Annotated in this window: 56 protein-coding genes (2 of these 56 cut by a window edge); 37 read left to right on the plus strand and 19 right to left on the minus strand. The window is 71.5% G+C overall.

Translation table 11 applies throughout. From position 1 onward, the window contains the following. Nucleotides 1–930, plus strand: the 3' portion of a protein-coding gene (glgC, locus tag ACZ7GX_RS08660; RefSeq protein ID WP_053716266.1) for a glucose-1-phosphate adenylyltransferase. It extends 285 nt beyond the left edge of the window; 930 of the gene's 1215 nt are visible here — the last part of the coding sequence; its start codon lies off the left edge, out of view; its stop codon occupies nt 928–930. A 169-nt stretch (nt 931–1099) separates the two neighbouring features. On the opposite strand, the gene ACZ7GX_RS08665 is transcribed toward glgC, so the two are convergent. Then, complete coding sequence (locus ACZ7GX_RS08665; protein WP_498774362.1) at nt 1100–1726, minus strand: O-methyltransferase; 627 nt, start codon at nt 1724–1726, stop codon at nt 1100–1102. A 217-nt stretch (nt 1727–1943) separates the two neighbouring features. On the opposite strand from ACZ7GX_RS08665, the gene sigE reads away from it, so the two are divergent. The 4 genes from sigE to tatB all read left to right on the plus strand — a co-directional run bounded on the left by sigE (nt 1944) and on the right by tatB (nt 5177). Beyond that, on the plus strand, nt 1944–2519 hold the full coding sequence (gene sigE, locus ACZ7GX_RS08670) for an RNA polymerase sigma factor SigE (RefSeq protein WP_498774364.1): 576 nt from the start codon (nt 1944–1946) through the stop codon (nt 2517–2519). After that, nucleotides 2516–3139, plus strand: coding sequence for an anti-sigma factor family protein (locus tag ACZ7GX_RS08675; protein ID WP_498774366.1), 624 nt, complete (start codon nt 2516–2518; stop codon nt 3137–3139). Before sigE ends, ACZ7GX_RS08675 begins: the two co-directional genes overlap by 4 nt. A gap of 81 nt (nt 3140–3220) precedes the next feature. Further along, complete coding sequence (locus ACZ7GX_RS08680; protein ID WP_498774368.1) at nt 3221–4747, plus strand: S1C family serine protease; 1527 nt, start codon at nt 3221–3223, stop codon at nt 4745–4747. A gap of 49 nt (nt 4748–4796) precedes the next feature. Then, a complete protein-coding gene (gene tatB, locus ACZ7GX_RS08685; protein WP_498774370.1) occupies nt 4797–5177 on the plus strand; it encodes a Sec-independent protein translocase protein TatB in 381 nt (126 codons plus the stop codon). 148 nt (nt 5178–5325) lie between these two features. Here tatB and ACZ7GX_RS08690 read toward each other — a convergent pair whose 3' ends face one another. Together ACZ7GX_RS08690 and ACZ7GX_RS08695 are read right to left on the minus strand one after the other, a co-directional pair. After that, complete coding sequence (locus tag ACZ7GX_RS08690; RefSeq protein WP_498774372.1) at nt 5326–9003, minus strand: CARDB domain-containing protein; 3678 nt, start codon at nt 9001–9003, stop codon at nt 5326–5328. Between the two features lie 228 nt (nt 9004–9231). Further along, the gene (locus tag ACZ7GX_RS08695) at nt 9232–10365 is read right to left on the minus strand and encodes an Mrp/NBP35 family ATP-binding protein (RefSeq protein WP_498774374.1); all 1134 of its coding nucleotides are present in this window, start codon (nt 10363–10365) and stop codon (nt 9232–9234) included. A 132-nt stretch (nt 10366–10497) separates the two neighbouring features. On the opposite strand from ACZ7GX_RS08695, the gene ACZ7GX_RS08700 reads away from it, so the two are divergent. Then, nucleotides 10498–10959 carry a MarR family winged helix-turn-helix transcriptional regulator gene (locus ACZ7GX_RS08700; RefSeq protein WP_498774376.1) on the plus strand — a complete coding sequence of 154 codons (462 nt, stop codon included), beginning with the start codon at nt 10498–10500 and terminating at the stop codon, nt 10957–10959. A gap of 3 nt (nt 10960–10962) precedes the next feature. Here the strand turns inward: ACZ7GX_RS08700 and ACZ7GX_RS08705 are convergent, their stop codons facing one another. From ACZ7GX_RS08705 to ACZ7GX_RS08720, 4 genes are all read right to left on the minus strand, one after another. Further along, nucleotides 10963–11526, minus strand: coding sequence for a DUF1003 domain-containing protein (locus tag ACZ7GX_RS08705; protein WP_498774378.1), 564 nt, complete (start codon nt 11524–11526; stop codon nt 10963–10965). Further along, nucleotides 11519–12772, minus strand: a complete 1254-nt coding sequence (locus tag ACZ7GX_RS08710; RefSeq protein WP_498774380.1) for a magnesium transporter MgtE N-terminal domain-containing protein — start codon at nt 12770–12772, stop codon at nt 11519–11521. The genes ACZ7GX_RS08705 and ACZ7GX_RS08710 overlap by 8 nt, the downstream gene beginning before the upstream one ends. Nucleotides 12773–12842: 70 nt before the next feature. Further along, the gene (locus ACZ7GX_RS08715) at nt 12843–13700 is read right to left on the minus strand and encodes an aminoglycoside phosphotransferase family protein (RefSeq protein WP_498774382.1); all 858 of its coding nucleotides are present in this window, start codon (nt 13698–13700) and stop codon (nt 12843–12845) included. Beyond that, a complete protein-coding gene (locus ACZ7GX_RS08720) occupies nt 13697–14032 on the minus strand; it encodes a hypothetical protein (RefSeq protein WP_498774384.1) in 336 nt (111 codons plus the stop codon). Before ACZ7GX_RS08720 ends, ACZ7GX_RS08715 begins: the two co-directional genes overlap by 4 nt. Nucleotides 14033–14146: 114 nt before the next feature. Between ACZ7GX_RS08720 and ACZ7GX_RS08725 the strand changes: the two genes are divergently transcribed. From ACZ7GX_RS08725 to ACZ7GX_RS08740, 4 genes are all read left to right on the plus strand, one after another. After that, a complete protein-coding gene (locus tag ACZ7GX_RS08725) occupies nt 14147–15106 on the plus strand; it encodes an HpcH/HpaI aldolase/citrate lyase family protein (RefSeq protein ID WP_498774386.1) in 960 nt (319 codons plus the stop codon). 44 nt (nt 15107–15150) lie between these two features. Beyond that, on the plus strand, nt 15151–16260 hold the full coding sequence (locus ACZ7GX_RS08730; RefSeq protein ID WP_498774388.1) for an AAA family ATPase: 1110 nt from the start codon (nt 15151–15153) through the stop codon (nt 16258–16260). Beyond that, nucleotides 16257–16919 (plus strand): DUF4276 family protein, encoded by a 663-nt coding sequence (locus tag ACZ7GX_RS08735; RefSeq protein WP_498774390.1) that lies wholly within the window; start codon nt 16257–16259, stop codon nt 16917–16919. The genes ACZ7GX_RS08730 and ACZ7GX_RS08735 overlap by 4 nt, the downstream gene beginning before the upstream one ends. Before the next feature lie 98 nt (nt 16920–17017). After that, nucleotides 17018–17179 carry a hypothetical protein gene (locus ACZ7GX_RS08740; RefSeq protein WP_498774392.1) on the plus strand — a complete coding sequence of 54 codons (162 nt, stop codon included), beginning with the start codon at nt 17018–17020 and terminating at the stop codon, nt 17177–17179. An 8-nt stretch (nt 17180–17187) separates the two neighbouring features. On the opposite strand, the gene ACZ7GX_RS08745 is transcribed toward ACZ7GX_RS08740, so the two are convergent. Then, the gene (locus ACZ7GX_RS08745; RefSeq protein WP_498774394.1) at nt 17188–17484 is read right to left on the minus strand and encodes a DUF4190 domain-containing protein; all 297 of its coding nucleotides are present in this window, start codon (nt 17482–17484) and stop codon (nt 17188–17190) included. A 142-nt stretch (nt 17485–17626) separates the two neighbouring features. Between ACZ7GX_RS08745 and ACZ7GX_RS08750 the strand changes: the two genes are divergently transcribed. The 8 genes from ACZ7GX_RS08750 (at nt 17627) to ACZ7GX_RS08785 (ending at nt 27054) form a co-directional block, all read left to right on the plus strand. Beyond that, nucleotides 17627–18823, plus strand: a complete 1197-nt coding sequence (locus ACZ7GX_RS08750) for an acyl-CoA dehydrogenase family protein (protein ID WP_498774396.1) — start codon at nt 17627–17629, stop codon at nt 18821–18823. 956 nt (nt 18824–19779) lie between these two features. Next, nucleotides 19780–20325 (plus strand): YflT domain-containing protein, encoded by a 546-nt coding sequence (locus tag ACZ7GX_RS08755; RefSeq protein WP_498774398.1) that lies wholly within the window; start codon nt 19780–19782, stop codon nt 20323–20325. Nucleotides 20326–20508: 183 nt separating this feature from the next. Next, nucleotides 20509–21765, plus strand: coding sequence for an ABC transporter substrate-binding protein (locus ACZ7GX_RS08760; protein WP_498774400.1), 1257 nt, complete (start codon nt 20509–20511; stop codon nt 21763–21765). Continuing rightward, complete coding sequence (locus ACZ7GX_RS08765) at nt 21762–22715, plus strand: carbohydrate ABC transporter permease (protein WP_498774402.1); 954 nt, start codon at nt 21762–21764, stop codon at nt 22713–22715. Before ACZ7GX_RS08760 ends, ACZ7GX_RS08765 begins: the two co-directional genes overlap by 4 nt. Further along, entirely contained in the window at nt 22715–23560 is an 846-nt protein-coding gene (locus ACZ7GX_RS08770) for a carbohydrate ABC transporter permease (protein WP_498774404.1), read from the plus strand. Before ACZ7GX_RS08765 ends, ACZ7GX_RS08770 begins: the two co-directional genes overlap by 1 nt. 4 nt (nt 23561–23564) lie before the next feature. After that, nucleotides 23565–24746 (plus strand): ABC transporter ATP-binding protein, encoded by a 1182-nt coding sequence (locus ACZ7GX_RS08775; protein ID WP_498774406.1) that lies wholly within the window; start codon nt 23565–23567, stop codon nt 24744–24746. A 284-nt stretch (nt 24747–25030) separates the two neighbouring features. Continuing rightward, the gene (locus tag ACZ7GX_RS08780) at nt 25031–25918 is read left to right on the plus strand and encodes an SDR family NAD(P)-dependent oxidoreductase (protein ID WP_498774408.1); all 888 of its coding nucleotides are present in this window, start codon (nt 25031–25033) and stop codon (nt 25916–25918) included. Between the two features lie 164 nt (nt 25919–26082). After that, on the plus strand, nt 26083–27054 hold the full coding sequence (locus tag ACZ7GX_RS08785; protein ID WP_498774410.1) for a hypothetical protein: 972 nt from the start codon (nt 26083–26085) through the stop codon (nt 27052–27054). Here the strand turns inward: ACZ7GX_RS08785 and ACZ7GX_RS08790 are convergent. Then, nucleotides 27051–27890, minus strand: coding sequence for a chromosome partitioning protein ParB (locus ACZ7GX_RS08790; protein WP_498774412.1), 840 nt, complete (start codon nt 27888–27890; stop codon nt 27051–27053). The two genes, ACZ7GX_RS08785 and ACZ7GX_RS08790, sit on opposite strands and share 4 nt — an antisense overlap. 11 nt (nt 27891–27901) lie before the next feature. Continuing rightward, nucleotides 27902–28558 carry a metallophosphoesterase family protein gene (locus ACZ7GX_RS08795; protein WP_498774414.1) on the minus strand — a complete coding sequence of 219 codons (657 nt, stop codon included), beginning with the start codon at nt 28556–28558 and terminating at the stop codon, nt 27902–27904. A gap of 106 nt (nt 28559–28664) precedes the next feature. Here ACZ7GX_RS08795 and ACZ7GX_RS08800 point away from each other — a divergent pair, with 106 nt between their 5' ends. Then, on the plus strand, nt 28665–29750 hold the full coding sequence (locus ACZ7GX_RS08800; RefSeq protein ID WP_498774416.1) for a DUF2332 domain-containing protein: 1086 nt from the start codon (nt 28665–28667) through the stop codon (nt 29748–29750). A 139-nt stretch (nt 29751–29889) separates the two neighbouring features. On the opposite strand, the gene corA is transcribed toward ACZ7GX_RS08800, so the two are convergent. Further along, nucleotides 29890–30966, minus strand: coding sequence for a magnesium/cobalt transporter CorA (corA, locus tag ACZ7GX_RS08805; protein ID WP_498774418.1), 1077 nt, complete (start codon nt 30964–30966; stop codon nt 29890–29892). Between the two features lie 296 nt (nt 30967–31262). Between corA and ACZ7GX_RS08810 the strand changes: the two genes are divergently transcribed. Together ACZ7GX_RS08810 and ACZ7GX_RS08815 are read left to right on the plus strand one after the other, a co-directional pair. Further along, on the plus strand, nt 31263–31766 hold the full coding sequence (locus ACZ7GX_RS08810) for a MaoC family dehydratase (protein WP_498774420.1): 504 nt from the start codon (nt 31263–31265) through the stop codon (nt 31764–31766). A gap of 1 nt (nt 31767) precedes the next feature. Continuing rightward, complete coding sequence (locus ACZ7GX_RS08815; protein ID WP_498774422.1) at nt 31768–32853, plus strand: DUF2332 domain-containing protein; 1086 nt, start codon at nt 31768–31770, stop codon at nt 32851–32853. A 13-nt stretch (nt 32854–32866) separates the two neighbouring features. Here the strand turns inward: ACZ7GX_RS08815 and ACZ7GX_RS08820 are convergent, their stop codons facing one another. Further along, entirely contained in the window at nt 32867–33280 is a 414-nt protein-coding gene (locus ACZ7GX_RS08820) for an NUDIX hydrolase (protein WP_498774424.1), read from the minus strand. 142 nt (nt 33281–33422) lie between these two features. On the opposite strand from ACZ7GX_RS08820, the gene ACZ7GX_RS08825 reads away from it, so the two are divergent. The 5 genes from ACZ7GX_RS08825 (at nt 33423) to ACZ7GX_RS08845 (ending at nt 36420) form a co-directional block, all read left to right on the plus strand. Next, entirely contained in the window at nt 33423–33581 is a 159-nt protein-coding gene (locus tag ACZ7GX_RS08825; protein ID WP_170185132.1) for a hypothetical protein, read from the plus strand. Between the two features lie 40 nt (nt 33582–33621). Continuing rightward, on the plus strand, nt 33622–34182 hold the full coding sequence (locus tag ACZ7GX_RS08830; protein WP_073896001.1) for a PH domain-containing protein: 561 nt from the start codon (nt 33622–33624) through the stop codon (nt 34180–34182). Nucleotides 34183–34213: 31 nt separating this feature from the next. Then, on the plus strand, nt 34214–35071 hold the full coding sequence (locus ACZ7GX_RS08835; protein WP_498774648.1) for a PHP domain-containing protein: 858 nt from the start codon (nt 34214–34216) through the stop codon (nt 35069–35071). A 196-nt stretch (nt 35072–35267) separates the two neighbouring features. Beyond that, complete coding sequence (locus ACZ7GX_RS08840) at nt 35268–36107, plus strand: RecB family exonuclease (RefSeq protein WP_230567256.1); 840 nt, start codon at nt 35268–35270, stop codon at nt 36105–36107. A 10-nt stretch (nt 36108–36117) separates the two neighbouring features. Continuing rightward, nucleotides 36118–36420 carry a hypothetical protein gene (locus ACZ7GX_RS08845; RefSeq protein ID WP_498774427.1) on the plus strand — a complete coding sequence of 101 codons (303 nt, stop codon included), beginning with the start codon at nt 36118–36120 and terminating at the stop codon, nt 36418–36420. Nucleotides 36421–36438: 18 nt separating this feature from the next. Here ACZ7GX_RS08845 and ACZ7GX_RS08850 read toward each other — a convergent pair whose 3' ends face one another. The 3 genes from ACZ7GX_RS08850 to ACZ7GX_RS08860 all read right to left on the minus strand — a co-directional run bounded on the left by ACZ7GX_RS08850 (nt 36439) and on the right by ACZ7GX_RS08860 (nt 41090). Then, nucleotides 36439–37311: an alpha/beta fold hydrolase gene (locus tag ACZ7GX_RS08850; protein WP_498774429.1), complete on the minus strand. Its 873-nt coding sequence runs from the start codon at nt 37309–37311 to the stop codon at nt 36439–36441. 35 nt (nt 37312–37346) lie between these two features. Next, on the minus strand, nt 37347–38711 hold the full coding sequence (locus ACZ7GX_RS08855) for an Rv3212 family protein (RefSeq protein ID WP_498774431.1): 1365 nt from the start codon (nt 38709–38711) through the stop codon (nt 37347–37349). A gap of 735 nt (nt 38712–39446) precedes the next feature. Then, nucleotides 39447–41090: a DEAD/DEAH box helicase gene (locus tag ACZ7GX_RS08860; RefSeq protein WP_498774433.1), complete on the minus strand. Its 1644-nt coding sequence runs from the start codon at nt 41088–41090 to the stop codon at nt 39447–39449. Between the two features lie 353 nt (nt 41091–41443). Between ACZ7GX_RS08860 and ACZ7GX_RS08865 the strand changes: the two genes are divergently transcribed. Further along, nucleotides 41444–42139, plus strand: a complete 696-nt coding sequence (locus ACZ7GX_RS08865; RefSeq protein ID WP_498774435.1) for a ferritin-like fold-containing protein — start codon at nt 41444–41446, stop codon at nt 42137–42139. 41 nt (nt 42140–42180) lie between these two features. After that, a complete protein-coding gene (locus tag ACZ7GX_RS08870; RefSeq protein ID WP_230567250.1) occupies nt 42181–42411 on the plus strand; it encodes a DUF3107 domain-containing protein in 231 nt (76 codons plus the stop codon). A gap of 101 nt (nt 42412–42512) precedes the next feature. Here ACZ7GX_RS08870 and ACZ7GX_RS08875 read toward each other — a convergent pair whose 3' ends face one another. Together ACZ7GX_RS08875 and ACZ7GX_RS08880 are read right to left on the minus strand one after the other, a co-directional pair. After that, nucleotides 42513–42815: a DUF4873 domain-containing protein gene (locus ACZ7GX_RS08875; RefSeq protein ID WP_498774437.1), complete on the minus strand. Its 303-nt coding sequence runs from the start codon at nt 42813–42815 to the stop codon at nt 42513–42515. Next, nucleotides 42815–43549, minus strand: coding sequence for a TetR/AcrR family transcriptional regulator (locus tag ACZ7GX_RS08880; RefSeq protein ID WP_498774439.1), 735 nt, complete (start codon nt 43547–43549; stop codon nt 42815–42817). Before ACZ7GX_RS08880 ends, ACZ7GX_RS08875 begins: the two co-directional genes overlap by 1 nt. 84 nt (nt 43550–43633) lie before the next feature. Here ACZ7GX_RS08880 and ACZ7GX_RS08885 point away from each other — a divergent pair, with 84 nt between their 5' ends. Further along, a complete protein-coding gene (locus ACZ7GX_RS08885) occupies nt 43634–44533 on the plus strand; it encodes an AurF N-oxygenase family protein (RefSeq protein WP_498774441.1) in 900 nt (299 codons plus the stop codon). Further along, complete coding sequence (locus tag ACZ7GX_RS08890; protein WP_498774443.1) at nt 44530–45435, plus strand: alpha/beta fold hydrolase; 906 nt, start codon at nt 44530–44532, stop codon at nt 45433–45435. The genes ACZ7GX_RS08885 and ACZ7GX_RS08890 overlap by 4 nt, the downstream gene beginning before the upstream one ends. A gap of 172 nt (nt 45436–45607) precedes the next feature. Here ACZ7GX_RS08890 and ACZ7GX_RS08895 read toward each other — a convergent pair whose 3' ends face one another. Then, entirely contained in the window at nt 45608–46255 is a 648-nt protein-coding gene (locus ACZ7GX_RS08895; protein WP_053716225.1) for a TetR/AcrR family transcriptional regulator, read from the minus strand. A 140-nt stretch (nt 46256–46395) separates the two neighbouring features. Between ACZ7GX_RS08895 and ACZ7GX_RS08900 the strand changes: the two genes are divergently transcribed. From ACZ7GX_RS08900 to moeZ, 3 genes are all read left to right on the plus strand, one after another. Beyond that, on the plus strand, nt 46396–47379 hold the full coding sequence (locus ACZ7GX_RS08900) for an alpha/beta fold hydrolase (RefSeq protein WP_498774445.1): 984 nt from the start codon (nt 46396–46398) through the stop codon (nt 47377–47379). An 82-nt stretch (nt 47380–47461) separates the two neighbouring features. Next, nucleotides 47462–48490, plus strand: coding sequence for a DUF3152 domain-containing protein (locus ACZ7GX_RS08905; protein WP_498774447.1), 1029 nt, complete (start codon nt 47462–47464; stop codon nt 48488–48490). A 98-nt stretch (nt 48491–48588) separates the two neighbouring features. Beyond that, a complete protein-coding gene (gene moeZ / locus ACZ7GX_RS08910; protein ID WP_230567243.1) occupies nt 48589–49761 on the plus strand; it encodes an adenylyltransferase/sulfurtransferase MoeZ in 1173 nt (390 codons plus the stop codon). Between the two features lie 52 nt (nt 49762–49813). Here the strand turns inward: moeZ and ACZ7GX_RS08915 are convergent, their stop codons facing one another. Next, nucleotides 49814–50800, minus strand: coding sequence for a serpin family protein (locus tag ACZ7GX_RS08915; protein ID WP_498774450.1), 987 nt, complete (start codon nt 50798–50800; stop codon nt 49814–49816). A 118-nt stretch (nt 50801–50918) separates the two neighbouring features. Here ACZ7GX_RS08915 and ACZ7GX_RS08920 point away from each other — a divergent pair, with 118 nt between their 5' ends. The 4 genes from ACZ7GX_RS08920 to ACZ7GX_RS08935 form a co-directional block, all read left to right on the plus strand. Then, nucleotides 50919–51713, plus strand: a complete 795-nt coding sequence (locus ACZ7GX_RS08920; RefSeq protein ID WP_498774452.1) for a TIGR02569 family protein — start codon at nt 50919–50921, stop codon at nt 51711–51713. Nucleotides 51714–51865: 152 nt separating this feature from the next. Continuing rightward, nucleotides 51866–53839 carry a molybdopterin oxidoreductase family protein gene (locus ACZ7GX_RS08925; RefSeq protein WP_498774650.1) on the plus strand — a complete coding sequence of 658 codons (1974 nt, stop codon included), beginning with the start codon at nt 51866–51868 and terminating at the stop codon, nt 53837–53839. After that, the gene (locus ACZ7GX_RS08930) at nt 53836–55278 is read left to right on the plus strand and encodes an FAD-dependent oxidoreductase (protein WP_498774454.1); all 1443 of its coding nucleotides are present in this window, start codon (nt 53836–53838) and stop codon (nt 55276–55278) included. The genes ACZ7GX_RS08925 and ACZ7GX_RS08930 overlap by 4 nt, the downstream gene beginning before the upstream one ends. A 100-nt stretch (nt 55279–55378) precedes the next feature. After that, nucleotides 55379–56377: the 5' portion of an MFS transporter gene (locus ACZ7GX_RS08935; RefSeq protein ID WP_498774456.1), read on the plus strand. Its footprint extends 354 nt past the window's final position; only the first 999 of its 1353 coding nucleotides appear in the window; the start codon lies at nt 55379–55381; its stop codon lies off the right edge, out of view.

Below are 56377 nucleotides of genomic sequence, written 5' to 3' on the forward strand. Positions count from 1 at the left end.
CCGCGCTGGTACACCGGCAGCGCCGACGCCATCTTCCAGTCGCTGAACCTCGTCAACGACGAGAAACCCGAGCACGTGATCATCTTCGGCGCCGACCACGTCTACCGGATGGACCCCGGCCAGATGGTGGAGCAGCACGTGGAGACCGGCGCGGGCGTCACCGTGGCGGGCATCCGGGTGCCGCGGGCGGAGGCCAAGGCGTTCGGCTGCATCGACTCCGACGCGACCGGGCTGATCACCCGTTTCCTGGAGAAACCGGCCGAGCCGCCGCACGTGCCGGACGACCCGGAGGTCACCTTCGCGTCGATGGGCAACTACGTGTTCACCACCGAGGCGCTGATCGACGCGTTGCGGGCGGACGCGTCGAACCCCGACTCCGACCACGACATGGGCGGCGACATCATCCCGATGCTCGTCGACCAGGGGCAGGCGCACGTCTACGACTTCGCCGACAACAAGGTGCCGGGCGAGACCGACCGCGACCGGGGCTACTGGCGCGACGTGGGGACCATCGACGCCTACTACGAGGCGCACATGGACCTGGTGTCGGTGCGGCCGGTGTTCAACCTCTACAACCAGGCGTGGCCGATCCGGACGGCGACCCCGCCGCTGCCGCCCGCGAAGTTCATCGCGGGAGGCAGCGCGGAGGACTCGATGGTGGGGCCGGGTTCGATCATCTCCGGCACCATCCACGGGTCGGTGATCAGCTCGGACGTGGTCGTGGAGTCCGGGTCGGTGGTGCAGGGGAGCGTGCTGCTGCCCGGCGTGCGGATCGGGCGCGGCGCGGTCGTGCGGCGGGCGATCCTGGACAAGAACGTCGTCGTGCCCGACGGTGCGCTGATCGGCGTGGACCCGGCGACGGACCGGCAGCGCTACACCGTGTCGTCCGGCGGGGTGACGGTGCTCGGGAAGGGCGTCACGGCGCACTGACCCGGTCGGGGACCGTCCTCGCGACGGTCCCCGCTTTCACCCACACGGGTGACCCCGGCCGGGTGAGGTTGCGGAGTTGTCCACAGCCCGCTTCCGCGCGCTCCACATCGTCGTACCCCGGTGGCAAGATCAAAGCAGGGGTCCCCTCGGCGAGGACCCCTGCGAAGCCTCAGCCGACCTTCGCGGCGACCAGCAGGCCGTCGCCCAGCGGCAGGATCACCGGCACCAGGCGGTCGTCCTCGCGGACCGAGCGCGCCACCTCCCGCATCGCGACCGTGTCCGGGTCGCGGTGCGACGGGTCGACCACCCGGCCGTGCCACAGCACGTTGTCGAACGCGATCACGCCACCCGGCCGCAGCAGCCGCACGCCCTCCGCCAGGTACTTCGGGTACTCCGACTTCGCCGCGTCCACGAACACCAGGTCGTACGCGCCGTCGGTGAGCCTGGGCAGCACGTCCAGCGCCCGACCCATGATCAACCGGGTCCGCGACACCGCGATGCCCGCCTCCGCGAACGCCACCCGCGCCGCGCGCTGGTGCTCCGGCTCCACGTCGATCGACGTCAGCACCCCCGCCGCGGGCATGCCGCCGAGCAGGTACAACGCGCCGACACCGGCCCCGGTGCCGATCTCCACCACGGCCTTGGCCTGCAACGCCGCCGCGAGGAACCGCAACGCCGCCCCGCCGCCGGACCCGATCGGCACGCACCCCAACTCGGCGCCACGAGCCCTGGCGGCCGTGATGACGGCGTCCTCGGGCAGGTAGCGCTCCACGTACTCGCGCGTCGGCGCATCCACAGCACGAAGGCTAACGCCGCCGGCGGCGGTTCGGGTGAATCTCGCCGACAACCCGGATTCTCAGCCTGCTCTCAGCCGCCTCTCACGATGGTTATAAGGGAGAAGGTCAGACTGGCTCCAACGCATGACGAGCAGGACCAACGGGAACACGTCAGGGGAGCCGAGCGTTGACCCGTGCAGCAGGGCAGCCAGCCCAGTGGAGGTGCTTAACCGCCCGATGCCAAAGCAGCCGACCGCCGCACTGACCGCGCCCATCGAGGACGCGGACTGGATCGCGCCCTCGTGGGACCAAGTTGTGCGCGAGCACGCCGACCGGGTGTACCGGCTGGCCTACCGCCTGTCCGGCAACCAGCACGACGCCGAGGACCTCACCCAGGAGACCTTCATCCGGGTGTTCCGCTCGCTCGCGTCGTACAAGCCCGGCACGTTCGAGGGCTGGCTGCACCGCATCACCACGAACCTCTTCCTCGACATGGCCCGCCGCCGCTCGCGCGTGCGCATGGAGGCCCTGCCCGAGGAGACCGACCGCATCCCCGGCGACGACCCGACGCCGGAGGAGATCTACGACGACACGCACCTCGACCCGGAGCTGCAGGCCGCGCTGGACGAGCTGCCGCCCGAGTTCCGCGCCGCCGTCGTCCTGTGTGACGTGGAAGGGCTCTCCTACGAGGAGATCGGCGCCACCCTCGGCGTCAAACTCGGTACCGTGAGAAGCAGGATCCACCGGGGCCGCCAGGCCCTGCGGGTCGCACTGGAACGCCGTCGGGGTCTGGCCCAGGAGGACTCTGCATGACCGACCTGCGAGGTTGGCAACTGCCCGAGCAGCACCTGCTGCCCGACGCGGTCGTCGCCTTCGTCGACGGCGAGCTGTCCGCCTCGGCGCACAACAGGGCGTCCGCGCACCTGCAGCGCTGCCCGTTCTGCGCGGCCGAGGCGTACTCGCAGCAGCAGGCCCGCTCCGCGGTGCGCGCCGCCGACGCGCCGTGCGCGCCCGCGAGCCTGCTGGCCAGGCTGGGCGCGATCCCGCAGGAAGTGGAGCTGCCCAGCGCGCCGGACGGCCTCGCGGTCAGCGAGGACGGCCAGCTCGTCACGGTCCAGCGGCCCGACCGGGTCGCGTTCGGCAGCGGTCCCGTGCTGGGGTCCGGCCGCCCTTTCGGAACCGGCGGCGGTAGCCGCTTCGGAGCCGGTCTGTTCGGGGGACGACGCGCCCGCCAAGGCGCCGGCGTCGTCGTCTCCGGTCTCATGCTCGGCGCGCTCGCCCTGGTCGCACCGGGCAGCGAGGACAACGCGCCGCCGCCCGCCCAGGGCAACTCCCCGCAGCCCTCGCCCGTGGTCGCGCCGTCGTTGACCGACGACCGCGAGCCCGTCGGCGTGCTGCGCCCGGCCGCGGACACCGGCCTGCCGGGCCGCTGACCGGCCCGCTGACGGCAACTTCACCGGTCACCCGGCACGATTGCCCCGCGACAACCATGGTGTGACGACGTGCGGGGAGCGATGAGCGAGCCAGAGCAGGGCAACGGGACCCCCAGGTCGGGCGTGGACGACGGGGCGCACCGCAGGCTCGCACCCCGTCCGCTGAACCGCCCGGCCGTCGACCCCGGTCAGCAGGCCGTGTTCGGTCGACCGCGGGGCGTGGCGGGCGCGTTCTCCGCCGACCGCCCGAGCCCGAACGGCAACTCGTCCGTGCGACTCGCGCCGCCGCCACCGGAAGCGCTGAGCACGGCGTTCGGCCGGCCCCGCGGCGAGGACGACACGCTGCTGCAACGCCCGCCGGTCGACCTGAACGGCGAGCCCGAGGTGGAGCCCGTCTTCTGGGAGGGCAAGCCGGCGGGCGACTCGTGGCGCGACCCGGGCGCGTCGGCCGTCATCGGCCCGCCCGCCGTCACGGAGCAGCCCGACACCGAACCCAAGCCGGAGCCGCCGGCCGGGCCGCAGCTCAGCGTGCCCGAACTGCTGTTCGGGCGGCGCGTCAAGCCGATGGCCCTGGTGCTGCTGATGGTGGCGGCGCTGGTGATCGGCGCGGGCGGCGGCGTGGTCGGCTGGCTGCTGGGCCGGGTCGGCAACCCGCTCACCGACGGCGGCGTCACGCTCGCCGAGGTCAAGCCGGGCAAGGAGCGCCCGGTCGGGTCGGTCGCCGAGATCGCCCAGCGCGTCACGCCCAGCGTCGTGTCGATCGAGTTCAAGGGCGCGAACGTGGCCGGCGTCGGCTCCGGCGTGGTCATCGACGGCGAGGGCTACGTGCTGACCAACGACCACGTGGTCGCCCCGGCGGTGCAGGACACGTCGGCGAAGCTGACCGTGGTCTTCACCGACGGCAAGCGGGCCGTGGCGCAGGTCGTCGGCCGCGACTCCAAGACCGACCTCGCGGTGATCAAGGTCGAGGTGGACAACCCGACCGTGCTGCAGTTCGGCGACTCCGACGAGCTGGCGGTCGGTGACACCGTGCTCGCGATCGGCTCGCCGCTGTCGCTGTCGAACACCGTGACCGAGGGCATCGTCAGCGCCCTGCACCGGCCCGTGACGGCGGCGGGCGAGAACGGCGGGCCGCAGGTCACCTACGACGCGATCCAGACCGACGCGGCCATCAACCCCGGCAACTCCGGTGGCGCGCTGGTCGACTCGTCCGGCGCGCTGGTCGGCATCAACTCGTCGATCCGCACCGAGACCGGCGGCTCGGTCGGCCTCGGGTTCGCGATCTCCGGCAACTACGCGCGCAAGGTGTCGCAGGCGTTGATCCGCGACGGCGAGGTCAAGCACGCGGACATGAACATCAACGTGCGGTCGGCGTCGGCGGAGACCGCGGAGGGCGCGCAGGTGCAGAACGTGCCCGAGGGCGGCGCGGCCGACGCGGCGGGCATCGAGGAGGGCGACGTGATCACGCGCGTCGGCGACCGGATGGTGCGCAACGCCGCGGAGCTGACCGTTGCGGTAAGGGACCATGAAATCGGCGAGACGGTGCCGGTCGTGCTGGCCAGGCAGGGTCGCGAGCTGACCGTGCAGGTGACTTTGCGGTCCGACTGACGGCTACGCTGGCGGTCAGGGCTTGGGGCGCGGAAGGTGGGGCACGAGGGTGTTCGACAGCATCGGGTGGCTTGAGATCCTCGTCATCGTCGTGGCGGGCCTGTTCATCCTGGGCCCGGAACGACTGCCCGACGCGGCCGCGTGGGTCGGCAAGACGGTCCGCCGGGTGCGCGACTACGCGACCGGCGCGCGGGAGCAGTTGAAGCAGGAGATGGGACCCGAGTTCGAGCAGCTGCGCAAGCCGCTCGAGGACCTCCGGGAACTGCGCAACTTCGACCCCAAGCGCGCGATCACCAAGCACTTGTGGGAGGACGAGCCGAGCGAGAAGCCGAACGGCCACCCCACCGTGCCGCCGGTGCGCGACACGACGAGCCGGGACCGTCCCCTGGAGCGCGGCGAGCGTCCCCCGTACGACCCGGACGCCACCTGACACGCACCCGGGCCGCCGCTGACCGCGGTGTGCCGAACGGGCTGTCCGCACTGTCACGGCCCGGAATTGTCGTACCCGGCCGGCAGAATCAAAGCAGGGGTCCCCTTGGCGGGGACCCCTGCGATGCGTTCGAGGGGGAGCGGGTCGGTCAGGCGACGCCCCGGCCGCGGTGGGTGGTGGTGGTCGGGGTGCCGGTGATGGTGAACTGCGAGCCCGGTTCGACGACGACCGCGCCGGCGGCGGAGTTGGTGATCCGCACGTTGGTCAGGGTCGCGCTGCCGCGGGCGCCGCCCATGGCCAGGATGCCCGCCCCGTTGTTCGAGCGGTCGATGAGGACGTTGCCGATCACCACGCCCGGCACGTTGCCGCCGCCCGTCTTGAACTGGATGCCGTCGTAGGTCGAGTCGTGGATCTCGGTGTCGCGGATCGTCACGCCGGTGATGTCGCGGCTCTGCGCGAACAACGTGATCGCGCCGAACTCCTGCGCCTCGCCCCAGAACGCGCCACCCGTCCGGAACAGGGCGTTGTTGGCGATCAACGTCTGCCCGGAGAACGGCAACGGGTCGTGGTCGGTCGCCAGCATGATCCCGGGGTAGTTCATGGTGTCGTGGATCAGGTTGTTCTCGACCCTGTTGCCGTAGCCGCCGTAGATCGCGACGCCGTTGGCCCGCCACGGCAGCTGGATCGTGTTGTTCACGAACGCGTTGTCGTGCGCGACGTCGACCGCCTGGTCCTTGACGTACCGGTTGGCCCACACCGCCAACGAGTCGTCGCCGGTCGTCCGGAACGACGAGTTGAACACCCGCGAGTTGCGCGTGCCGTTGGTGAAGTTGATGCCGTCGGCGTAGGTGTCGCGGATCCTCATGCCGCTGAACTCGACCCCGTCGGCGGGACCCCACAGCTCCGGGATGTTGTCGTAGTCACGACCGACCCACACGCCGACGTTGGCGTGCTCGATCCACACGTTCGTGATCTTCGTCCCGGCGCCGAACCGCCCGTTGAGGCCCACGCCGCCCTCGGCGCCGCCCGCGCCGCCGCGGATCCGGCCCGAGCCGAAGATCGCGATGTCCGAGATCTTCGTGTTGGCGTCGATGTCGAACCCGAAGTTGCCCTCGTGCGGGTGGTTGATGCTGCCCTGGGCCAGGTGCGGCTCGGTGAGCGTGTACAGCTGCGAGTGCCACATGCCCGCACCGCGGATGGTGACGTCGCGGATGCCCACCTGGTTGTGCTGCCCCCGGTCGAGCGGGTCGTCGGTCAGGATCTTCTTCTCCTGCCGCCACTGCCCGGCCGGGATCCACACGCAGCCGATCACGCCGTTCTGGTCGTCGGTCACGGCGCGCTGGATGGCGTCCGTGTCGTCGCCGCCGTCACCCGGCACGGCGCCGTAGGCGGTGATGGACGTGCAGCCGGCGGGCTGGTCGGTCGGCGGCGCCACCTGCTCCAGGTCGATCAGGTCGATGACGTAGAACGCCGCCGCGTCACCCGCGTCGCGTTGCAGCTTGAACCGGGTGCCGGCCGGGTAGGTCCGGGCCAGCAGGGCGTTCGCCTCGTCGAACAGCCGCCGCGCGTCGGCCTGCGGCGTGTTGGTGAGCCCTTCGGGGTCGTCGGTGTTGCCGTAGAGCCAGCTGTGCTTGGACGACAACGTCAACTTCCGCACGAACACGTCGTCGGCGTACAGGCTGATGGTCGCCTCGATGCCGCCGCCTCCGGGCGCGTCCGGGACCGAGTTGCGCACCACGATCGAGTTCGACGCGATCGTCGACGTGAACTCCACGAACTGGCCGGTGCCGTCCAGCCGCACGGACTTGCGGCCCGACGACTCGGTGGCGAAGTTGGTGTGCCCGAACCGCCGCAGCGGGTCGGCTTCCAGCAGGGTGCCCTGGTACCGGGCGGCTTCCGCCTCGTGCTCGACGTACGGCACCGCCGCGCCGCGACCGACCACGATCGACTGCGACGTCGCGTTGTTGGTCTCGTTCGTCTCGGCGACGACGCCGGTCGCGTCGGCGGTGGCGGTGATCGTCGCGCCGCCCGCGGTGGCCGTCCACGTGCCGCCGACCGGCACGGTCACCGTCGCGCCCGCCGCGATGGCCGGGCTCTGCCCGGTGAGCGTGACGCCGCCGACCGCGACCCGCGTGACGGTGCCCGCGCCGACCGCCGACGTGCCGCGGTTGTGCACCGACACGGTGAACGACACCGGCGCGCCGACGGCCGGGTTCGGCGGGGTGGGCGTGATGCCGACGACGGTCAGGTCCGGGCCGGGCGCCTGCGCCACCACCAGCGGTGACGGCGCGGTGTGCGCGTTGTTGCCGTTGTCCTGCTCGACGACGGCGTCGGTCGGGTCGACCACCGCCCTCACCGGGTAGCTGCCCGCCGCCCGCCTGCCCGCGTTCACCGACACCGCGGCCGACGCGCCCGCGGCCAGCCCGGCGACCGGCGCGCTGCCGACGACCGTGCCGCCGAGGCTGAAGTCGACCGAGGTCGCGCCGGCGGCGGCCGTGCCCGTGTTGCGGACCGTGGCCGTGAGGGTGACGGCGTCGAGCTCCGACGGACTGGCCGGCGTCCACGACACCGCCGCGACGGTCAGGTCCGGGTTCGGCGCGGGCGTGCCGACGACCTGGAACTCGGCCACCTGCCCGCCGGGCGCGCCGGTGTTGCCGAAGAACTCCAGCCGCACGTCCGCGACCCGGCCGGCGACCGGGACCGTCACCGCGTTCTGGTTGCCGGCCGGGCTGAACGCGTGCTCGGCGCGGGGGGCCAGCGACGTGAAGCCGGTCGCGCCCTGCTCGCGGCCCAGCACCTGGAAGCTCTGCGTGCGCGGCCCCCACACCGGGTCGGGGTTGAGCTTGACCACGACCGCGCTCACGTCGGCGTTCGCGCCGAGCTTCACGGTCAGGGTGGCCGACTGGCCGCCCGCCTCCCAGTACGTGGCGACGTTGCCGTCGTTGGCGTTGGTGGCGACGAACCCGAACGTCGACGACGACGCCTCGATCAGCTTGCCGGCCGCGAGGTTCGTGCCGCCGCCCTGGCCGACGCGCGTCACCGCGTTGCTGTCGCCGGACACGTTGCCCGCCGCGTCACGCGCCCGCACGGTGTAGGTCACGGTGGCGGTGGCCGGTTGGCTGTCGGTGTAGGTCAACGTCGTGCCCGGCACGGTGGCGCGCGCCGCGCCGTTGGCGAAGACGGTGTACCCGGTCACGCCGGTGTCGTCGGTGGACGCGGTCCAGCTCAGCCGGACCTGCCCGGCGGCGGGCTCGGTCAGCGACAGCCCGCCCGGCGCGGTCGGGGCCTGCCCGTCGCCGGTGGTGGCGCCGTAGACCTCGAACTCCGAGACCTGGGCGGCGGGCCAGCCGGTGTTGCCGGTGACGTGCAGCCGCACGTGCCGGGCGGCCCTGGCGGCGAAGTCGATGGTGGCCGTGTTGCCGCTCGCCGGGGTGAACACCCGTGCGGCGGACGGCGAGAGGTCGGTGAACGTGGCGCCGTCCGTGCTGCCCTGGACGGCGAGCGTCTGCGTGCGCTCGCCCCAGCCGGTCGGCAGCTTCAGCACGACCCGGCTCACGCCGGCGGTCGCGCCGAGGTCGACCTGGAGCCACTGCGGGAACGCGTGGTTCGCGCTCTCCCAGTAGGAGGCCTGGTTGCCGTCGGTGGCGTTGGCCGCGGGGTAGCCGGCCTGCGAGCCGCTCGCCGACGTGCTCTTGCCCGCGGCCAGGTCGACCGCGATGGCGGTGACGTCGCCGGGCGCTCCCGAGGCGGGGGAGAGGCCGAGCGCGGTCAAGCCGACCGCGAGGATGCCGCCGATCAGTCGCCGGCTGCGCTGCTTCCGTGTCATCGGTGTCCTCTTCGTTGGGGACGACGGTGCGCTGACGGCAGACTGCGGCGGAGCGCCTGCCGCTAAGTTGCGAGTCGATATGGAGATTTTAAGCTGTGACTGTCAACTTCTTGCGGGGTTGAGTACAAATGTTTCAGACGGGCGGCGGTTCGTCAACGGCCGACCGGACGCGGGCAGCACGAAACAGGGGCCCCCGGATCGGGAGCCCCTGTCGTGGGGTTCAGGCCGTCAGCGGCCGGCGGGCGAGACGTTCAGCAGGCGGCCGGCGAGCCCGCGCGACCGCGTCGACAACTTGCCGGCCACGGTCGTCAGCACCTGTCCGGCGGCCGACTCCGGGTGCGCCAGCACGATCGGCGTGCCCGCGTCGCCCTGCTCGCGCAGCCGCGGGTCGAGCGGGACCTGGCCCAGCAGCGGCACGTCCGCGCCGACCGCCTGGGTCAGCGAGTCGGCCACGACCTGCCCGCCGCCCTCGCCGAACACGTCCATCCGGGTGCCGTCCGGCAGCTCCAGCCACGACATGTTCTCGATCACGCCGGCGATCCGCTGCCGCGTCTGCAACGCGATCGACCCGGCCCGCTCCGCCACCTCGGCCGCCGCCTGCTGCGGCGTCGTCACGACCAGGATCTCGGCGTTCGGCACGAGCTGCGCCACCGAGATGGCGATGTCGCCGGTGCCCGGGGGCAGGTCGAGCAGCAGCACGTCCAGGTCGCCCCAGAACACGTCGGCCAGGAACTGCTGCAACGCGCGGTGCAGCATCGGGCCGCGCCACACGACCGGCGTGTTGCCCGGCGTGAACATGCCGATCGAGATCAGCTTCACGCCGTGCGACTGCGGCGGCATGATCATCTTCTCGACCTGCGTGGGCCGCGCGTCCGTGCCCAGCATGCGGGGGATGGAGTGGCCGTAGATGTCGGCGTCCACCACGCCGACGGACAGCCCGCGCGCGGCCATCGCGACGGCCAGGTTCACCGTCACCGACGACTTGCCGACGCCGCCCTTGCCCGACGCGACGCAGTAGACCCGCGTCAGCGAACCGGGCTGGGCGAACGGGATCACCGGCTCCTCGACGCCGCCGCGCAGCGTCTTGCGCAGCTCGGTGCGCTGCGCGTCGCTCATCACGTCCAGCTCGACGCGGACGCCGGTCACGCCGTCGAGCGCGGACACGGCGCCGGTCACGTCGGCGGTGATCTTGTCGCGCAGCGGGCAGCCGGACACGGTGAGGAAGACCGCCACGTCCACGACCCCGTCGTCGCCGACCACGACGCCCTTGACCATGCCGAGGTCGGTGATCGGACGCCGGATCTCCGGGTCCTGGACACCGGCCAACGCCTTCTGCACGTCGTCAACGGTAGGAAGAGTCACGGGAACGCCTTCGCGAGAGGTGGTGGGACCGCCATGCTACGGCGGGCCGTGCACCTCCAAGCTACCGGTTGGTCACCTCGGATCCGGGGGCAGCGCGCACCCGGTTGCGTGCTTTCCGTAACATTGGTATCCGTGCCGGAAACCGGATCTGCCCGGTTGCCCACCCGTAGCGAGCTGGGGGTGTGGCGATCCTTCCTCCGGGCGCACGCGAGGCTCACACGGATCCTGGAAGCCGAACTGATCGCCGAGCAACGCCTGTCGCTCGCGGCCTACGACGTCCTGGTCCAGCTCGCCGAGGCGCCGCAGTACCGATTGCGGATGACCGAGCTGGCCGAGGCCGTGCTGCTGTCCCGCTCCGGCGTCACCAGACTCGTCGACCGCCTGGAACGCGCGGGCCTGGTGCTGCGGGAACGCGCCGACGGCGACGGGCGCGGCGTGGTGGCCGTGCTCACCTCGCAGGGCCTCGAACGGCTGCGGGTGGCGTCCGGCACCCACCTCACGGGCGTGGTGCGCCACTTCACGGAGACGTTCGACCACGCCGAGCTGGAGGCGTTCGGCCGCACGTGCGACCGGCTGGGCGCCGACAAGCCCTGAGCGTCACGAGGACGGCACGTCGTCCTTGACGTCCGCGGCGGGGCTGTCCCTGCCGGCGCCGTCCTTGCCGGGGTTGTCCTTGCCGGGGTTGTCCTTGCCGGGCCGCTTGCGCTCGCGGAACACGCGTTCCAGCTCGCTGCGCAGGTAGTCGCGGGTCACGACCTCGCCCACGGCGAGCCGCAGCGCGGCCAGCTCGCGGGCCAGGTACTCGGTGTCGGCCTTGGTCTGTGCGGCACGCGCCCGGTCCTCCTCCAACGACACCCGGTCGCGGTCGTCCTGCCGGTTCTGCGCCAGCAGGATCAGCGGCGCGGCGTACGCGGCCTGCGTGGAGAACGCCAGGTTGAGCAGGATGAACGGGTACGGGTCCCAGCGCAGCGTCACCGCGAACAGGTTCAGCGTGATCCACACGATCACCAGCAGCGTCTGCCAGAACAGGAACTTGCCGGTGCCGAGGAACCGGGCGAGCCGCTCGGAGAACCGGCCGAATGCCTCCGGGTCGAGCGACAGCCGGAACCGGCCCTCCGTGCGCGGCTGGTCGAGCCGTCGACGCGGCAGCAGCTCAGGCATGGGACAGCCCCGTTTCGCGCCAGTTGGCCGGCAGCAGGTGGTCGAGCACGTCGTCCACGGTGACCGCGCCGAGCAGGTGGTCGCTCTCGTCCACCACCGGCCCGCACACCAGGTTGTAGGCGGCGAAGTAGCGGGTCACGTCGCTGAGCGACGCGGTCGGCGACAACGTCGCCAGGTCCGTGTCCAGCACGCCCGCGACCAGGTCGGACGGCGGCTCCCGCAGCAGCCGCTGGATGTGCACGCAGCCCAGGTAGCGGCCGGTCGGCGTGGCCGTAGGCGCCCGGCACACGAACACCATGCTGGCCAGCGCGGGCGTCAGGTCCGGGTTGCGCACGTGCGCCAGCGCCTCGGCCACGGTCGCGTCCGGCGCGAGCACCACCGGCTCCGGCGTCATCAGGCCGCCCGCGGTGTCGAAGCTGTACTCCAGCAGCCGTCGCACCGGCTCGGACTCCTCCGGCTCCATCAGCTCCAGCAGCCGGTCCTTCTCGCCCTCGGGCAGCTCCGAGAGCAGGTCGGCCGCGTCGTCGGGGTCCATCGCCTCCAGGATGTCCGCCGCGCGCTCCTCGTCGAGGTAGGCCAGCAGGTCCTTCTGGTCCTCCTCGGCCATCTCCTCGATCACGTCGGCGAGCCGTTCGTCGTCCAGCGCCTCGGCCACCTCGTAGCGCCGCTTGAACGGCAGGCTGTGCAGGGCCAGCGCCACGTCCGCCGCCCGCATCGTCTCGAAGATCGCGACCAGGTGCTGCGCGCCCTGCGGCTGGCCCGCGAGCTCCGTCACCGACAGCCCGGTCAGGTCCTCCCAGTGCAGCACCTGCACCGGCCCGCGGCGGGCCAGCCGGCCGGTGCGCTCCCGGACCGCGACCCGCGTCATCCGCCAGTCCCGGGTGCGGCTGGGCTCCATCGCGGCGTCGACCAGCACCGCCGGCGCGCCGGAGGCGAGCGTGACGCGCGCGTCGAGCAGCTCGCCGACGACCAGCACCTCGTTGGCGCGCTGGTGGAACTGGCGCAGGTTGACCGACCCGGTGGCGAGCGTCACGGCGTTCGGCTCGATCGAGGTGACCCGCAGCATCGGCACGAAGATGCGCCGCCGGGTCGCCAGCTCCAGCACCAAACCGAGCACGCGGGGTGGCTGGCGGTCCACCCGCAGGCCGATGACCAGGTCGCGGACCTTGCCGATCGACTCGCCGTCCGGGCCGAAGACGGGCAACCCGGCGAGCTGAGCGGCGAAGACCCGGTTCACGGCAGGCACGTGATCAGGCTAGTCCGCCGGGTGCCCCGCCGCTGCGTTCCACTGTGGACGCCGGGGACCAGGTTCCCGGTCAGGGCCGCAACGCGTGCGTGATCGCCTCGACCGTGACGGCCATCTCGTCCAGCTCCTCCTCCAGGCACCACAGCCAGGTGTCGACGGCGCGGCAGAACGTCCAGGCGCGGGCGCGTTCGGCGTCCAGCTCGCCGATGTCGCACAGCGCGGCGAACCGGTCGCGCAGGCCGCGTTCGCCGTCGAGCTCGCCGAACCTGTTCCACAGCAACGGGATCACGCCGATCTCGCGGTCGCCGGCCAGCGGTTTCGGGTCGATCATCAGCCACGGCTCGCGGTCGCCGCGCAGCACGTTCTCGTAGTGCAGGTCCTGGTTGACCAGCGTGTTCCCGGCGTGCTCGACGAGGTGGCGGCCCAGTTCGCGCGCCTGCTCGACGACGGCGGACGGCAGCGGGCCGCCCAGGTCGGCGTTGCGCGTGCGCGGGTCGGCGAAGTCGTGGCGGTGGAACTGAGGGCCGGCCGGGACGCGCAGCCGGCGGAGCAGGCCGCCGGTGACGGCCAGCGCCTCCTCGATCGGCGCGTCGAGCAGCGACGCGGTGTGGTCGAGGCGTTCCAGCAGCAGCGCGCCGTGCCGGTCGTCGTGGTCGAGCAGCGCCACCACGCCCTGGCCGTCCCACGCCTCGAGGGCGGTCGGCTCGTGCCGCGTCTCGTCGTCCAGCCAGGTGAGCTTGAGCACGGCCGGGTGGCCGTCGGCGCGGCGCACCGGGAGGACGACGGCGATGTTGCCGTAGAGCAGCGCGCCGTCCGGGGCGAGGCGCCAGCGGGCGCAGAACTTCGTGGCCAGCGAGGGGAGCGAGGCCCGCCACTCCAACGCCTCCTCGCCCAGGATGGCGCCGAAGTCCTCGGGGACGGTGATCACGCGAACTCCAGGCGGTAGACCGACTCCCACGCCGGCCGGCCGTTGAGCCGGGCCGCTCGCAGCGCCGCCAGCGCCTCGTCGTCGGGGTCGGCGAGGCGGGCGGTCGCCGTGGCGTCGACCAGGTGGGAGTGGGTGGTGGGCGAGCGGACGGTGACCGTGCACCGGACGCCGTCGGCCAGGCCCGGCACCTGCTGCTCCGTGCCGCCGACGGCGACGAGGAGGCCGCCGTCGCGCCACAGCGCCCACACCAGTCGCGGCTCGCGGCCGTCCGGTCGGATCCACACCGCCGCGGCCTTGCGCAGCGCGTTGTCCAGCACCTGCTCGATCTCCACCGGTTCAGCCTGCCACGGGCCTGTGAGTCGTGACTCACGAAATAGCGGGCGCTACGCGTGCGTGCCACCCTTCGCACAACAGGAGTTACCGGCCGGTACGAGGAGGTACCCACAGTGGTCGACCAGCAGCGTCCCCGTCGCTCGTGTCTGGCCGTGCCCGGCTCGAGCCAGAAGATGATCGACAAGGCTCGCACGCTGCCCGCGGACCAGGTGTTCCTCGACCTGGAGGACGCGTGCGCGCCGCTGGCCAAGCCGGACGCGCGCAAGACCATCGTGGCCTCGTTGAACGAGGGCGGCTGGGGTTCCCGCGCGCGGGTCGTCCGGGTGAACGACTGGACCACCGAGTGGACCTACCGCGACGTCACCGAGGTCGTCGAGGGCGCGGGCGCGAACCTGGACTGCATCATGCTGCCGAAGGTGCAGACCGCGGAGCAGGTGCACGCGCTCGACCTGCTGCTCACCCAGATCGAGAAGACCATGGGCTACGAGGTCGGGCGGATCGGCATCGAGGCGCAGATCGAGAACGCGCTGGGCCTGATCAACGTCAACGCGATCGCCACCGCGTCGCCGCGGGTGGAGACGATCATCTTCGGCCCGGCCGACTTCATGGCGTCGATCAACATGAAGTCGCTGGTCGTCGGCGAGCAACCGCCCGGCTACGACGTCGGCGACGCCTACCACTACATCCTGATGCAGATCCTGATGGCCGCCCGTGCGCACGACAAGCAGGCCATCGACGGGCCGTACCTGCAGATCCGGGACGTCGAGGGCTTCAAGCGCGTGGCCGGCCGCTCGGCGGCGCTCGGGTTCGACGGCAAGTGGGTCCTGCACCCGGGCCAGATCGACGCGGCGAACGAGGTGTACAGCCCGAAGCAGGAGGACTACGACCACGCCGAGAACATCCTCGACGCCTACGACTACTTCACCTCCGAGCAGGGCGGCAAGCGCGGTGCGGTGATGCTCGGCGACGAGATGATCGACGAGGCGTCGCGGAAGATGGCGTTGGTCATCTCGTCCAAGGGCCGTGCCGCGGGCATGGCGCGCACGAACGTGTGGTCGCCGCCGGAGGACTGACCTTCTCCCGGCTCCCGGTCGGCGCGTGGCCGTAGAGTGATCGCGTGGCCGACCGGGAGCTGAAGTCGATCGAGGTGGAGGGGTACGCCTCGATCCGCTCCGCGACGGTGTCCCTTGGCCGGCTCAACGTCCTGATCGGCGCGAACGGCGCGGGCAAGAGCAACTTCATCCGCGTGTTCGAGCTGTTGGGCCGCTTGGTCGAGGAAGACCTCGGCTACTTCGTCGGCCTGAACGGCGGTGCGTCCGCGTTGCTCACCAGCGGTCCCGCGGCACCCAGGTTGCGCGTCCACCTCGATGCGCCTCCTAACGCCTATGAGGCCATGCTCGTACCGGCGAGCAACGACGCATTGATCTTCGAGCAGGAAGTTGTCTACTTCCAGGGACCGGGCTATGACCGGCCGTACAACCAGTTGATCGGACGCGGCAACCGGGAGACGCATCTCCATGGCGCCGCGCTTTCCCAAGCCAGTCGTCCTGCGGCCTACGTGGCTGAGTTGCTCAGCGGCTGCCGGGTCTACCACTTCCACGACACGAGCCGGAATGCCCCGGTCAAGCAGTTGGTGCCCACCGCGGACAACCTGGCGCTGCACAACGACGCTGGCAACCTCGCAGCCGTCCTGCTGGCGCTGTCGGACAGCGACGACCGGGCCGACCAGGCCGCCTATCGACGCATCGTCGGGGTGATCCGCCAAGTCGCGCCGTTCTTCCGGGACTTCGTACTGCGTCCGGAGAAGAGCGATCGGCTGCGGTTGAGGTGGCGTCAAACGGACTCTGACGCCGTGTTCTCGGCCAACCAGATGTCGGACGGCACGCTGCGGTTCATCTGTCTGGCGACGCTGCTCCTTCACCCGCGGTTGCCGTCGCTGGTGGTGTTGGACGAGCCGGAACTGGGACTGCACCCCTACGCCGTGGTCCAGCTGGCCGGGCTGCTGCGGCAGGCGTCCACGCGCAGCCAGGTGCTCATCGCCACCCAGTCCGTCACTCTGATGAACCAGTTCGAGCTGGACGACCTGATCGTGGTCGAGCGGGTCGACGGAGCCTCGGAGTTCGTCCGGCCGGATCGCGAGCGGCTCGGCGCGTGGCTCGAGGAGTACTCGCTGGGCGAGCTGTGGGAGAAGAACCTGATCGGGGGCAGGCCGGGCGGGCAGACGTGACCGGTGGCTTCCGTCGGGTCCACCTGTTGGTCGAGGGGCAGACCGAGGAGGTCGTGGTCGACACCGTCATCCGACCGCACCTCGAAGGGCTTGGCTGGGTCACCAGCCTGTCGCTGGTGAAGACCAAGCGGCCGGCGGCCGGGCCGTCGCACAAGGGTGGCATCACCGGGTGGGCGCAGATCCAGCGGGACGTCAGGCTCCTGCTGAACGACACGAGTCTCGACGTGCTCACGACGCTGTTCGACTACTACGCGTTCCCGGCCGACTGCCCGGGCATGGTCGACCGGCCGTCCGGCGACGTCTACGAACGGGCCGGGCACGTCGAGCGCTGCCTCGCCGACGCGATCGGCGACCGGCGGTTCCGGCCGAACCTGGTCGTCCACGAGTTGGAAGCCTGGGTGTTCGCCGCCGCCGACGAGTTGGGCCAGTTCCTCGGCCCGGAACTCGCCGAACGGCTCCGAGCCGACGTCAGTGCCGCAGGTGGGCCCGAGCTGGTCAACGACGGACCTGCCACCGCGCCGTCGAAGCGGCTGCTCGGCTACTGCCCGACCTACGTCAAAACGCTCGACGGTCCGCTCGCGATCCAAGCCTTGGGGCTCGCACACCTGCGGGCGGTGTGCCCGCGCCTCGACGCCTGGCTCGGCACGTTCGAAGAGTGACGAAACGTGCACCCACCGCTGGTCACGGTGGTGAGCATGACCACAAGAAGCGCCCTCAATTGGCGATCACGGGGTGCCGCCTGTGCATGGTGGTGGGCGTGTCCAGACATCGCACCCCGCGCAGACCGCTGTTCCGGCGCCGCCGTGACGACCTGCTCGAGCGCAGCTTCCGGCCCTGCCCCGCGTGCTCGCACGACGTCCACGTGTTCGCCGAGGTGTGCCGGCACTGCGGCGGCGAGCTGGAGCTGCGAGCCTCCTGACCGCGGCGTCAGCGCGGCGGCGGCAGGTTGCCGACCTCCCGGTACAGCCACACCACCAGCACGACCCACAGCACGACCGCCAGCACCCACAGCACGGTGAGCACCACGCCGATGACGAGCCCGGCGGTCGCCATGCCCCAGCCCTGCTCACCGGTCCGCCGGATCTGCTTGCGCGCCACGATGCCCAGCACGATGCCCGCCGGTGAGAACAGGAATGCCGTGATCAGCGCCGCGATCGCCATCCCGTTGGTCTGCGTGGGCGGCGGCGGGTAGTAGCCCGGCTGCGGCTGGTACGGCTGCGACATGCGTTCCCCCTGCGATTCGTGCGGGCGCACAGGTTATCCCGCTGTTTCGGTTCAGCGCGTGGCGATGAGCACCTTTGTCGCGCGAACGGGCGTTAACCCGGCCATACTCGCCGGTAACCCGAGAGCTACGAAGGGAAACGCGATGGCGCGCCTGGCCCGGACCGCAGGACTGACCGACGTCCAGGAGGAGATCCTGTCGACGGTTCGCACCTTCGTGGACAAGGAGATCATCCCGCACGCCCAGGCGCTGGAGCACGGCGACACGTACCCCGCCGACATCGTCGAGGGCATGAAGGAGATGGGCCTGTTCGGGCTCACCATCCCGGAGGAGTTCGGCGGGCTCGGCGAGTCGCTGCTGACCTACGCCCTGGTCGTCGAGCAGATCGCGCGCGGCTGGATGTCCGTGTCCGGTGTGATCAACACCCACTTCATCGTGGCGCACATGCTCAAGCAGCACGGCACGCCCGAGCAGCAGGCGAAGTACCTGCCGCGGATGGCGACCGGCGAGGTGCGCGGCTCGTTCTCGATGTCCGAGCCGGAGCTGGGCTCGGACGTGGCGGCGATCCGCACGCGGGCCGTGCGCGACGGCGACGACTTCGTCGTCAACGGCCAGAAGATGTGGCTGACCAACGGCGGCACGTCCAACCTCACCGCCGTGCTGGTGAAGACCGACGAGGGCGCGGAGAAGGCCCACCAGAACCTGACCACGTTCCTGGTGGAGAAGCCCGAGGGCTACGGCGAGGTCGTGCCCGGCCTCACCATCCCCGGCAAGATCGACAAGATGGGCTACAAGGGCGTCGACACGACCGAGATGGTGTTCGACGGCTTCCGGATCCCGGCGGAGCAGGTGCTCGGCGGCCGGACCGGCCGGGGTTTCCGGCACATGATGGACGGCGTCGAGGTCGGCCGGGTGAACGTGGCGGCGCGGGCGTGCGGCATCGCGCTGCGGTCGTTCGAGCTCGCGATCGAGTACGCGCAGCAGCGCAAGACCTTCGGCAAGCCGATCGCGGAGCACCAGGCCATCGCGTTCAAGCTGGCCGAGATGGCGACCAAGGTCGAGGCCGCCCACCTGATGATGGTGAACGCCGCGCGGCTGAAGGACTCGGGCGCGCGCAACGACGTCGAGGCCGGCATGGCCAAGCTCATCGCGTCGGAGTACTGCGCCGAGGTGACCCAGGAGGCGTTCCGCATCCACGGTGGTTACGGGTACTCCAAGGAGTACGAGATCGAGCGCCTGATGCGCGAGGCGCCGTTCCTGCTCATCGGCGAGGGCACCAGCGAGATCCAGAAGACCATCATCAGCCGGGGCCTGCTGCGCGACTACCAGTCGCGTGGTTGACGCGCGGTTGACCCACGGTTGACGCGCGGCCGGCCCTCGGGTGGGCGTTGTGCCTGCTCAGGCCCTTAAAAGCTTAAAAGCGTCCTCGCCGGACGGGCAGATCAGCAGGATGACGGCCGGTTCGGTGGTTCTGTGCCGGGTCCGTTGTGGGTCCGGGTTTCGTGTCATCCCACCGACCTCCCTCCGGGCTACCACACGCGTCAAGGGGGCGGTTCCAGCCCATTGTTCCTGTTGGGTGGGGATGTGCCCCCTTGACACGTGCGGTAGGGCAAAGCCAGGTCGGCGGGATGACACGAAGCCCTCCCTTTGGGGAGGTAAGGGCATCAGCGGCCGCACCGCCGGGCCCGTCCGACCCCGGGCCCGACTCGCGACCCCCGACCCGTCCACTGGCACGCCCTTCTCCCAGAAGTAGGGCTTCGTGTCATCCCGCCGACCTGGCGCAGCCCTACCGCGCGTGTCAAGGGGGGCGTTGTTCAGCGATACCCGAGGCTTCGACTGTGGGCGCCCCCCTTGATACGTGTGGTAGCCCTTGTGGAGGTCGGTGGGATGACACGAAACCCGGACCAACAACGGACCCGCAGCATCCAGCGGTAGTCGGGGTCATCCTGCTGATCTGCCCGTCCGGCGAGGACATGCTTTTCAAGCTCTTATTCTTTCAAGCTCCGACGGCACCCACCGACGGCACCCACCGACGGCACGCACCGACGGCACCCACCGACGGCACCCCACCCGACGGCACGCACGCACCGACCCGCCGGACCCACAATCGCCGGGTCGCCATCGGTCAGTACCACGGTCGGGTGACCTGGTCGGCACCACGATCGGGCGGTCCGGTCAGGACCCCGCACGGTGCGCGGGCCGCCGGGCGGAGGTCACGTTTCGCACCCCTTCCCGGCGACCTGTTTCGCGCCGGTCGCCCGGTGTTGGCAGGATGGGGAGATCAGCACCGCGAAGAGGTGGTCACCGTGACGAGTTCCTTCTCCGGCCAGAACCGACCCGGGGTGCCTCCCCGCCTGCCCACCCCGCCCACCGGCTGGCCCATCGGTTCGTACGGCACCTACGAGGAGGCGCAGCGCGCCGTCGACTTCCTCGCCGACGACGACTTCCCCGTCCAGGAGGTCACGATCGTGGGTGTCGACCTCATGCTCGTCGAACGGGTCACCGGCCGCCTCACGTGGGGCCGCGTGCTGGGCACCGGCGCGGCCTCGGGCGCCTGGTTCGGCCTGTTCGTCGGCGTCCTGCTCAGCCTGTTCAACACCACCCCCGGCAGCAGCCTCGGCCCCATCGTCGCGGGCCTGGTGGTCGGCATCGCGTTCGGCCTGATCTTCGCCGCAGTCGGCTACGGGTCGGCCCGCGGCAAGCGCGACTTCCAGAGCGCCAGCCAGCTCGTCGCGGGCCGCTACGACGTGCTCTGCCAGCCCCGTTCGGCCGAACGCGGCCGTGACCTGCTCGCCAAGCTCGCCATGCGCCCCTCCGACGCCGGCAAGGCCGGCCAGGACTGAGGTCGAAGACCGAGGTTTACCGCACCACCGGACCGGGTAAGGCCGTTCCGGGCTCCGGTGGTCGCGGCACCTGGTCACCGGGCCTACGTTCGTTCCACCGGTCGGTTCGGCCGACCGGTGGGCACGACGAGGTGCCGGGCGTCGCGGTCTGGCTCCTCCGTTGTCGGGAAGGAGGCAGGACCGATGAGGGGCAAGGGTCATCGGTTGGCCGCCGCAGGGGGCGCCGCGCTCATCGCGACGTCCGTGCTGGCGGGCTGTGGTTCGGGTGACGGCGGGATCACCATCAACGTCTACAAGTACCCGCAGGAGAACTTCCAGAAGATCGTCGACGACTGCAACGGGCGGGCCGCCGGCTACGAGATCGTCTACCACAAGCTCCCGCGCGAGGCGGACGGCCAGCGCGAGCAGCTGGTCCGCAGGCTCGCCGCCGGCGACGACGACATGGACGTGCTGGCCCTCGACGTCACGTGGACCGCCGAACTGGCCGAGGCCGGCTGGATCAGGGAGTTCACCGGCCCGACCAAGGAGCAGGTCGAGGACGGCACGCTGGAGACGCCGCTGGAGACCGCCCGCTACGAGGGCAGGCTGTACGGCGCTCCGGACAACACCAACGTCCAGCTCCTCTGGTACCGCGGCGACCTCGTGCCGACACCGCCGACGACCTGGTCGGAGATGATCGAGATGGGGTCGCGGCTCGAAGCGGACGGCAACGACGAGACGCCCGGCCTCGTCGCCGCGCAGGGCAAGCAGTACGAGGGCCTCGTCGTCCTCTACAACACCCTGGTCAACACCGCCGGCGGGCAGATCCTGGACGAGAGCGGCACCAAGGCCGTCCTGGACGACGGCGCGGTCAAGGCGCTCGAGGTGCTCAAGCAGTTCGCCACCTCCGACGTGGTGGACCCGTCGTTCTCCAACGCCGCCGAGGACGACGCCCGCCTCGCCATGGAGAACGGCAAGGCCGCGTTCCAGCTCAACTGGCCCTACATCTACGCCGCCGCGCAGTCCGTCCCCGACCTCGCGCCGAACCTGAAGTGGGCGCCCTACCCCTCCATCGACGGCGGACCGGCCGAGGTCACCGTCGGCGGCATCAACTACGCGGTCAGCGCCTTCTCCCGGCACCCCGACGAGTCGTTCGACGCCATCACGTGCCTGCGCAGCGCGGAGCACCAGAAGTTCGCCGCCATCAACGACGGCGTGCCGCCCACCATCGAGTCCGTCTACGACGACCCGGAGATGGCCGAGCCGTACCCGATGAAGGAAGCGATCCTGGAGACGCTGAAGAACGCGGGCACCCGCCCGCGGACCCCCGCCTACCAGAACGTGTCGACCGTCATCTCCACGATCCTCTCGCCTCCGGCCGACATCGACCCGCGGCGCACGGCCGACCGGCTGCGCACCGAGCTCCAGGACGCGCTCGACTCGAAGGGGGTGCTGCCGTGAGCCACGCGCTGGACGCCGAACCGGCCGCCACCGGACCCAAGCCGTCGCCCCAGGCCAAGGCCGCGCTCAGCGAGGGCAAGAAGGCCGAACGCCGGCTCGGCCTGCTGCTGTGCGCGCCGGCGATCCTCATCATGGCCGCCGTCGCCGGCTGGCCGATCCTCTACTCGTTGTGGCTGTCGCTGCAGCGCTACGACCTGAAGTTCCCGGACCGCACCGAGTTCGTCGGCCTGGACAACTACGTCACCGTGCTGACCAACCCCTACTGGTGGAACGCCATGTGGGTGACGGTGCTCATCACGGTGGTGTCCGTGGCGGTCGAGCTGGTGCTCGGCATGGCGCTGGCGCTGATCATGCACCGCACGCTGGTCGGCCGGGGCATCGTGCGCACGTCCACGCTCATCCCGTACGGCATCGTCACGGTCGTCGCCGCGTTCTCCTGGCGCTACGCCTGGACGCCCGGCACCGGCTACCTGGCCGAGACGCTCGCGGGCGGCGAGCCGGTGCTCACCGAGAAGATCCCGGCGATCATGGTCGTGACGCTGGCCGAGATCTGGAAGACCACGCCGTTCATGGCACTGCTGCTGATGGCGGGCCTGGCCCTGGTGCCGGACGACCTGCTCAAGGCCGCCGCGATGGACGGCGCGAGCGCGTGGCAGCGGTTCACCAAGGTCATGGTCCCGGTGATGAAGCCCGCGATCCTGGTGGCGCTGCTGTTCCGCACGCTCGACGCGTTCCGCATCTTCGACAACCTGTTCGTGCTCACGGCGGGCTCGCAGGGCACGTCGTCGGTGTCGATGCTGACGTACAACAACCTGATCAAGGGCCTGAACCTGGGCATCGGCTCCACCATGTCGGTGCTGATCTTCATCGCGGTGGCGATCATCGCGTTCGTGTTCGTGAAGCTGTTCGGGACCGCCGCGCCCGGCGGCGACGGCGGGGGGAGGCGCTGATGGCGGGCATCGGCGGGGCCGTGACCACGGGCCGCAAGGCGCGCTGGACCGTCCTGAACGTGCTGGTGGTGGCGTACGCGCTGGTCCCGGTGCTGTGGATCGTGTCGCTGTCGTTCAAGACCAAGGAGACCTTGGCGGACGGCAACTTCATCCCGCGCGCGTGGACGTTCGACAACTATAAGGCGATCTTCGCCACCACGGAGTTCGTCCGCGCGCTGGTGAACTCGATCGGCATCGCGCTGATCGCCACCGCCGTCGCGGTCGTGTTCGGCACGATGGCCGCCTACGCGATCGCCCGGCTCGACTTCCCCGGCAAGCGGCTGCTGGTCGGGGTGTCGCTGCTGATCGCGATGTTCCCGCAGATCTCGCTGGTCTCGCCGCTGTTCGAGATCGAGCGGTCGCTCGGGTTGTTCGACACCTGGCCCGGCCTGATCCTGCCCTACATCACGTTCGCGCTGCCGTTGGCGATCTACACGCTCTCGGCGTTCTTCCGCGAGATCCCGTGGGAGCTGGAGAAGGCGGCGAAGATGGACGGCGCGACGCCCGGCCAGGCGTTCCGCCGGGTCATCGCGCCGCTGGCCGCGCCCGGTGTGTTCACCACCGCGATCCTGGTGTTCATCTTCTGCTGGAACGACTTCCTGTTCGCGATCTCGCTGACCTCGACCGAGAGCTCGCGCACGGTGCCGGTCGCGCTGTCGTTCTTCACCGGCAGCTCGCAGTTCGAGGACCCGACGGGATCGATCGCCGCGGCCGCCGTGGTGATCACGATCCCGATCATCGGATTCGTGTTGTTCTTCCAGCGTCGGATCGTCGCCGGGTTGACCTCCGGCGCCGTCAAGGGGTGAAGCAATGGCCGAGATCGTTCTGGACAGCGTGACCAAGCAGTACCCCGACGGCGCCGTGGCCGTGCGGGACGTGGACATCGAGATCGCCGACGGCGAGTTCATCATCCTGGTCGGCCCGTCGGGCTGCGGGAAGTCCACGACCCTCAACATGATCGCCGGCCTGGAGGACATCACGTCCGGCGAGCTGCGCATCGGCGGCGAACGGGTCAACGAGCGCGCGCCCAAGGACCGCGACATCGCGATGGTGTTCCAGTCCTACGCGCTCTACCCGCACATGACCGTGAAGGAGAACATGGCCTTCCCGCTGCGGCTGGCCAAGGTGGACGACGCGACCGTGGAGAAGAAGGTCCGCGACGCCGCCGAGATCCTGGACCTGACCCACCACCTGGACCGCAAGCCGTCGAACCTGTCCGGCGGGCAGCGGCAGCGGGTCGCGATGGGGCGGGCGATCGTGCGCAACCCCAAGGCGTTCCTGATGGACGAGCCGCTGTCGAACCTCGACGCCAAGCTGCGCGTGCAGATGCGCACGTCGGTGTCGCGGCTGCAGAAGCGGCTCGGCACCACCACCGTGTACGTCACGCACGACCAGACCGAGGCGATGACCCTCGGCGACCGGGTCGTGGTGATGCGCGGCGGGGCGGTGCAGCAGATCGGCGCGCCGCAGTCGCTCTACGACAACCCCGCCAACCTGTTCGTCGCCGGGTTCATCGGCTCGCCCGCGATGAACTTCGTGCCGGCGGCGCTCGAGCACGGCGTGCTGCGGTCGGCGATCGGCGACGTGCCGCTGACCGACCGGGTGCGCGGGCTGCTGGAAGGCGCCGACGCGCCCCGTGAGGTGATCATGGGGTTGCGGCCCGAGCACTTCGAGGACGCCCGGCTGGTGGACGACGCCGTTCGCTCGAAGGGCGTCACGTTCACCAACCACGTGGACGTGCTGGAGTCGATGGGCTCCGACAAGTTCGCCTATTTCAGCCTCCAGGGTGAACAGGCGACCTCGGCGGAGCTGGCCGAGCTCGCGGCCGACGCGGGCTCGGCCGACGTGCCCGGCGGCGGCGTGTCCCTGGTCGCCCGGATCGCCGCGACGTCCACCGCGGTGGCGGGCGAACCGGCCGACATCTGGTTCGACGCCGATCAGGTGCAGCTGTTCGACCCCGCCAACGGCCGCAACCTCACCTACCGCGGCTGAGCACCGCGCCGGCAGGCCGCCCCCGGTGGTTCGACGGGGGCGGCCTTTCACACTTTCAGGCGAAGCTCAACGGGAGGTTTCCGGAGGTCACGGGCCGTTGCCGACCAGTCCGGACCATCGGCAGGGACGAACTCCATAGGCCATTCAGCGCAGCAAACGCACACCTCGTCGCATTTGTGGCGCTCCGGGTGCCGGCGATCCCCACGCTGGTCGAAGGCGGAAACGACTCCGGCCGTAAAGGGCCCGGGGCAGGGGAGTCCGCCGAGCACAGAGAAGAGCGCGAGATGGGGATTCTTGACGGCAAAGCGGTCGTGATCACCGGGGCGGGACGGGGTTTGGGCGAGGCCTACGCGATGCACGCCGCGCAGGCCGGCGCCGCGGTCGTGGTCAACGACATCGATGCTGACCAGGCCGAACAGGTGGCCGAGCACATCCGCGCCTACGGCGGGCGGGCGGTGGCGAGCACGGCGACGGTGGCCGATCCCAGCGAGGCGGAGAAGATCGTGGGAATGTGCCAGGCCGAGTTCGGCCGGGTCGACGGCCTGGTCAACAACGCCGGGCTCAACTACGAGACGCTGCCGTGGGAGGACGAGCCGGAATCCATCCGGCGGATCGTCGAGGTCAACCTGCTGGGAGTCATATACACCGGAATGGCCGCGATGCGCGTGATGCGCGAGCAGGGCCACGGCTCGATCGTGAACATTTCGTCAGGGGCGTTTCTCGGCCAGCGCAAACTCGCCACCTACTCGGCCACCAAAGGCGCGGTGGCCTCGCTCAGCTCGTCGTGGGCCCTCGACCTGGAAGGGGACAACATCCGGGTCAACGCCGTCTGCCCGGTCGCCCACACCCGGATGGTGTGGAAGTCGGAGCGCTCGCTGCGGGCCATCCCCGCCGACCGCACCCCCGGCAAGGTCGCGCCGCTCGTGCTGTTCCTGCTCAGCGACGCGGCCCACGGCATCACGGGCCAGATCGTCCGGTGCAACGGCCGGCAGCTGCACCTCGTCGGCCACCCGTACTTCAAGCAGCCGATCCTGGAGAGCGACACCTGGGACACCGCGTCGGTGAAGCGGGCGTTCGACGGCGTGCTCCAAGCCCACCTGGAACCGTTCGGCCTGGAGAAGCGCATGCCGCCGCGGCTGCGCGAGCTGGTGGAGCCCGGCCGCACGGCCTGAGCCGCGACCCGGTGGTGGAGCAGGGGAAGCGCCTTGGCGGACCGGCGCTTCCCCGCTCTGCGGCCAGGTTCACCTGTTTGCCCGCCCCTCAACCGCTCCCAGCGCGGTGATCACACCTTCGGGTGATCGCCTGATCGGTGGGTCTTCCTGCGACGATGCTGGACGTGGGCACGCGCACACCCCGGGTCACGGACTGGCGGCTGGTGGTGCAGTCGCGGCTCGACCGCGTGCGCGCCGACCTCGCCGCGCTCGGCCCGCCGGACCCGCTCGACCCGGAGAGCGACCAGTGGCGCGCGGTGGCCGAGCAGGAGGCCGCCACGGTCGAGGACATGATCACGCGCGCCGAGTCGCGGTGGCGGACGGTCGCGTCGTGGTGGTCGGGCTGGCACATCGAGCGCGCCTGGCGGTCGCTGCACGAGGCCGAGATCGCGGTCGTGGCCGCGGGCAACGGGTTCCTCGGGCGGCTGCCGGGGCTCAAGGCCCGGGTCGCGGAGAACCTCGACGAGGACGACCCGCGCCGCGTCGCGCTGGAGGAGCTGCGGCCCGGCGAGTTCCCCCTCTCCGTCGAGCGGGAGATCGTGGTCGACGCGCTGAGGGCCGCGTTCGACGCCTCCGACTTCGCCCACGCCGGGTCGCGGGCGCTGCGCAACAAGCTGATCGCCACGTCCGTGGTGCTGTTCGTGGTCAACACCGCGCTCGGCGTCATCGGCCTGCTCAAGCCCGGCCTGATCCCGATGTGCGTGAGCGCGGAGAAGCTGCCGACGGTGTGCCCGTCGGGCAAGTCGGCGACCGGTGCGGACGTGTGGCTGTCGCAGGTGTTCGGCGCGTTCGGGGCGGTCCTGTCGGCCGTCGTGCTGCTCCTGCGCCGCCGGCCCAGCCTCTCGCCGTACGTGATGGTCGGCTACCAGGCGCTGATCAAGGTGCTGCTCGGCGCGGCGCTCGCGGTGGTCGGCATCCTGGGCCTGGGCGCGGGCGTGACGACCGGCCTCATCGGCGTGGCGTCCCAGGCCGCGCTGCTGCTGTGGGCCGTGATCCTCGGGTACGGCCAGCAGGTCGCGACCCGCCTGCTCGACACCTACACCGACCGGGTGATGGACCAGGCCCGGCCGCTGCCCCGGCTGGAACGGCAGCGCTAGCGGCGCGACCGCAGGGTCGAGATGACGTCGGGGTCCCACCGGTGCGTGCGGATCAGCCGGTACCGCTCCGCCGCCACCCACAGGTACGCCTCGGTCTCCGTGCGGTCGCCCACCAGGTCCGCCTGCCGCAGCATCCCGACCACCGGCTGGTACTCCTCGGCGTACCAGCGCCCGGCGACCGCGGCCCGGTCCAGGAGCACGCCCTCGTCCTGCATCAGCCGGAAACCCCACGCCTCCACGTGCTCGCCCAGCTCGGCGTAGTCCCACGGGTCCGACAGCAGCACGGCCGCCCGCGCCTGCCCGCCCAACGGCACCCGCTCCAGGAACAGCCGCCGGTAGTCCTTCACGATCAGGTCGCCGCGGTGCCGGATGCCGTGCGCCGCGATCCGCGTCACGACCTCGGTCACGTACGCGTCGATCACCTCCAGCCCCAGCGCGTGCGCCACCGACACCCGGTGGTGCCCGTCCTGGACGAAGTGCAGGTCACCCACCCGGTACACCTCGATCGGCGGCACCGCCTCGCCCCGCCGCTGCGCCAGCGCCAGCCGCTGCCACCGCTCCCGCACCCGCGCCGACGTCGGCCGGAACCGGCGGTCGAAGTCACGGGTCCGGTCCACGCTGCCGACGATCGAGTCCAGCCGGACCGCGCGCAGCCCGAGCCGCCGCTCGCCGAGCATCCCCAGCGACTCGACCACCTCGTGGAACGGCAGCATGATGTTCACGTCGTCCGGCTCGCGGCGCAGCCAGGCGGCCAACCGCGACAGCACCTGGCGGCGGCGGGCGCGCTGGAAGTCGTTCTCCGCGTCGGCCTGCGGGAAACCGGTGTCACGGGGCACGGCACTCCTCCTCAGGGCACTGGGACGTCCAAGACCTGGTAACCCACGACGTTCACCACGCGGGTCGAGCCGAGCACGCGGTCCGGCTTCACCTGGCCGTGCGGGTGGATGTGCCCGTGCAGCATGACCGGTGGCCGCAACCGCCGCACGGCCTCGTGCAGGCAGGCGAACCCCCGGTGGGGCGGGTCGGGCTCGTCGCCGCAGCCCAGCGGCGGCGAGTGGGTGAGCAGCACGTCCACCCCGCGCCCGTCGCGCAACCGCCGCCACCGGGCCGCCCGCAGCACGCGGCGCAGCCGACGCGCCTGCTGCCGCTCGGTCCACTGGTTCGGCCCGCCGCTGTACCGGACGGACCCGCCGAGCCCGGCGATCCGCAGCCCGGCGACGTCCACCACCCGCTCGTCCGCGTTCACGCCGCCCGCCGGACCGGGCCAGCGCGCCGGCAGGCCCGCCTTCGTCCACAGTCCCCGGACGTCGGTGTACCCGGTCAGGTCCGCGTCGTGGTTGCCCGGCACGAACACGCACGGCCGGTCCAACGCGCCGGCCAGGAACTCCAGGTAGTCGAACGGCAGGTCGCCGGCCGCCACGACGAGGTCGACGTCGTGGCGGCGCACCCGGTCGGTCCACAGCGCCTCGACCACCTCGTCCGCCACCGCGAGCACCCTCGGCATCCACCGAGCCTAAGCGCCGGCGCGGTCGGAGACACCTCGTCGGTGAAAGGGTGAACCACGCCTTCCTCCCCCTGCCGCACAAGGGAAATCGGGCTAACGTCACAGGGTGCTCGCCGAGCTGTTCCTCGACGCGTCCCGCGCCTGCGAAGTCCACAGCCCGCTCACCCGCACCCTGCTGGTGGCCGCGGCGGACGACCTGGCCCGCGGCGGCATCACCGCGCGGGTGATGGCGGGCGCCGAGTGCGACCGGCACGGCACCGTGCCCGGCCTGCGGTTCGCCGGCGCCCTGCACCGGCTCGTCCTGGAGGGCCGCGCGCCCACGCTGGCCAAGCACTACCCGACGGTCGGCGGCAGGCCCGACCTCGACACGCTCTGGGACGACGCGCGGACCGTGCTGCACGAGCACACCGACGAGCTGCACGCCCTGGTCACGTCCACGGTCGTGCAGACCAACGAGCCGGGCCGCAGCGCGCCCCTGTTCGGCGGCCTGCAGACCGCCACCCACCTGGCCGCGGCCGAGGTCGGCAGGCGTGCCACGTTCCCGATCCGCCTGCTGGAGGTCGGCGCGTCCGGCGGCCTGAACCTGCGCCCGCACCACGTCGCCTACCGGGTCGACGGCGAGGTGTTCGGCGACCCGGGCAGCCCGTTCGCCCTCGACCCGCGGTGGACCGGCAGGCCGCCCGTCGACCTGCGCCACAACCTGCGCCTGGTCCGGCGCGCGGGCTGCGACCTCAACCCGGTGGACGTGTCCACAGAGGACGGGCGGCTGCACCTGTCGTCGTTCGTCTGGGCCGACCAGCAGGCCCGCTTCGACCGCCTCCAGGCCGCCGTGGAGCTCGCGCGGCTCGACCCCGTCCCGGTGCGGCGGGCGACCGGCCCCGAGTGGCTGGCCGAGCAGCTGGCCCGCCCGGAGCGCGACGTGCTGACCGTCGTCTGGCACTCGGTCGTCTGGCAGTACGTGTCACCGGCCGACCGCGCCATGGGCCGCGCGATCCTGGCCGACGCCGCCTCCCGGGCCACCCCGATGGCGCCGCTGGCGCTGCTGGTCTACGAGCCGCGCCGCACGCACACCGCGGGCGCGTACGAGTTCCGGCTGCTGCTCAAGCTGTGGCCGGCGGGCGTCTCGCTGCGCCTGGGCACGGGTGTGGGGCACGGCATCCCGTTCACCTGGGACACCGCGCCCTGGAACTGAGCGGTCAGCTCCCGTTCGCGATCAGCAGGGTCACCGTGGCGAGCCAGCCGATCAGGAAGGTGAGCACCCAGAACCGCAGGTTCGTGAACATCCTGGACATGGGGGGACATCCCGTCGCGGGAAGGGGAGGGAGAGGGGTCTACAGCCAGCGGTTGCGACGGAATATTCGGTACAGGGTGAGGCAGACCACCAGGATCACGGCGATCACCATGGGGTAGCCGTACTTCCAGTGCGTCTCCGGCATGTAGTCGAAGTTCATGCCGTACACGCCGACCACCATGGTCGGCACGGAGATGATCGCCACCCACGCGGCGAGCTTGCGCATGTCCGAGTTCTGCTGGAGCGTGATCTTCGCCAGCACGGCGTTGACCAGCGTGGTCAGCAGCTCGTCGAAGTTGATCACGCGTTCGGACACCTCGGTGAGGTGGTCGTCCACGTCGCGGAAGTAGGAGCGCACCTGCTCGGGGATCAGCGGGGTGTAGCCCTCCGCCAACCGCCGCAGCGGCACGGCCAGCGGCATCACCGCCCGGCGCAGCTCCAGCACCTCGCGCTTCATCAGGTAGATCTGGTCGGCGCTGACCCGGCTGCGCGGCTGGAAGACCAGCGCCTCCATCTGGTCGATGTCGTCCTCGATGTGGTCGGTCACGTCGAGGTAGTTGTCGACCACGTGGTCGGCGATCGAGTACAGCACCGCGGCCGGCCCCGAGCGCAGCCGGTCCGGCTCCTCCTCCAGCTCGCGCCGCACCGCCGCCAGCCCCGAGTGGTTGCCGTGCCGGACCGTCACCACGAAGTCGCGGCCCAGGAACACCATGATCTCGCCGCTCTCGACGATCTCGTTGGCGGTGTCCGGCGACGAGTTCTGGATGTACCGGACCGTCTTGAGCACCATGAACAGCATGTTGTCGTAGCGCTCGAGCTTGGGCCGCTGGTGCGCGTGCACGGCGTCCTCGACGGCCAGCTCGTGCAGCCCGAACGTGTCCGCGACGCCCTGGATCTGCTCCTCGTCCGGCTCGTGCAGCCCGATCCAGACGAACCCGTCGCCGCGCTTGCGCACCTCCTCGACCGCGTCGACGTGCGACCAGCGGCCGGGCAGGCGCGTGCCGTCGACGTACACGCCGCAGTCCACGACGTACCGCGCCAGCGGCACGGGGATGGGCACCGCGGGTCGGTCCTGCGCGCGGCCTCTCAGGCCGCCGAGCGAGGGCAAGCTGGGCACGGGTCCTCCAGGTGGGGAGCGTCGACTCGACGAACGACGACGGCACGTCCCGACCGGTACCGCTGGGCCTAGCTGTGGAAAGCCGGCTCCCCGATGAGGACGCGCGAGGTACTCGCAGGATGGGGGTCGTTACTCATCGGTAGTCCTCACCTCCTCGGGTCGGCTGGCCGCGGCGGTGTAGTCGCTCACAGACCAGTTGCCGAGGGTACTCCCCCGGTGCTCACACTGTCGTCCCGGTCGGCGTGGTCCTCGATCACACCGACCTCACACTGGTAGCCGGCCAACGGAGGCGTGCGGTGCAGTTCGGGCGTTACTACGAGGAGTTCGAGGTCGGCGCGGTCTACAAGCACTGGCCCGGCAAGACGGTCACCGAGTACGACGACCACCTGTTCTGCCTGCTCACGATGAACCACCACCCGCTGCACCTGGACGCGCACTACGCGGCGGAGACCACCGACTTCGGCAAGAACGTCGTCGTCGGCAACTACGTCTACTCGCTGCTGCTGGGCATGTCGGTGCCCGACGTGTCGGGCAAGGCCATCGCCAACCTGGAGGTGGAGTCGCTCAAGCACGTCAAGCCCACGTTCCACGGCGACACCATCTACGGTGAGACCGAGGTGCTGGACAAGACGCCGTCGAAGTCCAAGGACGACCGCGGCGTGGTCTACGTCGAGACGCGCGGGTACAAACAGGATGGAACGGTCGTCTGCGTGTTCCGCCGGAAGGTCATGGTGCCCAAGCGCTCCTACGGCGAGGCGCGCGGCGGCGAGCAGCCGGGCAGGCCCGAACCCAAGGAGTGACGTGACCTCGCTGGATCTGGTGCGGCAACGACTGGCCCGGTTCGCGAAGAGCGAGGCGCACGGCGTCTCGCCGCTCTACGAGCACCTGGCCTCGCACGCCGCCGACGATCCGGAGGTCGCCGGCCTGCTGACCGCCGCCCCGGAGCGGTTCGCGCACGCGACCCTGCTCCTGGCGGCGGCGCACCGGCTGGTGCAGGCCGAGCCGTTCCACGAGCTGTCCAACTACTACCCGTCGCTGGGCGGCACGTACGGGGCGGACGAGAGCACCTGGCGGTTGTTCCGGGAGTTCGTGCTGGAGCGGGCCGACAAGGTGCGCGAGCTGGTCGCCACCCGGACCGTGCAGACCAACGAGGTGCGGCGGGCCACGCTGGTGTACCCGGCGTTGGCGCGGGTCAAGGGGCCGGTCGGGCTGCTGGAGGTCGGCTGCTCGGCCGGCCTGCTGCTCGGCCTGGACCAGTACGGCTACCGCTACCAGACCCAGCAGGCGGGCCAGCTCGTCGCGGGACCCGCCAAGGCGGCGCTCGGGCTGCACTGCGCGCTGGAGCTCGCGCCCGGCGCGGAGCTGCCGAAGATCCCCAAAACGGTGAAGATCGCGGCCAAGGTGGGGCTGGACCGGGCGCCCGCCGACCTGACCGACGAGGACACGTACGCGTGGCTCGAGGCGTGCGTGTGGGCCGACCAGCCGGAGCGGCTGCGGCTGTTCGGCGTGGCCGCCACCGTGCAGCGCAAGTCACCGCCCGAGTTCGTGGTCGGCGACGCGGTGGCGGACCTCGGCAAGGCCGCCGACCGCGTGCCCGATGACCTGCCGCTGGTGGTCCTGACCAGCAACGTCCTGCCGTACGTCGCGGGGGAGGAGTTCGTCGGCGCGCTGCGCGGGCTCGGCCGCCCGGTGTGGTGGTTGAGCCACGAGGGGTACGCGGCGGGCCTCGTCCACTTGCTGCCGGGGCGGGACGACCTGCGGCCCGGCGCGGACGAGCCGGCCTTCGGCGTGGTCGGGCTGGTCCGGTTCGAGGACGGCGAGGTGCGGTCGGCGCAGGCGTTGGCCAGGACGGCTCCGCACGGCCAACGGTTGGTGTGGCTCCCCTGATCGGGGGAGCCGATCACGAACGGGGGAGTTGGCCCCAGGCGTCGAGGGTCTCGCGGAGCATCCCGGTCAGTGGAAGTGTGGCCAAGATCGCAGCGTCCACCCAGCGCGCGTCCACCGCGTCGTCGCCTGGTCGGAGGACGCCGGATCGCACCTGGCAGGCGTAGTCGTGGATCTCGTAGACACCGCGTGGCGCCGGGCGGGTGACGCTGCCGATCAACGCCCCGACGGTCACGGAGAGTCCCGTTTCCTCGCGCAGTTCCCGCACAATTGCGGTCTCGTCGGATTCGCCGGGCTCGACTCGGCCACCCGGTATCGACCACAGTCCCTCACCTGGAGCATTGCCCCTCCTCACGAGTAGCAGTCGCCCGTTCGGGTCGTGCACGATGCCGCCGACACAGCGGATCCGGGGCTCACGTTCGGCCGTCACGATTACCAAGCGTAGTCACACCGGGTTGGCGGTGCAGGACGCTGACCCAAGTGCGGTACAAATCTCCCGACGTGTCGCGGAGTGCGGTACAACGGTTTTCACTGGCGCCAAACGGGTGCGGTAGCGAACGGGGTTGATCACCGTGAATCTGAAGAAGATTCTCACTTTCGCCGGGGTCGGCTTGGTCCTGTTCTTCCTCATCGCGGAGCCTCAGCAGGCGGCTCAGCTGGTGCAGAACATCCTGGGCACCCTGCGGGAAGCCGCTGAGGCGCTCATCACCTTCGTGAAACAATTGTTCTGAGTCGACCGGCTCCTCCCTCCCACGGCGAGAGGTCGAAGGCATGTTCGCACCACGGGACCCCGACGAGTACCTGCTCCCCACGGAGCGTCGGGTCATCCGGGTACGCAGGCACTGGAGCAGTCTGCTCTGGGATCTCCTCGAGGCGGGCGCGCTGCTCGCCGGCGCGATGATGATCTCGTACCTGCTGCCCGACAACGCGGGCATCATCCAGAACATCCTCTGGTACGCCTCGCTGTTCGTGCTGCTCAGGCTGGCCTACTTCGTCATGGAGTGGTGGGTGGAGCGGATCGTCGTCACCGACAAGAGGTTCATGATCTCCTCGGGGGTCTTCGAGACCAAGGTCGCCATGATGCCGATCAGCAAGGTCACCGACCTCACCTACGAGCGTTCGGTGCTCGGGCGCATGTTCGGCTTCGGCACCCTGGTCGTGGAGTCGGCGGGTCAGATCCAGGCCCTCAACCGGATCGAGTACCTGCCCAACCCCGAGGAGGTCTACGACGCCATCTCGGAGCTGACCTTCGGCGACAAGAAGGCCCAGGCGGAGCGCTTCTCGATGATCAAGGCGCAGCGGGCGGCGCGCGGCAAGAAGATGGTGCCGTAGCCCGGAGCAGCCCGTCGTGGAGACTGGCAGGGTGCGCATCGACCTGCACACCCACTCGACCGAGTCCGACGGCACCGACACGCCCGCGGAGTTGGTGGCGGCCGCGGCCGCCACCGGCTTGACCGCGGTCGCGCTCACCGACCACGACACCGCAGCGGGCTGGGCGGAGGCGGCCAACGCGCTGCCACCCGGCTTGAAGCTGGTGCGCGGCGCCGAGCTGTCCTGTGCCTCCGACGACGGCCGGGGCCGGGTCATCACCGTCCACCTGCTCGCCTACCTGTACGACCACACCTCGCCCGCGCTGGTCGAGGAGCAGCTGCGGCTGCGCCTCGAACGGCGGCACCGGCTGCGCCGGATGGCCGAGCGGATGGTCGCCGACGGGTTCCCCATCGACCCCGACGAGCTGATGGCGGCCATGCCGACCGACGCGCCCGCCGGACGTCCGCACCTCGCCATGGCGTTGATCCGGGCCGGCGTGGTGTCCACGGTCGACGAGGCGTTCGCCCGCTACCTCACGGGCGGCCGGTACTACGTGCCGCGCACCGACACGCCCGTGGCGCGGGCGATCGAGATGATCACGGAGGCGGGCGGGGTGACCGTCCTGGCACACCCCTTCGCCACCTCGCGCGGCCCGATCGTGACCGACCAGGTGGTGGCCGACCTGGCCGGCCTGGGACTGGCCGGCGTCGAGGTCGACCACCCCGACCACGACCCGGCGACGCGGGTGCGGCTGCGCGGCCTGGCGGGGGAGCTGGGCCTGCTGACCACGGGGTCCAGCGACTACCACGGCACCAACAAGACGGTGCGGCTCGGCGCGGAAACCACGTCACCGGACGTGCTGGACGCCTTGGCCGATCGGGCAACCGGGTGCAAGGTGCTGGTCGGTTGACCACGGACCCCCGAGGCCGCCTCGGTTGACCACCGACCCGCGAGGTCGCGTCGGTCGTTCGCGTCCTCATCTCCGGCGATCACGTTTTTCGATCGTCGGAGATCAGGGCGCGAACGACCGACTTCCAGGCGACCTCGCCCGCGACGCCGGAGGCGGCGCATCCAACACTGTCGGACCCCCTCGGTAGCGTGAGGGCGTGCAGGAACAGCTGGGGTTCGACTTCGGGGCGATGCCGAAGAAGCTCGTGCGGGTGACGCCGGCGAAGCTCGCCACGTGGGCCGACTGCCCGCGTCGCTTCCGCATGGCCTACCTCGACCGGCCGTCGCCGCCGCGCGGTGGGGCGTGGGCGCACAACACCCTGGGCGCGGTCGTGCACAACGCGTTGAAGGCGTTGTTCGACCTGCCCGCCCAGCGCCGCACGCCCGAGCAGGCGGTCGCGCTGCTGCACCGCCAGTGGAAGAACGACGGGTTCCGGGACGCCGAGCAGGCGGGCGTGTACCGGGACCGGGCGGTCGGGTGGGTGCGCGACTACGTCACCGAGCTGGACACGTCGATCGAGCCGGTCGGCATCGAGCGCTGGGTGTCCACGCCCACGTCGAAGATCGTCGCCGAGGGACGCGTCGACCGGATCGACCTGCGCGACGGCGAGCTGGTGATCGTCGACTACAAGACCGGGCGGCACGCGCTGACCGTGGACGACGCGCGGGGCTCGCAGGCGCTGGCCCTGTACGCGCTGGCGGCCCGGCGGACGCTGCGCAAGCCGTGCCACCGGGTCGAGCTGCACCACCTGCCCACGGGCACGGTGTCGGTGTGGGAGCACACCGAGGAGAGCCTGGGGCGGCACGTGTCGCGGGCCGAGGAGGCGGCGGACGAGCTGCGGCTGGCCACCGACACGCTGGAGGCGGGCGGCGACCCGGAGATCCTGTTCCCGCCGCGCACCGGCAACCAGTGCACGTGGTGCGACTTCCGCCGGTCGTGCCCCGAAGGTCAACGCGCGGCGCCCTCGCTCGACCCGTGGGCGCTGCTCGCGCCGTAGAGTTGGCCGCGTGACGATGGTGGACAGCGGACCCGAACCACGCCTGGCCAGGCTGTGGCGCGGCGTCAGCGGCGCGCTCGCCGTCGGCTTGGTGCTGCTGACGTTGGGCTTGATCGGCGTGCAGGTCTACGCGGGTTCCCGCGACCTGCCCGGACCGGGGCTGGACGTGGTGGCCGGGCACGGCGTGGCGGCCGTCGCCGCGGTGGTGGCGCAGGTCGTGGCCGACCGGCGCCGGGGCTGGGCGGTGGCGTTGTGCGGCCTGCTGGTCGTGCTGCTGGCGGCGTCGACCCTGTGGTTCTTCTGGTGGGCGTGACCTGATCGCGGCGCGCGGTCAGGAGAGCCAGGCGCGCCAGGTCGGCAGGAGCGTGGCCAGCAGGGCGTCCGGCGCCTCGGTGTTCGGGTTGTGCATGACGCCGGGCAGCACGGCGAAGTCCGCGTCGAGGCGTTCGGCCATGTCCCGCTGGCTCGCGGCCGACCAGGCGTCGTCCAGGTCGCCGCACACGACCAGGCACGGGATCCCGCCGGACCGGGCGACCCGGGCCAGCTTGGCGACCAGGTCCGGTTCGGCGCGCAGCGCCTCGCCCATGCCGAGCAGCCCGACGGGTGACGAGCGGACGAACCGCTCGCGGTAGAAGTCCTTCAGCTCCTGGGGGACCATCCGCCAGCGCGGGTTGAGCGCCTGGCGGGTCTCGTTGACCTCGTGCGACGCCTCGACGCCCTGCTCGCGGAGCACGATCTCGCCGTAGTCCAGCGCGGTGCGGCGCTCGCCCGGCGGCAGCTCGGACGGGCCGGACGCCATCAGCGTCAACCCCGAGACGGGCGCGCCCGCCAGCACCGCGCCGCGAGCCACGAGTCCACCGAACGAGTGCCCCAGCAGCAGCACCCGCCTGCCCTCGGCGGCCAGTTTCGCGACCAGTTCGGCCACCGACGCGCCCAGCGCCTCGGGCCGGTAGTCGGATTCGAGGAGCGGGCCGGCCGACTCGTACTGGCCAGGCAGGTCGATCGCCACGACCTCGATGCCGGCGTCGGCTATCGGGTCGACCAGCGGCGCGAAGTCCTCCTTGGATCCCGTGTAGCCGGGGACGAGGAGCGCCGTCGCGCCGAGGTCGAGTCCGGCGGCGGGGGCGTGCAGGGCCGCGATCGGTCCGTGCCTGCCGGGCAGGTCCACGCGTTGCGCCCGGTGCGGGCTGAACTGCGAGTGCACGTCTCGCAGTCTGCCGCACCGGCCGCGTGGGCGCGTTACCGCAGTGCGACGAGCGTGCCGCCGCGCTGCTCCAGCACGACCGGGCCCTCGGTGGCCATCTCGATCGGGCCGGTGTGGTCGCCGCGGTCGACCGGGACCGAGGCGATCTCCTCGCCGGTGATCTGGTCGAGCACCTTCAGCCCGGCGTCGACCGGCAGCAGCAGCCGCCCGGCGAGCGTGGTGCCCGCGCCGAGGGTGTCGTTCGCGGTCCACAGCGGGTTCAGCTCGGTCAGCGACAGCGCGACCGTCTTCGACCCGGTGAACCAGTAGACGTTCGCGGTGCTGGTGAACGTCGACGCCACCCGTCCGGGCGGGTCGCCCGCGAGCTCCTCGGCGGTGACGTCGACCGGGTAGCTGCCGATCGAGGCGCCGGTCTCGGAGTCGAACACCACGATCCGGCCCGGCACGGCCAGCGCGACCCGGTTCGCCGTCACCGCGATCACCCGTGCGCCGTTCTCGCCGGTCACGGTGGAGCTGATGACCTGCGGCTCGTCGGACTTCTCGGGGTTGGGCTTGAGGATGGTGAGGCGGTCGGACGGGTCGAGGGCCGGGCAGCGCTCGATCAGCGCGATCTTGCCGCCGGTGACCGCGAACGAGTGGTACGTGCAGCCGGTGCGCGGCTGCTTGTTCGGGTTCACGATCGCGCGCAGGGCGCCGTACTCCATCGAGCGGACCAGGTCGTCGCGGCGGTAGACCTCGACGTACGTGCCGCCGGTGGTGAGCACGTGCGAGCCCTCGTTCAGCAGGCGGGTGCCGAGCTCGGCGTCGCCGTTGCGCTGCGGTCCGCGCTTGCCGGAGGCGTTCTCGAGGGTGGTGACCTCGGAGCAGTTGGTGTCCTTGCGGTGCACCGCGAAGATCCGGCCCCAGGCCGTGGAGACGGTGCACAGGGGCAGGTCGCGGGCGTAGCGCCAGCGGACGTCGCCGGTGAGCGCGTCGCGGCCGACGACCTCGCCGCCGTCGCCCGTGACGACGACCGAGTCGAGGTTCACCGGGACCGGCGTCGCGCTGCTGGGGGCGCGCCAGATCTCGGACAGCGTCGGCGGCATCGCGGTGGCGGGCTGCAGCGGGGTGATCTCGGACGGGCCGGTCTGGCTGACGGTGTTGCGGGCGTCGCTGGTCAGCCACAGCACGAGGCTCGCCACCAGCACCGCGACCACGACCAGGGTCAGGCCGATGAAGTCGCCCCTGGTGCGCCAGGACCTGGACGGCACCGGCTCGTGCGGCTCGGTGTCGTGCGGCTCGTCGTCGTGCTGTCCGCCGCCGTCGTGCGGCTCGACCTGGGGTTCGACGGGCTTCGCCAGGACGTCTTCCTCGTCCAGCACGACCTGCCCGTTCGAATCCGCCTGCTCCGGCTGGCCCACTGCCCGGCTCCCGATGGTCGGTGATCTATCGCGTTCGGTCTGGCGACATGCTGCCACCACCGGGAAGAGGTCGGTGTGAGGCGGCGGCACCTACCGTTCCCCGCGGCGTTCCGCTACCCGCGGCCCACCCGTTCCGGCGCGGTGCAGACGCGGCTCCGGCGCGGCCCTGACCGCGCCGGCGCGAGCCGCTTCCGGCCCTTGCGCTGCGGGCCGCCTCCGGCGGTTCCGGCCCTTGCGCCGCAGGCCGTTGCAGGCGGCTTCGCCCGTTGCGCCGCGGGCCGTTGTCCAGCCAACCCTGCCGTTCCGGCGCGGGCCGTGTCCAGCGGCTCGACCGTTGCGGCGTGGGCTGGTGCTATCCACGGCCTGGCCCGGGTCCGTTCACCCGGGCTGGTCCGGCCCGGCTCCGTGGACCCGGCTTGGCCCACCCCTGGGTCCGTCCACCGCTGTCCGGTGTTCGGGCCGGGCGTCGTGCCGTGCCCGGCGGGGTGGCCTGCCGTCCGTTCCGGCGGCCCGGTGGCCGCTGGTCCGAGTCTCCCCGTCCGTCCCGTCCTGGTGGCCCGGTCGCCGTGGCGGGCGGCGGGTGGGTGGCCCAGGGATCCGGGTTGGTTCGGGGCTCCTCGTTTTCAACCGAGGTGCGGTAACAGTGTTTCCGTACATTTTCGGGCGATGATCACCCGATCGTGTTGCGGTCGAGTCGGGCAGCGCTTGGGTTGCGCTGCCCACCACGATTGTTCCCTACTCGGCCGGTGCCGACTCCGCCGACTCGCCGCCCGTGCGGCGACGCCTGCGCCTGCGGGGGCGGTCGGGGTCGGCGGTGGACGAAGTCGAAGACGACTCCGGCGCGCCTGCGGTGACCTCGGCCGATGCCTCGGTGGCTGCACCGTTCTCGCCGGACGCCGACACGCCACCACGACTGCGGCGGCGCTTGCGCGGCCTGGTGCCGCCCTCCTCGCCCGACCCGGAGCCGGTGGTGCTGCCGCCGCCGTTGCCGGACTCGGTGGCCGGGGCCGCGTCGCCCGCCCGGCCGCTACGCCGGCGCTTGCGCGTCTTCTTCTCGCCCTTCAGGTTCTCCTCCGGCTCGGCCTCCAGGCCCGCGCGCGTGCGCAGCCCCAACGGCAGCCGACCGGTCGAGCCCGCCGGGATGTCCAGGTCCGCGAACAGGTGGTCCGACGTCGAGTACGTCTCCACCGGCTCCGGCTTGCCCAGGTCGAGCGCGTCGCTGATCATCTTCCACCGGGGCATCTCGTCCCAGTCGACCAACGTGACCGCGACGCCCGTGCGCCCCGCCCGACCCGTGCGGCCGATGCGGTGCACGTAGGTCTTCTCGTCCTCGGGGCACTGGTAGTTGATCACGTGCGTGACGCCCTCGACGTCGATGCCGCGCGCCGCCACGTCGGTGGCCACCAGCACGTCGATCTTGCCCGAGCGGAACGCCCGCAGCGCCTGCTCGCGCGCGCCCTGCCCCAGGTCACCGTGCACGGCCGCCGCGGCGAAACCGCGCTCGACCAGGTCGTCGGCCACCTTCTGGGCGGTGCGCTTGGTCCGGGTGAACACCATCGACAGGCCGCGCTCACGGGCCTGCAACGCCCGCGCCAGCAGCTCCGACTTGTCCAGCGCGTGCGCCCGGTAGACGAACTGCTCGGTGCGCTCGTGGATGGCGCCCGCGTCGTTCTCCTCCGCCCGCACGTGCGTGGGCTGGTTGAGGAACGTGCGCGCCAGCGTGATGATCGGGCCGGGCATGGTCGCCGAGAACAGCATGGTCTGCCGCTCGTCGGGCACCATGCGCAGGATCCGCTCGATGTCGGGCAGGAAGCCCAGGTCGAGCATCTCGTCGGCCTCGTCCAGCACCAGCCCGCGCACCTTGCCGAGCACCAGGTGGCGCTGCTCGGCCAGGTCGAGGAGCCGGCCGGGCGTGCCGACGACCACGTCGACGCCCTTGCGCAGCGCCGCGATCTGCGGCTCGTACGGCCGGCCGCCGTAGATGGCCAGCACGCGCACGTTGAGGTGCTTCGCCGCGTCGGTCAGGTCGTGGGTGACCTGAAGGCACAGCTCACGCGTCGGCACGACCACCAGCGCCTGCGGCGTGCCGTCACCGGGCGTGACGATGCGCTGGAGCAGCGGGATGCCGAAGCCCAGCGTCTTGCCGGTGCCGGTGCGGGCCTGGCCGATGACGTCGTCGCCGGCCAGCGCCAGCGGCAGCGTCAGCTCCTGGATGGCGAACGTGCGGTGGATGCCCGCCTCGGCCAGGGAGCGCACGATCTCCTCGCGCACGCCGAGCTCGCCGAACGTGGGCGCATCGGGTTTGACCGGGGCGTCGGCCACGAGCGGGTGCGAGGTGTCGTCTTCCGGGACACCCGCCTCGCTGTGCTCCAAGGCCACCGGGTCGATATGGGTCTCTTCGTTCGTCGCGGTCAGGATGATCGCCTCTCTCGTACCAGCGCGCCACGGCCTGTACGGGCCGCTCGACCGCGTCACCGCCACTCGGGCCACCGCAAGGGGCCGGGCGGGTCGCGGGAGGGCCAGCGAGGTGTGTGCGCGCACCCTCTCCTGGCGGCACGGTGCCGCCGCAGTTCAGCCTTCGGCACCGCTGCGAGCCCCCACTGGGCCGCGCCGCGCCGGGCGTCATCTGTCGAGTCTACCCGCCGACTAGGCCGATCGGGGTGGTTCGCGGCGTCGAGTGCGGTTTCGCGTGCCCAGGGTGTTGTCAACGACACCCGACTAGGCTCCGTGGCATGAGCGACCCGGGAGTGGATGCAGCGGTGGGCCAGGTTGCGGTGGGTGACGGTGGCCAGGTGGCGGAGGGTGTCGTCGACCTCCTCGGCGCGCTCGCGTACGGCGAGCTGTCGGCGTTCGACCGGCTCGCCGAGGACGCCAGGACCGCGCCCACGCTGTCCGGGCGCGCCGCGCTGTCGCAGATGGCGGCGGCCGAGATCGGTCACTACGCGCTGCTGGACCGGTACCTGGCCGAGCGCGGCCACTCGCTGGAGGAGGCCATGCGGCCGTTCGCCGCGGGCTTCGACGGCTTCCACGCCTCCACGGCGCCGCGCACGTGGCTGGAGTCGCTGGTGAAGGCCTACGTCGGGGACGCCCTGGCGGCCGACTTCTACCGCGAGGTCGCCGAGTGGCTGGACGAGCCGACCAAGGAGCTGGTGCTCGCGGTGCTGGCCGACACGGGCCACTCGGCGTTCGCCGAGCGCGAAGTCCGGTCCGCCTGCGACGACGACCCGAAGCTGCGAGACCGCCTCACGTTGTGGGGTCGCCGGCTGCTCGGCGAGGCGTTGACGCAGGCCCAGTACGTGGTGGCGGAGCGCGACGGGCTCGCGGAGCTGATCGTGCGCGGCTCGGGCGACCTGGCGGGCATCGCGGCGCTGTTCCGACGCCTCCAGCAGAGCCACACGCGACGCATGGCGGCGCTCGGGCTCGGCTAGGGTTGGTGTTCGAAAGCCATCAACGCCGCACGGAGGTCAGCGTGGAGGTCAGGGTCGGGATCGCGGACAGCCCGCGGGAGCTCGTGGTGTCCAGCGGGCTCACCCCCGAAGAGGTCGAGGCGCAGGTCGCGGACGCGCTGAAGGCGGGCACCGGGCAGCTCGTGCTGGTCGACCAGAAGGGCGCCCGCTACGTGGTGCCCGCGGCTCGCATCGCGTACGTGGAGATCGGTCCGAGCGACTCGCGCCGGGTCGGGTTCGTCTCCGGCGACTGAGGCGTCCGCGCGGCACGCAGCCGAGCGAACTTCGCCGCCCGGGTGTCCGGGCACGAGAAGGGGCACCCGATCGGGTGCCCCTTCCGCGTTTCCCGCCCTGGTCAGCCCACCGTGAACGGCGGCGTTGAGGTGCCCGCCACGCGGTAGCGCCGCCAGGGGTCGGGGTCGGTCAGCGAACCGGTCGCCGAGCCGTCGGGCGTGCGCAGCAGCGCGGTCCGCGCACCACCCTCCACCAGCTCGGTGACCTGCTCGTTCGCGCCGACCCGGCCGTACCAGTGGTAGCGGCCGTCGATGGGCTGGAAGTAGCCGCGCAGCTCGACGCTGACCGGCACCTCCCGCTCGTCGAACACCAGCACGGCCGCGCCGGTGTACCCCTCTTCGTCGTGCTCGTGCTCTTCGGACATCAAGCCTCCTCGACGTCGACGACCCGCAGCCGGGGTCCTTCGTGCCGGTCACCGTCGGTGAACCCGGTGGTCAGCGGCGCCTCCGGGTCGAGGTCCACGCCCGCGGAGCGGAGCAGGCCGTCGATGGCGTGCCAGATGATGGTGGTCAGGTAGTCGCTCAGGCTCGCCCGCGTCATCGACTGCCGGTCGAGCCACCAGTCGCCCGCGTTCTGCACCATGCCGACCAGCGCGTGCGCCCACGGCTCGGCGCCGCCGGAGTCCATGTCGAACGCCCGCAGGTAGTCGCCGAGCAGCCGGGCCAGGGCCGCCGCGATCAGCTGCTTGTCCTCGTTGACCACGTCCTGCTCGACCGGCCGGTCGGTGAACGACTTGCGCACCACGAACCGGTACAGGTTGGGGTGCTCCTCGATCACGGACAGGTACGCGTCGACGATGCCCTGGATGCGGGGGCGGATCGGACCGTCGAGGTCGATCGCGGGCCCCATCTTGTCCATGAGCATCTCGGTGCCGCGCCGGCCGACGGCGAGGTAGAGGTCGGACTTGTCGGCGAAGTGCCGGTAGAGCACCGGCTTGCTGACGCCCGCCTCGGCGGCGATCTCGTCCATGCCCACGTCCGGGCCGTGCTTGGCGACGGCGCGGATGGTGGCCTCCACGAATTCGGCGCGCCGCGCCTCGCGGTGCCCCTTCCACCGTTCCCGGCGGGCGTCGGTTCCGCCCTTGACAGTTCGAGCCATGTGACGCACGCTACCAGAAGTAACCGTTACCTCAAGTTACAGATAACTCGAGTTACAGATAACTCTCCCCGGGAGGGACCACCGATGACGAAGGCCTTGAAGGTCGCGGACCGCGAGAAGACCGCCGAGCGTCTGCTCAACTCCTCGGCCGACAAGTTCTACGACCCCGAGGTCGACATCGACTGGTCCGCGCCCCTGGTCGACGGCCTCCGGTACACGCCCGAGCACCGGTGCTCGCTGTACGGCACCGAGCTGTGGGACCGGATGAGCCCCGAGCAGCGCGTCGACCTGTCGCGGCACGAGGTCGCGAGCGTGGCCAGCGTCGGCCTGTGGTTCGAGATCCTGCTGATGCAGATGCTGCTCAAGGAGGTCTACCGCTCGGACCCGACGACCAAGCACGCGCAGTACGCGCTGACCGAGGTCGCCGACGAGTGCCGGCACTCCACGATGTTCGCCCGGATGGTCGAGGCGATCGGCTGCCCGCCCTACGGCCCCCGCCAGTACACCTACCAGCTGGGCAAGCTGCTGCCCGTGATCGGCTACGGGCCCGCCCTGTACGGGTCGATCCTGGTCGCCGAGGAGATGCTGGACCGGTTGCAGCGCGAGACGATGGCCGACGAGACCGTGCAGCCGCTGGTGCGCATGGTCAACCGGATCCACGTGCTCGAAGAGGCCCGGCACGTGCGGTTCGCGCGCGAAGAGGTCGTGCGCGGGATGGCGAAGCTGACCAAGAAGGAGCTGCCCTACCAGCGGTGGCTGCTCGCGACCACGTCGATGTTCATCACCCGGTCGCTGATCAACCCGGACGTGTACGCGGCCGTGGGGCTGGACAAGGACCAGGCGCACAAGGCCGCGCTGGGCAACCCGCACTGGCAGGAGAGCATCCGCTGGTCGGGCGAGCGGATCATGAAGTTCCTGGACGAGGTCGGGCTGGTCGGCAAGCCGGGCATGCGCGCGTGGCGCCGCTCGTTCCTGCTCGGATGAGGGCTCGGGTGGACGCGCCGGCCGTCGGGGGCGAGGGCCGCACGCGGGCGGCGGGCCCGCGGTTCGTGACCTCCGACGGCACGGCGCTGCACGTGGTCGACACCGGGCCGCCGGACGCCGAGGTGACCACCGTGCTGCTGCACGGCTGGACGCTGGACCACACGTCGTGGGACTCGGTGGCGCCGGCGCTGCCGGGGCGCGTGCTGCGGTACGACCACCGGGGTCACGGCGCCTCGGCGCCCGCGCCGGTCGGGACGGCCACGATCGCGCGGTGCGCGGACGACCTGGCCGAGCTGGTGGCGGCCCGCGTGCCGACCGGGCGGCTCGTGCTGGCCGGTCACTCGATGGGCGGCATGACGATCATGGCGTTGGCCGAGCAGCACCCCTCGCTGCTCGACCGCGTGGACGGCGTCGTCCTGATCGCCACCTCTTCGGGTGAACTCGCCGGGTCGACGCTGGGGCTGCCTGGACCGTTCGGCCGGGCGTTCGTGGCGGGGGAGAAGGCCGTCAACCGGCAGATCGTCCGGTTGCGGCGGGCCGAGCTGCTCAAGCGCACCGAGGTGGTCCGGCCGGGCCTGCGGTGGCTGCTGTTCGGCAAGCGCCCGTCGTGGCGGGAGGTGGCGATGACGGCCGCGATGGTCGGCCGCTGCCACCCGGTGAGCATGGTCGGGTTCCGCGACTCGCTGGACGAGCACGACCGGCGCAGGGCGCTGGCCGGGCTGGCGGGCATCCGGACCGTCGTGCTGGCGGGCGCGGAGGACCGGCTGACGCCGTTGCGGCACGCGCGCGTGCTGGCGGACGAGCTGCCGCACGCCGAGCTGGTGATCCACCTGGGCGCCGGCCACATGCTGCCCCTGGAGAGGGCGGACGAGGTCACAGCACACATCACGGCGTTGCATTGACCCGCCTCCGGCAGGTCGGCGAGGCCGCCTGGAAGTCGGCAGGTCGAGCCTGATTTCGCGACGATCGAAAAGCGTGATCGCCACGAAATGAGTCTCGACCTGCCGACGCAGCATCGCGCTGCTGTGAGCGCGGGTTGAGGGCCGTCGTCGGGGACGGCCCTCAACCCGGTCCTCAGTGCTGGAGCGGGAAGCCGCCGCCGATGCCCCGCCAGGCGAGGTTCGAGATCAGGGCGACCGCGTCCTCCTTCGCGAGCTTTCGGTCGTCCGCGAGCCACGCGCGTGCCGTGACCTGCGACAACCCCACCAGGCCGACCGCGAGCAGCCGCGCGCGGTGCTCGTCGAGGCCCGCGTCGGCGGTGATCGTGTCGGTGATGGCCTCGACGCTGTCGGTCGTCGCCCGCTCCACGGCCCGGGCCACCGCCGGCTCGCCGCGCAGGTCCGACTCGAACACCATCCGGAACGCCTGGCCCTCGCCGTCCACGAAGTCGTAGAACGCGGCGACGGCGGCCTTCACCCGCTGCTTGTTGTCCGTCGTGGACGCCAGCGCGCCGCGCACGCGGTTCACCAGCTCGTCCACGTGGGACTCCAGCAGCGCCATGTACAGCTCGAGCTTGCCGGGGAAGTGCTGGTAGAGGACCGGTTTGCTGACCCCCGCGCGTTCCGCGATCTCGTCCATCGCGGCGGCGTGGTAGCCGTTGGTCACGAACACGTCCTGCGCCGCGGCCAGCAACTGGGCACGTCGCGCGGTCCGCGGGAGCCGTACACCCCGCCCCGCCGCGCCGCCGTGGTGCCCGACCGCAGTCTGGGCCGTCTCCGTCATGGTGCCTCCAGCCAACCAATCACTTCGCGGAACCGGGAAAGGGGTTGCCCTTCCGGCTCGTCGGCAACCTTACTCGCTGGTAGCTGCGTTCCAAGCATGCTTCCCGTTTCGTAGGACGCCCGGCCAGGCATCCTGGGGTGGTGACCGAGACGCTGGAGGCCCGCAGGACCGCCATCACCCACGTGCCCCTGTCCACCGCGCCGCTACCTCCGCTGGACACAACGATCCAGCCGTGGCCTGGTGACTACGTCGAGGTGGGCGGGCACAGCGTGCACGTCCGCCGCACCGCGGGACCGGCCGGGTCGAGGGCGGTCTACGTGCACGGGCTGGGCGGCTCGGCGACGAACTGGACCGACCTGGCCGCGCAGCTGCGCGAGCACGTCGAGGGCCACGCGCTGGACCTGCCCGGTTTCGGCCGCTCCGAACCGATCGACGGCTACGACTTCCGGATGGCCACGCACGCGCGGGTCGTCACCGAGTACATCGAGTCGCTCGGCGGCGACCCGGTGCACCTGTTCGGCAACTCCATGGGCGGCGCGATCACGCTGATGGTCGCCGCCACCCGGCCCGACCTGGTACGCACCCTGACGCTGGTCTCACCGGCCGTGCCGGACCTGCGGCCGAGCCTGCGCCGGGTGTCGGACCGGCGGCTGCCGCTGGCGTTCCTGCCGGTCGTCGGCCCGCGGGTGCAGGCGCAGCTGGCCGCGATGACGCCGCGTGAGCGCACCCACCAGATGCTTCGGCTGTGCTTCGCCGAACCCCACTCGGTGCCGGCGAACCGGATCGAGCAGAGCGAGCGGGAGTACACCGAGCGGTCCGCGCAGGCGTGGGCCGGCAACGCGCTCAGCGCCAGCACGGTCGACCTGATCCGCTCGTGGCTGGTCCCGAGGTCGAAGTCGATGTGGCTGCTGCCGCCGAAGATCACCGCGCCCACGCTGGTCGTGTGGGGCACGGAGGACCGGCTGGTCAGCGTGCGCAAGGCGCCGAGGGTGGCCAGGCTGATCCCGCGCGGGCGGCTGCTCGTGCTGCCGCGCACCGGGCACGTGGCGCAGATGGAACGGCCGGTGTCGGTCGCGCGGGCCGTGGCGGGCATGTGGGAGGCGGTCGAGCGGCGGGCGTGGTGAGGCGTGATCGGTTCAGCCGACCGGTGACGCGCAGGTCACCTGGAGTCCGCCGCCGGGGTGCGGTTGTGGCACCCTGGTCGGCGTGAACCGGACGTCGCAGGGCGCGCGTGACACGCCGCCGTCCTCTGATGACCGGCCGCCGCTGCCCGAGGACCGCTACCGCCGCGGCACGCGCCGCACCGGCGCCGAGCCGCTGGCCGCGGCCTGGGAACCGGCCGGTCGGAGGCGTCGCAAGCGCCGCAGGGGTGTGAAGGGCCTGGTCGCGGGCTACGGCTGGCGGATCTACGCCATCCCCGTGCTGCTCGTGCTCACGGCCCTGGTCGTGCTGGACACCGCCGCGCCCTCCACGTCCGCCGGTGGCGAGACCAACCCCACCACCGGCTCGTCCGCGCCGCCGTCCAGCTCCGGGCCGCCCGAGGCGACCGAGAAGCCGCCGGGCGACATCGACCTGAAGAACTTCCCCACCGCGCAGCTGCCGGACGGGCCGAAGTTCTCCGAGCAGGGCGCGGGCACGTTCGCCGTGGTGCCGGGCAGCACCCAGCCGGCGGGCACCGGCGGCAAGCTCTACCGGTACGCGATCGCCATCGAGGACGGCGTGGAGCCGGCGGACTACAACGGGGACCGCGAGGCGTTCGCCCGCACGGTCGACGGCATCCTGGCCGACCCGCGCAGCTGGATCGGCACCGGCCAGACGACCATGCAGCGCGTCGACACCGGACCGGTCGACTTCACCGTGAGCTTGACCACCACCAGCACCACGCACGCCCTGTGCGGGTTCCAGATCCAGTTCGAGTCGTCGTGCTGGCACACCGGCACCAAGCGGGTCATCATCAACACGGCCCGGTGGGTGCGCGGCGGCAAGGTCTACGGCAACGACATCAGCGCCTACCGGACCTACGCGATCAACCACGAGGTCGGCCACGTGCTGAAGAACCCGCACGAGGGCTGCAAGGAGAACGGCAAGGCAGCGCCGGTGATGATGCAGCAGTCGTTCGGGGTGGCCAACGACTACGTCGCCCAGCTCAACTCGGTGGACTCCTCGAACCGGTACGCGGTGGAGGCCAACGGCCTGGTGTGCACGCCCAACCCGTTCCCGAACGCACCGCAGTAGCCGTCCCGCGCCTTGGGACGACTTCCCATCCGGGAAGACGGAGGGGCAGGCTGGTGTTGTCCGTCGGTAGAGGACATGTTTCGTCGAGGAGGACTCAGATGGCGCTTCCGCCGCTCGTGGAGCCCGCAGCGGAGCTGACCAAGGAAGAAGTAGCGCGCTACAGCCGCCACCTGATCATCCCGGACGTCGGGGTCGACGGGCAGAAGCGGCTGAAGAACGCGAAGGTCCTGGTCGTCGGGGCGGGCGGCCTGGGCAGCCCGGCCCTGCTCTACCTCGCGGCGGCCGGTGTCGGCACGCTCGGCGTGGTCGACTTCGACGTCGTCGACGAGTCGAACCTCCAGCGTCAGGTCATCCACGGTCAGTCGGACGTCGGCAAGCCCAAGGCCGAGTCGGCCCGGGACTCGGTGGCCGAGATCAACCCGTTCGTGAAGGTGGTCCTGCACCAGACCCACCTGAACTCGGAGAACGCGCTCGACATCTTCCGCGACTACGACCTGATCCTGGACGGCACGGACAACTTCGCCACCCGGTACCTGGTCAACGACGCGGCCGTGCTGCTGGGCAAGCCGTACGTGTGGGGCTCGATCTTCCGGTTCGAGGGCCAGGTCAGCGTCTTCTGGGAGGACGCGCCGAACGGCCAGGGCCTGAACTACCGCGACCTCTACCCCGAGCCCCCGCCGCCCGGCATGGTGCCGTCGTGCGCCGAGGGCGGTGTGCTGGGCGTGCTGTGCGCGTCGATCGGCTCGGTCATGGTGACCGAGGCGATCAAGCTGCTGACGGGCATCGGCGACCCGCTGCTCGGCCGGCTCATGGTCTACGACGCCCTGGAGATGTCCTACCGGACCATCAAGATCCGCAAGGACCCGGAGAGCCCGAAGATCACCGAGCTGATCGACTACGAGGCGTTCTGCGGTGTCGTGTCCGACGACGCGCAGCAGGCCGCCGCGGGCAACACGATCACGCCGCTGGAGCTGAAGCAGAAGCAGGAGAGCGGCCAGGACTTCCTGCTGGTGGACGTCCGCGAGCCGCACGAGTACGAGATCGTGAAGATCCCGGGCTCGGTGCTGATCCCGAAGGACCGGATCCTGTCGGGCGAGGCGTTCGCGGAGCTGCCGCAGGACAAGCAGGTCGTGCTGCACTGCAAGTCGGGCGCCCGCTCGGCCGAGGCGCTGGCCGTGCTGCACCAGGCCGGGTTCAAGGACGCGGTGCACGTGGGCGGCGGCGTGCTCGCCTGGGCCCGCGAGGTCGACCCCTCCCTGCCGACCTACTGAACTGACGACCGACGCCGGGGCAGCCTCCTGAGGTTGCCCCGGCGTCGTGCGCTCACGGCTCGGTCACCTCGGCCAGGAACAGCAGCAGGCCCGTGCGCCGGTGGCGCACGGCCAGCAGGAACGGCCGGTCGAACCGCACCACCAAGGCCTCCTCGGGGTCGTGCCACCCCATGGCGGCGATCATCGTCGTGGCCGCGGCGCCCTCGACCCCGCGCTCGTCGAGCGTGAGCTTCGCCTGGTGCAGCACCTGCTCCACCAGCAGCCACGAGTCGAACAGCGGCCCCGCCCCGAGCGCGCGCAGCGGCTCCACGAGTTCCGTGGCCGCCTCCAGGGCCACCTTGGGCAGGTACAGGTCGACCTCGGTGAACCGGACCCCGGTGATCAGGTCGGCGAGCGCCTCCCCGTCGAGTTCGGCCGTCGCCAAAGGCTGGTCGGGCAGCAGGGCGACGACGTCCAACGCCTCCTCGCACGGGATCAGCACGGACTGCCAGCCGTGCCGCGCGGCGTGGCCGAACGTGCCGACCCGGCGCATCGTCGGCACCATCCGCTTGCCCGACGGCGTCCGGAACTTGCGGGGCCGCGTGTCGTCCTCGGGGAACTCCTCCACCCACGCGCCCTTCGCGTGCAGCGCGTTGACCAGGACGGCGAGGGCGCCGGGCGTGATCGCCCCGGGCGGAACGGCCTGCCGGACCAGGCCGCGGGTCAGCTCGCGCACCGCCTCGTTGATCACGACGTGCGCGTGCTCGTCCAGCACGAGCCGCCGCACGTCCGGGTGCTCCACCGCCGGCGCGGTCGGGTCGACCCAGATGGTGTCGGCCGAAGTCACGGCGGGCTCGTCGGCCGCGACGGCGAGCAGCTTCGCCGTCCGGTCGACGTCGGCGCGCAGCACGTCGGCCACGGCGGGCGCGGTGTCCTCGCCGGCCACGTCCGCGGCCCGGCACAGGGCCGCGGCCACGGAAAACGGCGACCAGCAGCGGTCGCCCTCGGGCAGCGCCCGGAGCAGGGCGAGCGCGAAAGCGGCGTGCGTGGCTTCGGTCACAGCGCAAATCCCCCCAATCGAGACCGCAATTATGCGGTTAGGCCGAATGCGTGGACACCACGTGTTCGAACGCCCGAGGTCCACCAACGGAAGGCCCGGTGCAGGTAGCGTGCCGGCCGTGACCACTCCGGAGCCGCCACCGTCGCACGTGCGCGCGGCGTTCGGCGCGCGCGACGCCGAGCCGGAGTTGATCGACGGCGGCCCGGTGTGGCGGTGCGGCGACGCGGCGATCCGGCCCGCGGGCAAGCCGGCCGAGGCCACCTGGGTGGCCAAGACCCTCGACGCGCTCGACGTCGACAACGTGCGCGTGGCCAGGCCGTTGCGCTCCACCGACGGCCGCTACGTGGTCGGCGGCTGGGCGGCGACCAAGTACCTCTCGGGCCGGGCCGAGCCGCGGCACGACGAGGTCGTGGACGTGGCCGTGAAGCTCCACCGGGCGACCGCCGAGCTGCCCAGGCCCCGGTTCCTGGACGCGCGGGTCGACCTGTTCGCCACCGCCGACCGCTGCGCGTGGGACGAGGAGAAGGCCGACCTCGACCCCGACCTCGGCGGGCGGCTGTTCGACCTGACCGCCGGCTACCGCAAGCCCGTCGCGCTCAAGCCGCAGGTGGTCCACGGCGACCTGTTCGGCAACGTGCTGTTCGCGGGCGACGCCGCCCCGGCGATCATCGACTTCGCCGCCTACTGGCGCCCTGCGCCCTACGGCGCGGCCGTGGTCGTGGTCGACGCGCTGTCCTGGGGTGGCGCGGATCACGGTCTGCTCCAGCGCTGGGCGCACCTGGACGAGTGGCCGCAAATCCTCCTGCGGGCGACCCTGTTCCGCCTCGCGGTCCACGCGCTGCACCCCCGTTCGAGCAGACAATCTCTCGTGGGACTGGAGCGGACGGCGGCGCTCGTCGTCGACCTGCTGTGAACTCACCCTCACCGCGCGATCCCTGAGCTGTGAAGTTCCCGTGGACGAAACATTCCACGTTCTGCCGTTAACAGCGGCTTCTTACCGTCGGGCTCGTGACCGCCTCCGCGAGCATCGACACGCACTGCCCGTACTGCGCGCTGCAGTGCGCGATGTCCATCGAGAACGGCAAGGTGTCGCCGCGGGAGTTCCCGACCAACCGAGGCGGGCTGTGCCAGAAGGGCTGGACGTCGGCCGAGCTGCTGACCTCGCCCCACCGGCTCACCACGCCGCTGGTCCGCCGGGACGGCGAGCTGCGGGAGGCCACCTGGGACGAGGCGCTGGACCTGGTCGCGGCCAAGCTCGCGGACCTCCGCGCGACCCACGGGCCGGACTCGGTCGGCGTGTTCGGCGGCGGCGGGCTGACCAACGAGAAGTCCTACCTGCTCGGCAAGTTCGCCCGGGTCGCGCTGGGCACCTCGCAGATCGACTACAACGGCCGGTTCTGCATGTCGAGCGCGGCGGCGGCGGGCCTGAAGGCGTTCGGGCTCGACCGGGGCATGCCGTTCCCGGTCACCGACCTCGACCGCGCGGACGCGATCCTGCTGGTCGGCGGCAACCCGGCGGAGACCATGCCGCCGTTCGTTCAGCACCTCAAGAACGCCGAGCTGATCGTCATCGACCCCCGGCGCACGCCCACCGCCGAGCTGGCCACCCTGCACCTGCAGCCCGCGCCCGGCACGGACCTCGCGCTGGCGCTCGGCCTGCTGCACACCGCCGTGGCCGACGGCTACCTGGACAAGGAGTACGTGGCCGAGCGCACCACCGGCTTCGACGACGCGTGGCGCATCGCGGCGACGTGGTGGCCGGAACGGGTCGAGCGGGTCACCGGCGTGCCGGTCGCCGACCAGCGGGCGGCGGTGCGGATCCTGGCCGAGGCGCACAACGCCTTCGTCCTCACCGGCCGCGGCACCGAGCAGCACGCCAGCGGCGCGGACACCGTGTCGGCGTGGATCAACCTGGCGCTGGCGCTGGGCCTGCCCGGCCGGAAGTACTCCGGCTACGGCTGCCTCACCGGCCAGGGCAACGGCCAGGGCGGGCGCGAGCACGGGCAGAAGGCCGACCAGCTGCCCGGCTACCGCAAGATCGACGACCCGGCGGCCCGCGCGCACGTCATGGACGTCTGGGGCGTGGACGACCTGCCCGGACCGGGCCGCTCGGCCTACGAGCTCCTCGACGCGCTCGGGCAGCCGAACGGCCCCAAGGCGCTGCTGGTGTTCGGCAGCAACGTGATCGTCTCCGCGCCGCGCTCGCAGCACGTCGCCGACCGGCTCAAGGCGCTGGACCTGCTGGTCGTGGCCGACCTGGTGCTGTCGGAGACGGCCGCGGTCGCCGACGTCGTACTGCCGGTCACGCAGTGGGCCGAGGAGAGCGGCACGATGACCAACCTCGAGGGCCGCGTCCTGCTGCGCCAGGTGGCCGTGGCGCCGCCGGAGGGCGTGCGCAGCGACCTGGACGTGCTGCGCGGCCTGGCGACCCGCCTCGGCCAGCCCGCCGAGCGGTTCCCGACCGAGCCCGAGGTGGTGTTCGAGGAGCTCCGGCAGGCGTCGAAGGGCGGCGCCGCCGACTACTCCGGCGTGACCTACGAGCGCCTGCGCCAGGGCGAGGCCCTGCACTGGCCCGTGGTCCGGGAGAGCACGCCGCGCAACTTCCTCGACCGCTTCGCGCACGCCGACGGCCTGGCCAGGTTCGTGCCCGTCGAGCACCGCGGACCCGCGGAGGTGCCCGACGCCGACTACCCGTTGCAGGCGACCACCGGCCGGGTGCTCCAGCACTACCAGTCCGGCGCGCAGACCCGGCTGGTGCCCGAGCTGAACGAGGCCGAGCCCGAGGCGTACGTGGAGGTCCACCCGGACACCGCGACCAGGGCGGGCCTGCGCGACGGCGGGATGGCGTCCGTCGTCTCGCGGCGCGGCCGGACCGTGGCGCGGGTGCGCTGCGTGGCGTCGATGCGGATCGACGTCGTGTTCCTGCCCTTCCACTACGCGGGCGAGGGCCGGGCCAACCTGCTGACCAACCCGGTGCTGGACCCGACCAGCCGGATGCCCGAGTTCAAGGTGTGCGCGGTCCGATTGGAGTCGCTATGAGGAACGTTGTCATCGTGGGCTACGGCATGGCCGGCGCCCGGCTGGCCGACGAGATCCGCCGCCGCGACCCGAAGGCGGAACGCGTCTCGGTGACCGTGCTGGGCGACGAGGCGCACCACGCGTACAACCGGGTGCTGCTGTCCAGCGTGGTCGCCGGGTCGCTGACGCCCGACGCGGTGCGGCTGCACGACGCCGACTGGGCCGCCAAGCACCACGTCGACCTGCGGCTCGGCGGCACGGTCAGCAAGATCGACCGGACCCGCCGGGTCGTGCACGTCGACGACACCGAGGTGCCCTACGACGCGTTGGTGCTGGCCACGGGCTCGCGGTCGTGGGTGCCGCCGACGCCCGGCCTGCTCGACGGCAACGGCGACCTCGCGTCCGGCGCGGTGGCGTTCCGCTCGCTGGACGACTGCGCCGAGATCGTGGCCAAGGCCTCGCCCGGCACGCCGGTCGCGGTGCTCGGCGGCGGCCTGCTCGGGCTGGAGGCCGCGCGCGGCCTGGCCGGCCGGGGCTGCCTGGTCACCGTGGTGCACCCCGTCAAGCACCTGATGGAACGGCAGCTCGACGCGGGCGCGGGTCGGGTGCTCGCCACCACGTTGAACGGCCTGGGCATCGAGTTCCGGCTCGGCGTGCTGGCCACCAGGTACGTGCCGGGCGACGGGCTGGAGCTCGACGACGGCACGCACGTGCCCGCGGACCTGGTCGTCGTCTCGGCGGGCGTGCGCGCGGAGACCTCGCTGGCCGAGGAAGCGGACATCGAGGTCGACCGGGGCATCCTCGTGGACGACGCGCTGCGCACCAGCGACCCCCGCGTGCACGCCATCGGTGACTGCGCCCAGCACGTCGGCACGGTGTCCGGCCTGGTGCAGCCCGCGTGGGAGCAGGCGGCCGTGCTCGCCGACCGGCTCACCGGCGTCGCGCCCGCCGCCCGCTACTCCGGCACCACCGTCGTGACCAGGCTCAAGGCCCGCGACGTCGACCTGGCCGCGTTGGGCGACGTGCACGTGAGCGTCGACTCGGTCGACGACGAGGTGCTGTGCTTCCAGGACCCGGCGCGTGGCCGGTACGCCAAGCTCGTGCTGCGCGACGACAAGGTCACCGGCGCGATCGTGCTCGGCGCGCCGGACGCGGCGGCGGCCATCACCCAGCTGTTCGACCGCGGCCTGCCCGCGCCGACCGACCGGCTCGCGCTGCTGCTGGGCCGCGCGCTGCCCGCCGAGAACGAGGCCAGCCCCGCCGACCTGCCCGCGTCCGCGGTGGTGTGCCGGTGCAACACGGTCAGCAAGGGCCAACTGGTCAGCGCCTGGCGCGGCGGCGCGACGACGTTGTCCTCGATCGCCGAGGTCACGCGGGCCAGCACGGGCTGTGGGGGCTGCAAGGACGCGGTGTGCGGGATCGTCGACTGGCTCGCGGCCTCACAGCCCCAATCCGCTTGATGTGCGCGGGAGTTGCCGCCGACGACACCTGTCCGAACGTCGGGGTAACGGACCGTTCTTACGGTTCCTGCAACGGGAAATCGGTGTCCAGGAGGGTCCAATGAGCACGGTGATGGAGACCAAGGGCGTTGCGCCTCAGGCCAAACGCGGTGGTCGGTGGATCGAGCACTGGGAGCCGGAGGACCCGTCGTTCTGGGAGACGACCGGCAAGAAGGTCGCCCGCAAGAACCTGGTCTTCTCGATCCTGGCGGAGAACCTGGGCTTCACGGTGTGGAGCCTGATGAGCATCGTGGTCGTGAGCCTGGGCTCCGTCGGCTTCAGCTTCAGCGTCGGCCAGACGTTCTGGCTGCTCATCGTGCCGAACCTGGTCGGCGCGGTGCTGCGCATCCCCTACACGTTCGCGGTGCCGAAGTTCGGCGGGCGGGCGTGGACCACGATCAGCGCCGGCCTGCTGCTGATCCCCACCACGATGCTGGCGATCGCGGTGAGCAACCCCGGCACGCCGTACTGGTTCTTCCTGCTCACGTCGGCCGCGATGGGCTTCGGCGGCGGCAACTTCTCGTCCTCGATGGCGAACATCTCGTTCTTCTACCCGGAGGGCAAGAAGGGCCTGGCGCTCGGGCTCAACGCGGCGGGCGGCAACCTCGGCGTGGCCATGGTGCAGCTCGTCGTGCCGATCATCATCTCCCTCGGCACCGGCATCAACCTGGCCTACGCGGCGCTGTTCTGGATGCCGTTCATCATCGTCGCCTCGGTGTGCGCGTGGTTCCTGATGGACAGCCTCACCCAGGCCAAGCCGGACGGCTCGTCGTACAAGAAGGCGATGTCGAACAAGCACACGTGGGTGATGTCGTTCCTGTACATCGGCACGTTCGGCTCGTTCATCGGCTTCTCGTTCGCGTTCCCGTCGCTGATCAAGCTGAGCTTCGTCGACTACAAGAGCTTCGTCGGCCTCGCCTTCCTCGGCGCCCTCATCGGCTCGGTGAGCAGGCCGTTCGGCGGGTGGCTCGCCGACCGGTTCGGCGGCGCGCGGATGACCATGGCGGTGTTCCTGGGCCTGGCCGCCGGCACCGTCAGCCTGCTGGTCAGCATCGAGATC

The sequence above is a fragment of the Actinosynnema sp. NPDC037264 genome (assembly GCF_055603705.1).

Excerpts from the sequence above, each read along its gene's own strand:
- sigE (WP_498774364.1), top strand. The coding sequence starts at position 1,944 with ATGCCAAAGCAGCCGACCGCCGCACTGACCGCGCCCATCGAGGACGCG.
- ACZ7GX_RS08675 (WP_498774366.1), top strand. The coding sequence starts at position 2,516 with ATGACCGACCTGCGAGGTTGGCAACTGCCCGAGCAGCACCTGCTGCCC.
- ACZ7GX_RS08680 (WP_498774368.1), top strand. The coding sequence starts at position 3,221 with ATGAGCGAGCCAGAGCAGGGCAACGGGACCCCCAGGTCGGGCGTGGAC.
- ACZ7GX_RS08690 (WP_498774372.1), bottom strand. The coding sequence starts at position 9,003 with ATGACACGGAAGCAGCGCAGCCGGCGACTGATCGGCGGCATCCTCGCG.
- ACZ7GX_RS08705 (WP_498774378.1), bottom strand. The coding sequence starts at position 11,526 with ATGCCTGAGCTGCTGCCGCGTCGACGGCTCGACCAGCCGCGCACGGAG.
- ACZ7GX_RS08745 (WP_498774394.1), bottom strand. The coding sequence starts at position 17,484 with ATGTCGCAGCCGTACCAGCCGCAGCCGGGCTACTACCCGCCGCCGCCC.
- ACZ7GX_RS08750 (WP_498774396.1), top strand. The coding sequence starts at position 17,627 with ATGGCGCGCCTGGCCCGGACCGCAGGACTGACCGACGTCCAGGAGGAG.
- ACZ7GX_RS08760 (WP_498774400.1), top strand. The coding sequence starts at position 20,509 with ATGAGGGGCAAGGGTCATCGGTTGGCCGCCGCAGGGGGCGCCGCGCTC.
- ACZ7GX_RS08770 (WP_498774404.1), top strand. The coding sequence starts at position 22,715 with ATGGCGGGCATCGGCGGGGCCGTGACCACGGGCCGCAAGGCGCGCTGG.
- ACZ7GX_RS08775 (WP_498774406.1), top strand. The coding sequence starts at position 23,565 with ATGGCCGAGATCGTTCTGGACAGCGTGACCAAGCAGTACCCCGACGGC.
- ACZ7GX_RS08780 (WP_498774408.1), top strand. The coding sequence starts at position 25,031 with ATGGGGATTCTTGACGGCAAAGCGGTCGTGATCACCGGGGCGGGACGG.
- ACZ7GX_RS08795 (WP_498774414.1), bottom strand. The coding sequence starts at position 28,558 with ATGCCGAGGGTGCTCGCGGTGGCGGACGAGGTGGTCGAGGCGCTGTGG.
- ACZ7GX_RS08830 (WP_073896001.1), top strand. The coding sequence starts at position 33,622 with ATGTTCGCACCACGGGACCCCGACGAGTACCTGCTCCCCACGGAGCGT.
- ACZ7GX_RS08865 (WP_498774435.1), top strand. The coding sequence starts at position 41,444 with ATGAGCGACCCGGGAGTGGATGCAGCGGTGGGCCAGGTTGCGGTGGGT.
- ACZ7GX_RS08875 (WP_498774437.1), bottom strand. The coding sequence starts at position 42,815 with ATGTCCGAAGAGCACGAGCACGACGAAGAGGGGTACACCGGCGCGGCC.
- ACZ7GX_RS08880 (WP_498774439.1), bottom strand. The coding sequence starts at position 43,549 with ATGGCTCGAACTGTCAAGGGCGGAACCGACGCCCGCCGGGAACGGTGG.
- ACZ7GX_RS08885 (WP_498774441.1), top strand. The coding sequence starts at position 43,634 with ATGACGAAGGCCTTGAAGGTCGCGGACCGCGAGAAGACCGCCGAGCGT.
- ACZ7GX_RS08890 (WP_498774443.1), top strand. The coding sequence starts at position 44,530 with ATGAGGGCTCGGGTGGACGCGCCGGCCGTCGGGGGCGAGGGCCGCACG.
- ACZ7GX_RS08895 (WP_053716225.1), bottom strand. The coding sequence starts at position 46,255 with ATGACGGAGACGGCCCAGACTGCGGTCGGGCACCACGGCGGCGCGGCG.
- moeZ (WP_230567243.1), top strand. The coding sequence starts at position 48,589 with ATGGCGCTTCCGCCGCTCGTGGAGCCCGCAGCGGAGCTGACCAAGGAA.
- ACZ7GX_RS08925 (WP_498774650.1), top strand. The coding sequence starts at position 51,866 with ATGTCCATCGAGAACGGCAAGGTGTCGCCGCGGGAGTTCCCGACCAAC.
- ACZ7GX_RS08930 (WP_498774454.1), top strand. The coding sequence starts at position 53,836 with ATGAGGAACGTTGTCATCGTGGGCTACGGCATGGCCGGCGCCCGGCTG.